Consider the following 57,671-nt stretch of genomic DNA (forward strand, 5'->3'; position numbering starts at 1 on the left):
TGCATCAAGAACAGAGATAGAATTTTTACGAATTATACCCGTTGTGCCACCACTTATCAGTCTTGCGTTTTCTCCCATATCTTCACCTGAAGTATAGTTGATAAGCCTAACTCTCGTATCTACGACTATGACCTTTTGGATAAAAGGTATGAAGAAGTGAAAGCCCGGCTGCATAGGGTTTGATTCGTATTTACCGGCGGTTGATTTGATACCTACTTCGCCTGAGTTGATGATAACAAAAGGCTGTGTAATGGCGATCACCGCTATGATAGCTATGATAACATAAGCTAGAGTGCCTATTTTACCCATTCCGTCTGGCATTTTTGGTTTTTTGAAATTTATCCTAGGCGGCTCGTTGCCGCCGTTATCGCCCGAGCTGTTGTTGTTTTTTTTATTAAAATAGTCATTCAAGTTTGCTGGCATTATGTCCCTTTAATTTTTAAATATATGTCAAAAATGAAGCGTATTTTTCATTTTTTCCGTAAACTACGTCAAAATACGCATCTTGTAGTCTTTTTGTTACTTCTCCGCGCTCGCCACTTCCGATGATTCTGTTATCGATATTGCTTATCGGAGTTACTTCAGCCGCAGTTCCTGTAAAAAACGCCTCATCGGCTGTATAAACTTGATCCCTTGTTAAGCGCTCTCTGCGAACTTTTATACCAAGATCACAAGCTAGTTTTATAACCGTATCTTGAGTTATGCTAAGCAGTGCATTATCGCTTGGAGGAGTTACTAACTCTCCGTTTTCAACGATAAAAAAGCATTCGCCAGGACCTTCGGCTACAAAGCCTTCTTCATCTAAAAGTAGTGCTTCGTCATATCCTGCGTCTTTTGCTTCATAGTTTGCCATTTGTGATGTTAGATAGTTTGAGCTTGACTTAGCCTTTGTCATTTGACTGTTAGGAGCGTATTTTGCAAAGCTTGAGATTTTAACTCTAATACCCTTTTTTAAGCCCTCTTCACCAAGATATGCACCCCATTCCCATGCAGCTATCGCGGTGTTTACAGGGGCTTTTGTATGGGCTAATCCCATTATGCCGTATCCAAGATAGATAAGTGGGCGAAGATAAACATTGCCTTTAAATTTATTAGCTCTTAAAAGCTCGATTTGCGCATTTTCAAGCTCTTCAAGAGTGTATTTGCAATTTAATACTGTCATTTTTGCTGATTTTAATAAACGTTTAGTATGATCTCTTAATCTAAAAATCGCCAAACCTTTGTCTGTTTGATAAGCTCTTGTGCCCTCAAATACAGCATTTGCATAGTGTAGCGAGTGGGTTAAAACGTGAACTTTGGCATCTTCCCATTTGATTAATTTTCCATCCATCCAGATAAATTCTGCAGCATCCATTGATTTTGCCTTTCTTTGTGTAAATTTAGTGAGATTTTATCACAAAAAACGTTTAAATTTTATAAACTTTGTGCTGGATTAAAGAATTTTGGGGCTTTTAAGCCCCTTGTGTTACTTAACGTAGATTATATACTTTTCATATCCTAGCTCTTTCATCTTTTCAAGCGGGATAAATTTTAAACTAGCTCCATTTATGCAGTATCTAAGACCTCCAAGTTCAGGCAAGCCGTCGTTAAAAACATGTCCTAAATGGCTATTTGCTACGCTTGATAGCACTTCGATCCTTTGCATGCCGTGGCTTTCGTCTTGCTCGTAGCTTAACGCATCGGTTGTTATGGGTTTTGAAAAGCTTGGCCAGCCACATCCCGCGTCAAATTTATCCGAGCTTGAAAATAGCGGTTTACCGCTTACTATATCGACATAAATTCCTTTTTCGTAGAATTTGTCGTACTCACTACTAAATGGTCTCTCTGTTGCCTTTTCCTGAGTTACGGCGTATTGATGCGGGCTAAGTTTTTGCTTTAACTCCTCACGGCCAGGCATGACAAAATCATCTTCGCCATAAAGCGGTTTTTTCGCTAAATTTAGGTCAATATGGCAGTATCCGTTTGGATTTTTGTCAAGATAGTCTTGATGATACTCTTCGGCTTTTATGTAGTTTTTAAGTGGCAGAATTTCAACTGCGATCTTTTGTGTTGCTTTTTCTTGCTCCATGGCGATAAATTTATCCAAAAGAGCCTTTTGGATATCATTTGTGTAATAAATCCCGCTTCTATACTGTCTTCCGACATCGTTGCCTTGTTTGTTAATAGAAAACGGGTCGATGATACGGAAAAAATGAGCTAAAATTTCAGCCAAATTTATGCGATTTTCATCAAATTTTATAAGTATAGTCTCGGCGTGATCGGTTTGTTTTAGTTTGTCATAGCTTGTGTTTTCCGAGTTGCCGTTTGCATAACCTACACTTGTTTCAACCACTCCTTTAAGTTGTTTAAAATACCCCTCAACTCCCCAAAAACAACCTCCTGCAAGATAAATTTCACTCATTTTCGCCTCTCCTTTTATCTGTGCATTTAAAAGCGTGCACAAGAACAAAATAATCGTTAAAATTTTAGCCATTATTTAACTAGATCCGCTAGGACTTTTGCCGCATGGTCTTTGGCTTTAACGCTTTTGTATACTTTTGAAATTTTACCTTCTTTATCGATAACAAAAGTTGTTCTAACTATGCCAAGATACTCTTTGCCGTAGTTTTTACGCACCTGCCATACTCCATACTCTTTTGAGACTTGTTTTTGAGGATCACTTAGCAAGATGTGCTTTAAGTTTTGTTTAGAGATAAATCCAACATGGCTTTTTACGCTATCCGGGCTTATACCAACTATTACCGTATCGTTTGAGATAAAGTCGTCAAAAAGTGCGCTAAATTCGCAAGCTTCGGTGGTGCAGCCAGGAGTGTTGTCCTTTGGATAAAAGTAAAGCACGACATTTTTACCGATAAAATCTTTTAAATTTACGCTAACTCCATCGGCGTTTTCAAGCGTGAAATTTGGCGCTTCATCGCCTTTTTGCAGTGTTACTTTGCGCTCTATGTCTTCTTTGCTAAATTCGCTCATTTGTTCTCCTTTTTTATCTCTTCTATGCTTTTGCCGTCGACTCCTACGCTGTCTTGACCGTAAGTTTCTATAAATACCATAACGCGTTCTTTTTGTTTGCCTAGAATTCTAACCATCATCTCGGTTGTTTCTTTTATGATCTGCTCTTTTTGCTCTTTTGTCGGCTCGGGAGCCGCTGTTTTTATGTTAATAAATGGCATTTTTTCTCCTTTTAAGTTTTATGTATTCTAGCTAAAAATTTAAAATGTTTCGTTTATAAAACTTAATAAAATTACAAATTTAAATTTGCATGGTGCGGTTATTTTGCGAGCGATAGATAAATACTGATTATTTAAATTTTAAAACAGCGAAGTTATTATTTGAAATTTTTTATCTCGTAAAATCCAACCATAGCATTCATGATGGCAAGTCTTTTTGTTTTTAAAAGTATGTTTGCGTCGATATCTGCTTCTTGTAAATACCCACCATCAAGCAGTTTTTGTGTTAATCAGCCTAGGTTGTTAGCAAAAATAGCGATATTTGCGATACTAGTATCTAAAATCTGATCGTTTTTTATCATAATGATCTTATCTTTTTTACCTTTTGCTTTGTTGATATTTAAGCGATTAAGATACTTTTTCGCGTATGAAAAGTTGATATTTGTAAGGTAGAATTTCTCAAATTCTCGCACTTTATAAGGAAAATACTCAACGCTTACAAGCTCGCTAAGTTCATCATAAACTACTTTTGTCATAACCAATCCATCAAGACCGCAAGATCGCACGCCGTTTTATCTTTTATCTTTATCGTTTCAAAAAGGAAAGTAGACTTTTTGATAAGCTCATCATACTCCTTTCTTGCATCGCTTTGTAGTGTTATGCCTCCACCGCTTATAAACTCCATGTCGTTGCCGTTTTGACGCACATATCGTATCAAAGTAAAGCTTTGTGTGTATTTTTTATCTGAGTGTATAAAATGTCCGTATAAAAACCCTGGGTGATATCTCACACTCGTTGATAATCTCACAAGAGCGAATTTTAGCCACACCGCTTATCGAACCAGCCGTAAAATTTTTACACTTTTATGCCGCCAGCAACAGCCAAAAGGTTGTTGCGCATGAGATCTGTGATCATCATTTGTTCGCTAAGCTCTTTTTTGTCGTTAAGTAAATTTATTTTTAGCGTCCTTTTGTGTGGCATTTGTCGTGCCTTTCATTTATACGCACAAAAGGCTCCGGGCCAAAGCAGATAAATTCGTCTTTTTGTATAAAACCAGCTTTGCATCCGCGTGGTTATAAATTTCTTCCAAGCTAAGCTCTGTTTTTATAGGTGTTGTAAAGCATAAATTTAACAAATAACTATGTCCGTTGTGCTGGTGGTTTTGGACTTTATTAAAGGCTTGCTTGTATGTCTTAAAATTTATAGGAAATTTTTGCAAGGTATAGGTTTTTGGTTTTAGGGTAGCGTCAAATTTAAAACTAATTCCAAGCTCGGTAGCGCGCTTTGGTTTGCGCACTATATTTTTACTTGCATCACAGTTTATAAGTGCTATAAACGGACGGTCTTTAAATGAATTTGTATTTTTACTAAAATTTCGGCGTATTTTGGTATTTTAACGCTTTATTTATCTTTGAAATTTTAAAATAACGCAAAAAGGATGGAAAATGGACTATAACATAGAAAATAAAGGCATAGTTTGCTTCTTTCAAGATCTTATGAAAAAGCGAACATTTTTCTTGGCACTATCATTTGTCGCGATAGCTTTTGCCTGGATCTTTCAAGTAGCTATCATACCCCTTGGTGTCGTAGCGGTAGCGCTTTTGGCTATTTGCATAAAACCTACAAATTTTATACTAAGACTTGTTGGTTTTTTGGTTGCTCTTGGAGCGCTTTTTATCTCGCTTCATAAGATGAATTTAGCACAAAGCGGTGGCTTTTATCCGGGGTTGATTTTTGCGTTTGTCTTATTATATCTACTTCTTAGCTGGTTTGTTTATAATGCAAGAAGTAGCGAAATAAACGATCTTTAATATAAATTTATATCATCTACCGTAACTAAAATTTAGAGTAAAATGCTTGTTTTATTCTAAATTTTAAACCATCTCGATGATCATTGCAGTAACTTTACTTAAAAATATCTAAAAATAAAAATTAAATTTTAATAATATAAAAAATTTAAGCATCTCTAATAATAACAGGTGTATAATCAAAAAATATACAAATTTTCGTAAATAAAGGAGAAGTAATGCAAAGACGAGAATTTTTAAGCGGTATGGCTGCCGCAACGGCTGTTGGAACAACCAGCTCAAGTGCAATAGACATCATAAGTAATTCTCTTATGAACGACGAGAGTGCAAGGATGACCGCGTCTCACTTTGGACCGTTAAGAGCTTTTGGTAAAAACGGTAGATTTGAAAGCGCAATGGACGCGAGCGAGCTTGATTTTTTTCCTGTAAGTCTTACTCAAGGCGTAGTTGCTAGAACTTACGATGATACTCGTATCGCAAAACCTAGCGTGCGCAAAGGCTATCTAAAAGATGGATATAAAAGTGACAAAAGCATGAGAGGAAAAGATGAGTGGGTTGAGGTTAGCTGGGATGAGGCGTATAAGCTAGTGGCAAACGAGCTCAAACGCGTTTATAAAGAGCACGGATCAAGCGCGATATACGGCGGAAGCTACGGCTGGTATAGTGTAGGAAGCGTAAATAACCCACAAACGCTGCTAGGCAGGATGCTAAATATCTTAGGCGGATATACCACAAGAACTCTTACATACTCTACTCATGCGATACGGGCTATTATGCCTTACGTAAGCGGCACTGACGAGAGCGGTGCGTTGCAAACCGCTTGGCCTGTTATCTTAAAACATACAGAGCTAGTAGTCATCTGGGGCGCAGACCCAATAAATACAAACCAGATCGCATGGGGTGTGCCTGATCATGAGAGCTATATCTACTTTAGAAAACTTAAAGAGCAGATGGCTAAACGCGGCGTTAAAGTCATTGTAATAGACCCTGTTTACAACAACACTGCTGATTATCTAAATGCACAACATATCTCTGTAAACCCTACAACGGACGTTGCTTTAATGATGGCGATATGTTACGAGATGATGAAGCTTGGTAAGGCTGATGAAAATTTCTTGAAAAAATATACAAGCGGAGCGGAAGAATTTAAAAAATACCTAAATGGCGAAGCAGAAGACAAAACCGTCAAAGATGCAAAATGGGCGAGTAAAATTTGCGGCGTTAGCGAAAAAGAGATAAAAGAGCTTGCAAAAGTATTTGGCTCAAAACGAACCATGTTGATGGGCGGCTGGGGGCCTCAACGTGCTCATCATGGAGAGCAATTTCATTGGATGTTAACCGTTCTTGCTTGCTTTATAGGTCAGATCGGACTTCCAGGCGGTGGATATGGATTTGGCTATCATTACTCGGACGGAGGATGCCCAAGCCCTGCTGCTCCGGTAGGTAGCTCGCTAGCTCTTGCAAGCGGTAAAGCGGCAGGCTCTTCGGCGTTTCCGGGACTAGGAGCTATGAGCATAGTTCCTTCAAGCGAGGGAGAGTGGAAGAGCCGTGACAATATCGCGATACCTGTTTCTCGTATCCTAGATTGCATAAATAATCCCGGCAAAGAGATAGACTTTAACTGCAAAAAGCTAACTTACCCTGAGTTGAAAATGGCTTACTGGGCAGGCGGTAACCCATACCATCATCACCCAGATACAAATTTAATGGCAAAAACATTTGAAAAGCTTGATACGTTTATCGTGCAAGACTGCTTTTGGACCGCAAGTGCTAGAATGGCAGATATCGTGCTACCTGCTGCTACCGAGCAAGAGCGCAACGACATAACAAAGTCACACACAAATAAATTTATAATCGCAATGCATAAGATAGCCGAGCCTTATGGAGAGGCGAAGTCTGATTATGAAATTTATAGCGGGATTTTAAAAGAATTCGGAGATAAAGAGCTAATGGCATTTACTGAGGGTAAAACCGAAATGGAGTGGATCAAGCACTTTTATAATACTTCAAAGAAAAAAGGCGACGAAAGCAACCTTGGCATGCCTGAATTTGATGAATTCTGGGCGAAGGGATATGTTGAGTTTAAGATACCGCAACACGCCTACGAGTATGTAAAACAAGCAGAATTTAGAAAAAACCCTATCATAAATCGCGTAGGAACTCCATCGGGCAAGATAGAGATAGTTTCTAAAAAGATCGCAAAAGCCGCCTATGCCGACTGCCCATTACATCCTACATGGATGGAACCGATGGAATGGATAGGTAACAAAACTGACAAATACCCTCTAAATTTAGTTAGCCCACACCCTAAATACCGCTTGCATAGCCAGCTAAACAATACATGGCTACGAAATTTAGAAGAGGTTAAAGGCAGAGAACCCGTATGGATACATCCTGAGGACGCTAAAGCTAGAAAATTAAAATCAGGCGATATCGTTAAAGTATTTAACGATCGTGGAACCGTCCTTGCGGGTGTGATAGTCACAGAATTTGTTAAAAAAGGCGTGGTAAGAATTCAAGAAGGCGGCTGGTGGGATCCGGTGCTTGAAAAAGACGGAATTTGCGTTCATGGCAATGTAAACGTCTTAGTGCCAAACGAGCCTACTTCAAGCCTTGCATGCGGTAACCAGGCTACGGCACTCGTTCAAATAGAAAAATTTGAAGGCGAATTACCGAGCATTAAGGTGTTCTCGCAGCCTAAATTTAGCAAAAAGGCATAAGAATGAGAAAAATTTTAGCTACTTTAATCATAGCTAGTTTTGCTTGTGGAGCTGACTTATTTGTCGGCTCCATGACGCCTGTTTTAGATAAGGTAGGCGGCAAGGTTATAGCAGAGTTGCATGCTGGAGCGAAATTAAAGCAAATTTCACAAAACGGCGAATATGTAGAGGTTGAGTATGTCGGTTTTATCCCTGGTGAAAGCCCTATCGCATACGCTAGAGTAGGGGTTTTGGAGCAGGATATCAATGTAGGTGACATGAAAACTTTTAAAGTCATAAAAACACACAAGGACCCTTATGACAACGAATGGGATGAAGTAAGTGTTAAAGGCTTTGTGAAAAAAGATACTTTAGTTGCCGACATAGATGTTGTTCACAAGGCAGGACAGGCGCTTTTTGAAGAAAGATGCGGCAGCTGTCACGCACTCCATGCTTATGATGAATTTGGCGCAAATGTATGGCCAAGCGTGATCGAAACCATGATAAGCAACTCTGCACTAACCCCACAAGAAGTAGAGACGCTAAATCGCTTTTTGCAAAGCAAAGCTCCGATAGAGTAGTCGTCAAATTTAAGTGCGTTTTGTTATATGCAAGGCGCACTTCCTTTCATTAAGACAAAATAGTATAAAATTTCATAATGTAATTAAATTGTTATGGTTAAATTTGATAAATTTTAACCAAAAGATAAAAGGAAAAATTTGCTGGTTCATATTTGTTGCTCTGTTGATAGTCATTATTTTTTACGTCGTTTGCGAGCTGATTTTTCAAATGAGCGCCTAATAGGCTACTTTTACGACCCAAACATCCATCCGTATAGTGAGTATGTGATGCGTTTTTTGGATGTAAAACGCTCGTGCGATCAGATGGGTATAGAGCTTATCATGGGCGAATACGACTATGAGGCATGGCTTAGTGGTACAAAAGGGCTTGAAAATGAGCCTGAAAAGGGCAAGCGCTGCGTTTATTGTTTTGAATTTCGTGTTGGAAATTCGGCTAAAAAAGCTGTTGAACTTGGCGAAAAGTCGATCACGACCACACTTTTGATGAGCCCTAAAAAGGACTTTATACAGCTTGAAAATGCCCTAAATAATGCTGTCAGAGGATATGATCTAACGGCGGTTGCGATTGATTATAGAAAAAATGGTGGAACAAACGAGCAGTTTGAGCTAGCCAAAAAAGATAAGCTTTATCATCAAAACTACTGTGGCTGTGTATTTGGACTATCAAAGCAAAGAGAGGCTCAAAAACTGCCGGTGTCAGAGCTTATGAGTGAAATTAACGGACGAATTTTGCCAGGAAGCATAGAGGAGCGTTTGAAGCTTTACGAAAGGGTAAGAGAGTGTGAGAGTGGCGGTGTGAAATTTCATCTTTCGCGCAAATATTTTTTAAACTACCGCTTACTTCGCGCTTATGTAAAATTTAACAACTCCATCTTGCCAAGCTTCTTTTTTTTATACTCAAATTTTAAAAGAGAAAATGTAAAATTTAGCCTAAATGAAACGGCTGAAATTTGCGATGAATTACGAGACGGCGTTACGCTTTTAAGTCTTAAACGATTTAATAAACTAAGCAAAAAAAATTATAAAAACGTAATCGAAATTTGTAAACATCCACTAGATGTCAATGACGAGTTAAGTTTGCGCCGTGAAATTTGCGGTGACTTTAGCCAAAATCCGATCATTATCTTAGATGAAATTCACGCAGGAAGGTATGAAATTTATGCTAAAAACGTTACTTATAACGACAGCCGTGAAATTTTATCGCTTGAATAAAAACAAAGATCTGTCGTAAAATTTACCTAAAAGAAATTTTATAAATTTTTAAATTTCTTGGCAATAAACTTGGTATTAGTAAAAATTCGCTAAAATCTATGAAAAATTTTTACTTAAAAGGTCTTTTAGTGATAGATGTAGTTCAAATTCAAAAAATTCTTCCGCATAGATTTCCGTTTTTGCTTATCGATAGAGTTACTGCGATAGAGCCTGCTAAAAATATCATTGCCTATAAAAACGTAACGATAGGTGAGCCGATATTTCAAGGACACTTTCCGGGTCATCCGATATACCCTGGCGTTATGATAATCGAAGGCATGGCGCAAGCCGGCGGCGTGTTGGCGTTTAAAAGCATGAGCGACGAACATCAAGCTGGTATCGAAAATAAAGTTGTTTATTTCATGAGTATAGACGGTGCTAAATTTCGCCATCCCGTAAAACCGGGAGATCGTTTGGAATACCGCCTAAATGTTTTAAAACATAAAGGAAATATCTGGGTGCTTGAAGGCAAGGCGTATGTTGATGACGTGCTTTGTGCAGAGGCTGAATTAAAGGCGATGATAGTCGATAAGTAATTTAAAGGCAAAAAGTATCATGAAAAAAATTCATCAAACAGCAGTGGTTGAAGATGGCGCGATAATAGGCGAAGACGTAAATATCGAAGCCTATGCTTATGTTAGCTCAAAAGCTGTTTTGGGCGACGGTGTTACCATAAAACAAGGTGCAAGGATAATCGGCAACACAAAAATAGCCGATGGCGGACGTGTTTTTAGTTACGCTATCGTAGGAGATATCCCGCAAGATATTAGCTATCATGATGAGGAAAATACCGGCGTGATAATTGGCAAAAATGCTACGATACGCGAATTTTGCACGATAAATTCAGGAACTCACAAAGGCGATGGCATAACTCGTATCGGCGATAACGCTTTTATAATGGCGTATTGTCATATCGCGCACGACTGCGTGATAGGCAATAACGTTATCCTGGCAAATAACGCAACACTGGCGGGACATGTGGAAATGGGTGATTATGCTGTTGTAGGCGGGCTAACGCCTGTTCATCAATTTGTCAAAATAGGCGAAAGTTGCATGATAGCAGGAGCTAGTGCTTTATCTCAAGATGTGGTTCCGTTTTGTTTGGCCGAAGGAAACCGTGCTTATATTAGAAGTTTAAATTTAGTCGGAATTCGCAGACGTTTTGCAAAAGAGCAGGTTGAAGAGCTTGTAAAGGCTTATAAATTTTTATTTAACCAAGGTGTAAGTATAAAAGACCAAGCAAATGAGCTTATCGTAAAAACAAGTGACGAAAATGTCAAAAAAATGTGTAACTTTATAATAAATACGGCAAGAGGAATTCCGCTTGCAAAAGGAAGAGATTGATGGCGAGAAAGTGTAATTTTTGTGGCGAAAACGAGTCAAACGAACGTCGTTTGCTAACTGATATTGCCGGCAATGCGTTTATATGCGAGTATTGTATAAGCGCTGCTTATAATATGATATACGGCGATACCAGTATCGACACAAAAGAAGAAAGTGAAGAAATTCAGTATCAAAATTTAACTCCAAAAGAACTAAAATCAGTCCTTGATAGTTATGTCGTAGGTCAAGATAGGGCTAAAAAGGTTTTTAGCGTTGGTGTTTATAATCACTATAAAAGAATTTTTAAACAAGGCGAGATAGAAGACGACACTGAAATTTCAAAGTCAAATATCTTACTTGTAGGACCAACAGGAAGTGGCAAAACTTTGATGGCGCAGACTTTAGCAAAATTTCTTGATGTTCCTATCGCGATATGTGACGCAACAAGCCTTACTGAGGCTGGATACGTTGGCGAAGATGTCGAAAATATCCTTACTCGTCTTCTTCAAGCCGCAAACGGCGATGTTAAAAAAGCTGAAAAGGGTATAGTTTTTGTCGATGAGATAGACAAGATCGCCAGGATGAGCGAAAACCGAAGTATAACACGTGATGTTTCAGGCGAGGGTGTGCAGCAAGCTCTTCTTAAGATCATTGAGGGAAGTGTTGTAAATATCCCACCAAAAGGCGGTAGAAAACATCCTAACCAAGACTTTATACAAATCGACACTACAAATATTTTATTTGTTTGCGGCGGTGCATTTGACGGACTTTTGGATATCATCGAAAGACGCGTTGGTAAAAATGTCTTAGGTTTTAACCAAGAAAAACGAACAAAAAGTGAAAAAGAGGATCTTTTAGGACTTCTTGAGCCTGATGATTTGGTGCATTTTGGACTTATCCCTGAGCTTATCGGACGTTTGCACGTGGTAGCTACATTAAATGAGATTACAAAAGAAGATATGGTTAAAATTTTAACCGAGCCTAAAAATTCGATACTAAAACAGTATCAAAAACTGTTTGCTATCGATGGTGTTGCTTTGAAATTTGACGATGATGCCTTGTCTGAAATCGCCTCTTTGGCGATCGAGAGAAAAACCGGCGCGCGCGGACTTAGAAGTATAATGGAAGAGATAATGACGGATGTTATGTATGATCTGCCTGAATTAAGAGATTATGAGGTGGTCATATCAAAAGAAGTTGTAAAAGATGGTGTAAAGCCGATTTTTATAAAACAAAATAAAAAAAGCGCGTAAAGGAAGTAAATGTTTTTAGATCAACTGATAGGGTTTTTTTCAAGCGATATGGGTATCGACCTTGGTACGGCAAACACCCTTGTGCTTGTTAAAGATAAAGGGATTATTATAAATGAACCTTCAGTAGTTGCGGTTCGTCGTGAAAAATACGGGAAACAAAAAATTCTAGCCGTAGGACATGCGGCAAAAGAGATGGTTGGTAAAACTCCTGGTGATATAGAGGCGATTCGTCCGATGAGAGACGGTGTTATCGCTGACTTTGATATGACTGAGAAAATGATACGCTACTTTATAGAAAAGACGCATAAAAGAAAGAGCTTTATCCGCCCTCGCATAATCATCTCCGTGCCTTACGGTCTTACTCAAGTAGAAAGAAAGGCTGTCAGAGAGAGTGCGCTAAGTGCCGGTGCTAGAGAGGTATTTTTGATAGAAGAACCTATGGCTGCAGCTATAGGAGCAAATTTACCGGTTCGTGAGCCGCAAGGAAGCCTTATAGTAGATATCGGTGGTGGAACAACCGAGATAGGCGTAGTATCTCTTGGAGGATTAGTTATAAGCAAGTCTATCCGCACTGCAGGAGATAAGATAGATACAAGTATAGTAAACTATATAAAAGAAAAATACAACTTACTTATCGGAGAAAGAACGGGTGAAGAGATCAAAATCGGTGTCGGCTCTGCCATTCAGCTAGATAAGGAACTAACGGTAGTAGTAAAAGGTCGCGACCAGGTTAGCGGACTTTTAAGCCGCGTAGAGCTAACTAGCGAAGATGTAAGAGAGGCTATGAGAGAGCCTCTTAAAGAGATAGCCGATGCGTTAAAAACCGTTCTTGAGATGATGCCGCCTGATCTTGCGGGTGATATCGTTGAAACAGGTATAGTCTTGACCGGAGGTGGTGCGCTTATACGCGGACTTGACAAATATCTTTCTGATATCGTTAAACTTCCTGTTTTTGTTGCAGATGAGCCGTTGCTTGCGGTTGCGCACGGAACCGGAAAAGCACTAGAAGAGATAAGTTTGCTTCAGCAGCTAATAAATGAAGACTAAGATTACTCTTTTTGCTTTAATCGCACTACTTATTGTATTTTCCGTTTATAAAGGCGGAATTTTTACAAATTTGTCGGTTAAAGCGAGTAATTATGTTATAAATTTTTATGATGATATCGCAAAAAATTTAAAAGATAAGATAAATGAACATTTTAGGCAAGTTGCCGAGATTAAAAGCCTAAGAGAGCAAAATGCCGAGCTTGAAAGATCGGCAATGCTTCTTAGCACCTTCGCAAACGAGCTAAATGAAATTTTAAAAGATAAAAACGCAACTGCTTACGCCCCTAAAGTTCGTCTTGTAAAGGGGTTAAGTTATGCCAATATCGGGGATTATAATAAAATTTGGATAACCGAATTTGAAGGATATGATCCAAATAAAATTTACGGTCTTATATACCAAGGAAAAAGTGCAGGTGTTGTGATACAAAAGGACGGCAAACCGCTTGCCTTGCTTCAAAACGACCCAAAGAGTCTATTTTCCGTTTATATAGGTAATGACAAAATTCCAGGTATCGCGCACGGTAATAAAAATGGAATTTTGATCAAATTTATACCTCAATGGCTAAGACCAAAGATCGGCGATGAGGTCTTTACTAGCGGTCTTGACGGAGCATTTTTTAGCGGAGTACCTGTTGGAAAAGTGTCTGAAATTTTTGATGAGAGTTTATACCAAAGCGTTTTAGTCGAGCCTTATGCTCAGATTAATATACCAAGTTATTTATATGTTGTTACAAAGGAAAGATAATGCCAAGAAGAGATGATGTTAAAACGATTTTGCTTATAGGTTCGGGTCCGATCGTTATCGGTCAGGCTTGTGAGTTTGACTACAGCGGCACACAGGCTGCTAAAACGCTTAAAGAGCTTGGATATCGCGTTGTATTAATAAACTCAAATCCGGCTACGATCATGACTGATCCTGATTTTGCCGATGCGACTTATGTTGAACCTATAACAAAAGAGAGTATAAAACGCATCATAGACAGAGAAAATGTCGATGCTATCTTGCCTACGATGGGTGGTCAAGTTGCTCTTAATGTTGCCATGGAGCTTTATGAGGCAAATATGCTAGGAGATGTCAAATTTCTTGGCGCAAACCCTGAGGCTATAAAAAAAGGCGAAGATAGACAAATTTTTAAAGAAGCTATGAAAAAGATCGGCATGGATCTTCCTAAAAGCCACTATGCTCACAGTTTTCAAGAGGCATTAGACGCGGCAAACGATATTGGCTTTCCTATCATTATAAGGGCGTCGTTTACTCTTGGTGGAGCAGGAAGCGGCGTAGCGTATAATATAGACGAATTTAAAGAGCTTGCTCAACTTGGACTTGAGGCCTCTCCTATACATGAAATTCTTATTGAGGAGAGTTTGCTTGGTTGGAAAGAGTATGAGATGGAAGTTATAAGAGATAGAAACGACAACTGTATCATAGTTTGTTCTATCGAAAACTTCGATCCTATGGGTGTTCATACCGGAGATAGTATCACAGTAGCTCCTGCACTTACGCTAACAGATAAAGAGTATCAAGTTATGCGCGATGCCTCTTTTGCTATACTTCGCGAGATAGGTGTTGATACGGGTGGCTCAAATGTCCAGTTTGCTATACATCCAAAAACAGGTCGAATGATCGTTATAGAGATGAACCCACGCGTTTCACGTTCTTCTGCTCTTGCTAGTAAGGCTACGGGCTATCCTATAGCAAAAGTTGCTACTCTTTTGGCGGTTGGATTTAGCCTTGATGAGATAAAAAATGACATTACGGGAACTCCTGCTAGCTTTGAACCTGTGATCGATTATATCGTTACTAAAATTCCTCGCTTTACATTTGAAAAATTTCCAGGCTCTAACCCTTATCTTGGCACGGCAATGAAGTCTGTTGGCGAAGTTATGGCAATAGGCAGGACATTTAAGGAGAGTATCCAAAAGGCGCTTTGTTCTATGGAGCGTGATTTGAGCGGATTTAACTCTTTAAATTTAGATAAAAATGCACTCATATACGGTCTTAGAAATGCAAATGAAAATAGAATTTTAATGATAGCCGAAGCTTACAGACAAGGCTTTAGCTTAGAAGAAATTCATGAATTTAGCAAGATCGATCCTTGGTTTTTGGATCAAATTCATCAAATAGTAAAATTTGAAGACAAGATCGATATGGATATATTAAATGACGCAAATTTGCTTAGAGAAGCCAAAACTATGGGTTTTTCGGATAAGATGATAGCGCATTTGATAAATGAAAAAGACAACCTTGAACTTAGTCAAAATGATATTTATTTCGCTCGCGAAAAGCTTGGTATAAGCCTTGAATACAACGAAGTCGATACTTGTGCGGGAGAATTTAAAGCCCTAACGCCTTATCTTTACTCTACTACAAATATCACCCAGAGAAAGCAGGCTAAAGCTGCTACTAGCGATAAAAAAGTCATGATAATAGGCGGTGGTCCAAACCGCGTCGGACAAGGCATAGAGTTTGACTATTGTTGTGTGCACGCAAGTTATGCATTGCGTGATCTTGGTATAAAAACGATAATGTATAACTGCAACCCAGAAACCGTCTCAACCGACTATGATACAAGTGATATACTTTATTTTGAGCCGATTGATTTTGAGCATATAAGAAGTGTTATAGAGTGCGAAAAGCCTGACGGTGTTATAGTTCATTTTGGAGGACAAACTCCTCTTAAATTTGCTAAACGCTTGACTATAACCGGAGCAAAGATAATAGGCACAAGCGCAAGAACCATAGATGTTGCCGAAGACAGAAAGAAATTTAGCGAATTTATCGATAAGATAGGTGTTAAACAGCCTAAAAACGATACCGCTACAAGTGAAAAAGAGGCTATCGAAAAGGCAGCTGCGATAGGGTATCCCGTGCTTGTTCGTCCAAGCTATGTATTAGGCGGTAGAGCGATGAGAAGAGTTCATAGTGAGGCGGAGCTAAAAGAGTATATGAATGAGGCAGTTCAGGTTAGCAACAACTCTCCCGTGTTGCTTGATAAATTTTTACAAGATGCAACAGAGCTTGATGTAGACGCGATAAGTGACGGTAAAGATGTCTATATTGGTGCGATAATGGAGCACATAGAGGAGGCAGGCATCCACTCCGGAGATAGCGCTTGTATCTTGCCTGCGATGAGTTTAAGTAAGGAGATGATAGATAAAGTCCGTGCTCAAACTCGTGATATAGCTTTAAATTTAGGCGTTATCGGACTTATGAATATCCAGTTTGCGATCTATGAAAATGAGCTTTATATGATCGAGGTAAACCCAAGAGCAAGTAGAACCGTGCCTTTTGTAAGCAAGGCTACGGGCATACCGATGGCAAAGGTTGCAACCAGGGTTATGTGGCAGGGAAATTTACGTGAAGCACTTAAATTCTACGACAGTTACGGTGTTTTAACACAAGAAGACGGAATTTTATTACCAAATATCAAAAATCATGTTTGTGTTAAAGAGGCGGTATTTCCGTTTAATAAGCTAACGGGTGCTGACTTAATCCTTGGGCCTGAGATGAAATCAACAGGCGAAGTAATGGGTATAAGTCCTGATTTTGCTAGAAGTTTTGTTAAGAGCCAGATAGCTGCTAGCAACTGCTTGCCTACAAGCGGAACTGTATTTTTAACCTTAGCCGATGCCGATAAGCCTTATGCAAGTGAGCTAGCAAGAGATCTTATCAAGCTTGGATTTAACATAACGGCAACCGGTGGAACGCATAAAATTTTAAACGAAAACGGCATAAAAGCGGAATTTGTATATAAGATCAGCGAAAGTCGTCCAAATATCGAAGATAAGCTTAAAAACGGCGATATCGCACTTGTGATAAACACAAGCGATAGCAAATCAAATGCCGATGACGGTAAAAAAATTCGCCAAAATGTTTTGAGATTTAAGATACCGTATTTTACCACGATGCGTGCGGCACTTGCGGCCGCTAAGTCGATCAAAAGCGTTCAAGACGGCTCGGCTTACGAAGTAAGATCACTTCAAGAATATCTTAAGAATTAATCAAATTTAAAGGTCTAGGCTATGGCTTAGACCATAAATTTGATCTCATTTTAAGCGTTTATATACATCGAAATTTGGCGTAAAACTGCGCTTTTAAGGGTTTTTTATGGATGCTTTTATATCCGGATTTCTTACTAGTTTATCACTTATACTTGCTATCGGAGCGCAAAATGCCTTTGTGCTAAGGCAGGGCATCAAAAAAGAATTTGTATTTTTAGTTTGTATTATTTGTGCTATGTCAGACGCTATTTTGATAGTAGCAGGAGTTGGCGGCTTTGGCTATATGACGCAAAAATTTAGCTACTTAGAAAGTGTTGCTAGATATGGTGGTGGGGCATTTTTGTTTGTTTACGGGATAAAAAGCTTTTATAGCGCATATAAGATGACGCACGCCCTAAAGCCACAAAGTTTTGCTACTGCGTCACTTACAAAAACAGCTCTTTTAACACTCGCATTTACTTGGCTAAACCCGCATGTTTATCTTGATACCGTTATGCTCATTGGCTCTGTTTCTACTAAATTTGGCACCAATGCAAACATCTTTGGAGCAGGTGCCGTAAGTGCGTCGTTTGTATTTTTCTTTTCGCTTGGATACGGTGCTAGGCTTTTAGCCCCATTTTTTGAAAAGGCGGTGGCATGGAAAATTTTAGAATTTATAGTAGGCGTGATAATGTTAGCACTTGCATTCATGCTTATTTTTAGTGTTTAAATTTAAAATAAAGTCAATATCTTAACCAAACAACGCTTTTGTGTATTTTGCTTTGTTTGAGTAAGTAAATTTATCTTAAAAATCCTATAATGCTATAATGAAATTTAAACAGGTAATTTTTTATTTTTTAGCTATTCTTGCCGTTGGTTATTTTTATTTAGTCTATACAAATTATGATGAAAATAAAAAATATACATACAATGTAGCAGTTACTAGTCAAGTTACGACCGTTCAAAAATACAAAGCCATTATCAACGAGAGGATAGAGCAGCAAAAGAGACTGCTTGAAGAGACGGCTAGATTTATAGAGACAAAAGAGTATGCGACAGATTATGACACTATAAAAGGCGTGCTTAATATCATAGCTAGGACGACAGGATTTTTGGCTGTGTATTCCGGTTATATAGATACGTATAAATTTATCGCCAGTAATAATATCGAACCGCAATATAACTTTTCAAACCGCCCTTGGTTTATAGCGGCAAAGAAAAATATGGCAACTGGTTTTACCGAGCCTTATGTTGATAGGCTACTTAATATATATGTTATCTCGGTATCTACGCCGCTTTTTAAAAATGGTAAATTTATCGGTGTTTTGACGGCTGATTTGGATTTTGAAATTTTTCAAAAAGAGCTTGCAACGCTTTTTCCGCTTTCAAACGGTTCGGCATTTTTGATAGTAAACGGCAAAAACGCACTGGATAAAATGGGTCAAATTTTAGACTTTGATAGTATCGAAGTAAAAAATGCACTAAAAACCATATCTAAAAAAAGAGAGGGAAATGAGCAAATTTTTATAAAAAACAAGCCATATATTTTTGTCTATGATACATTGGCAAATAGCGACTGGATATTAGTTAGCGTGTTGGATGAGACGATGATTTATAAGCAGGTTAATAAAAAGACATTGCGAGATCTGGGTATATTTTTGGCATTAGTGCTTTTTGGGGTTTACGCATTTGTTGCTATTTATATCGCACAGCGAAAATTTTACAAGAGCAAGCATTTGTTAAATCTTTTTTCTAAAAACCCTATCGGTGGACTTGTTATAACTGATCGCGCCGGCAATATCGCCTTTATAAATAAAGAATTTGAAAAGATTTTCGGACTAAAATTTAAGGCAAATATCGGCAAAAACCTAAAAGAGCTTCCGGATATCTTCTATCAAAATCAAAACATGCAAGATATATTTGAGCAAATTACAAATAACCCTAAAAAAGTTTTGGCTTAACTTTAAAAAAAGACGAGTTATTTTATAAGGTCGAATTTTTGCCGCTTTTGGATAAATACAGTGTTTTTGACGGAGTATTTATCATGGCTCACGATGTTACGCATGAGATAGATTTGGAACAAAATAAGCAAAAACAAGAGCAAATTTTATTACAAAATTCCAAAATGGTTGCTCTTGGCGAGATGGTAAGCGCGATATCTCATCAGTATAAACAACCCCTTAATACCCTTTTGCTTTTAGCAAGCGACACGCAAGAGCTACTTAGCGGCATGAGTGCTAATGAAAAAGCTTTAAAAAATATATTAAATATGCGTATGAATATCGACCTGATGAACGAAACGATAGATGTTTTTAGGAATTTTTATAAAGAGGATTTTTGTGAAAAAAGTTTTGATCTGATTGACGTAATGGACGATGTTTTATATATTTGTAGGCCTCAACTTCAGGTAAAAAATATAAAGTTAAATTTTATTTATGATGATGAGGAACATCAGATCACAAGCTATCCGACATATGTTAAACATGTTTTAATGAATATCATCATAAACGCAAAAGACGAGCTTGTTAAAAAGGCTATGCGATGTGATTTTGAGCCATATATCACGGTGACATTAAGACAGGATTGGCAAAAATTTACGATCGGCATAGAGGATAATGCCGGCGGTATTGATAAGAATTTGGCTAAACAGATATTTGAGCCGTTTTTTACAACAAAAGGTGGCGAAGGCACCGGCATGGGGCTTTATCTTTGCAAGTTGATATTTGAGAAAAAACTACGTGGCGATATAAAGCTCGTTAGTGCCGCAAACCCGACAAAATTTGAGATAGAGTTACTAAAATGAATACAATATTTAAAGAACTTAGTCGTATAAACGTGCTTTTGGTTGAGGATGATTTGCATCTGCGAGATGTTATAAAAGAGCTTGTCGAGCCTTATGTGGGGCAAATTTTTAAAGCGCAAAACGGCAAAGATGGACTCGAGATTTTTAGTCAAAATGATATAAATTTGATCATAACCGATATAAATATGACTTCCATGAATGGCATAAAGATGGTAAAACACATTAGAAAACTTGATGAGCAAACTCCGATAATATTTATCACAGCCTATGATACCGATGAAAATTTACAAAATTTAATAACCATACAAAACAGCAGTCTTTTAAAAAAACCATTTGATAAACAGCAGTTATTAATCACCATGCTAATGGTTAGCAAAAACGGTATAAAGGCGCTAGAGCGCTTAAATTTAGGGCAAGGCTTTAGCTATGATATCCAAAGTAGAACTCTTTATAGCGGCGATGAAAACATCGCACTAACTAAAACAGAGCAACGACTCTTGCATATACTAGCGATAAATAAAGACCGAGTGGTATCCTTTGAAATGATAGAAAATTTCACATGGAGCGGCAAGGTCGCGTCGTTTGACACTATGAGAAATTATATAAACAAACTACGCAACAAAACTTATGCAACACTTATTAAAAACATTCAAGGGATCGGCTATAAATTATCACTTTGCGAGTAGTTTAGTGGTGGAAGATGTCCGAGAAGACTCGGACATTAAAATTACATTTTAGGCTTTGAGAAGACCTTGATTTTAGGTGCTGTGCCTGTGAATTTTTCTATATTTACAAGCGCGGTATGCGATATGTTGCCTTGCGCTAGTTTTGATGTGCCTTTGTCGATAGTTAAGACATTGACATCACCGTGAACACACATACTACCTATCTCGCCCGGATCTTGCGGATCATACCATGCACCTTCTGCTACACATACAACATCTTTTCTAACATCATCCGTCACAACTGCACCGCAAAGAATTTTACCGCGTTTTGACGACACAAGAACCAAATCCCCGTCAACTATGCCTTTTTCTTTTGCGTTTTCCGGATTTATCAAGATAGGCTCGCGCTCGTTTACTTCATACACTTTACGCAAGATGGTGTTGTTTAGTTGAGAGTGTAGTCTGTGTCTTGGGTGCGGCGATATTAGGTGGTATGGGAAATCCTTAGTAGCGTTTCCTAGCCATTCTGCCGGTTCGTAAAATTTAGCATAACCTTCGCAGTCGTCATATCCGTAAGATGCAACCTTTTTGGAGAAAATTTCTATCCTGCCGGATGGAGTTCCTAGTTGATTTTCTATCGGGTCTTCAACAAATTCTTTAAATGCAACATAGTCGTCCCCGCCTTGTTCCATTTTTGTAAATTCATAATAGCCCTTCTCCCAAAATGCCTCAAATTTAGGTAGCTCTATACCTTTGGCAACAGCTTGTTCCATGGCTTGCTCGTAGAAGTATTTTGCCCAGCCTTTAGCATCTCTACCTTCGGTAAATAGATCTTTTCTGCCGAATTTATCGGCTATATCGGTAAAGATATCATAATCAGCTTTTGACTCGCCAACAGGCTCTATGCCTTTTTTAAGTGCGATAAGACCTGTTTTGGACTCGGAGCCAACAACGCTTATGTCGTCACGCTCTATCTCTGTGCAAGCAGGAAGAACGATGTCTGCCATGCGTGAGCTGGCAGTCCAGTATGGGTCTTGGTTGATGATAACTTCCGGTTTCTGCCATGCTTTTATCATTTTGTTGCGGTCTTGATGATGATGCATCGGGTTACCGCCTGCCCAGTAGATAAGCTTAATATCGGCAAATTCTACCTTTGTGCCATTATAATCTATGCTCTTGCCCGGATTTAGTAGCATGTCTGAAATTTTAGCTACAGGTATCGCTTTGTTTGAGAAGCTTTGCTCAAACGAGCTTGTATCGTTGCCTGTTCCTGCATTATAAGTCATCGGCTTGCCTACTGTTATGCCTGGTATTGAAACGCCAACACGCTCTGTCGAGCCGACATTACCGTCACCGTGGTAGCTTGCACCGCATCCGCCGCCGTTTTTGCCTATTTGTCCAAGCATGGCAGTTAGTGTAAATACAGCCCAGTTTCCCATCTCGCCGTGGTCTTGTCTTTGTAGTGACCAGCCAGGCATGATCATGGTTGTTGTTTTAGCCATGGTTTGAGTTAGTTCTTTGATCTCTTTTTCACTAATGCCTGTGATCTTACTAGCCCAAGCCGGGTCCTTCTTTACTCCATCACTTTTGCCTGTAAAATAATCTTTAAATTTATCAAATCCAACCGTATATCTCTCGATAAAATTTTTATCATAAAGACCTGTTTCATATAGATGATAACACATTGCAACCATGAGCGCGACGTCTGTGTTTGGTATGATTTTTATATTTTTAGCGTCAAAAAATTTATCACTGTCTGTGCGTAAAGGATTTATCGAGATGACTTTTAGTTTGCCCTCTTTTACGGAGTTTTTAATTTTTACAAATCCATCATAAGACTTATGCGCAGGAACGTCCCAGTTTATCTGTGTGGTGCGCACTAGATCGCAACCTATGAGCACGAGAGTTTGCGTATGTTTTGCGATATTATCCAAGCTTGTGTGTCTAAAATAATGGTTTGTTCCCATTACTATCGGTGTTACGACGGATATTGCACCAGTAGAGTAAGTTCCCTTGCTATCTACAAAGCCGCCGGTTAAATTTAACATTCTTTTTAATAGAGTTTGCGGGTTGTTTAGGTTGCCTATACCAAACCAGCCGTAGCTTCCGGCATATATGCTTTCTGGACCGAAATCCCTCTGACATCTTGCGATCTCTTCGTAGATGATTTGATTTACTTTTTCCCAGCTTACGCGCACAAATTTATCTTTGCCACGCATGGTAGTGTCGCTTTTGTGACGATCTTTTAAAAATCCTTCTCTAACATAGGGATAAAGCACGCGAGTTTCATCGTATGTTCTGCTGCGAACAGCTTTGTTCATTAGAGGTGGATTTGAATCAAAACTTAGTGGCTCAACTTCCGTTAGCTTGCCATCTTCGATAGTCGCTTCAAGTGGACCCCAGTGTGTGGCTGTTGTTACCTTTTTGCTATTGCTTAAAATTTTAGCACTTGATAGCATTGGTGCAGCTGTTACGCCTAACGCCATTCCCTTTAGAAAATTTCGTCTTTGCATTTTTCTTCCTTTCGTGGTTATTTGTTTGATTTGTCTAACAGTTTGTATTGCAAGTATGAGCCGACAAGTCTTGTTTCGTCTTTGTTAAGACCTGCTCTGTCGCTCATGGTTTTTACGACATTTGGCCATTGGTTTATGGTGTATTCATCTATCGCTTTTGCAACATGACAGCTGCCGCAACGAAGATAAAGATCCTCTTCGGCCTCCCATAAACCATCTTTTGTATTTTTGATAACACTTGGGTCTTTTATGTTGAAGCTAAGCTCTATATTTTTCCATTTGACGCCATACTCATCTTCTTTTTCTGATATGATTTTTAAATTTTTAACAGATTCGCCAGTGATCCTTGCAAGCTTTATCCTATCCATGTCGTTATAAAACAAAATATATTCATTGCCGCTCATTACCGATGCGCTCACTTTGTATTTGCTTCCGTCTTTTTGGATGTGAGTGCCTTTATATAATGTGCCTGCTTCTTTGTCGTCTATCAAGATCTCGGTATCTGCTCCTACTATATCAAGTCCTAGCATGAAATTTGGCATACAGCAAAGTAAAAATGCCGCAGCGACTGATCTTAGCTTGTTTTTATCCATTTACTACTCTCCTTTGTTGTTAAATTAAGAAATCATTTTAATACAAAAGTATAAAAAAAGTATAATATTTTCAAGCGCACTTGTTTAAATTTTATTTGTTTAAAGTAGTTCTTATATAATTATAAAAATAGTGATGATAAATTGAACTCAAACATAAATTTACAAGACATAAGAGCGTTTAAGACAATACGACTATTTAATGTAATAAAACGTAGTTTTAAATTTTGGCTACTTAAAAGGGAGCAGTACTGCTTATTTAAATTTAAACTCAGGTATGTTGTTAATGATAAAATTAGTAAAAAATGAATTTTTTGGCATTACTATCACGCTTCTTGGCGGGATTTTATGGGGATTTAGCGGAGTTTGCGGGCAGTATTTATTTACGCAAAAGGGCATTAGTAGCGACTGGCTTGTGCCGTATCGCTTGCTTTTGGCAGGCTTGGCGCTTGTTGTTTATTATTTTATCACTTCGCCAAAAAGCGCGCTTGCACCGATAAAAGACATAAGGCTTCTTCCGCAAATGTTAATCTATGCCATTTTAGGTCTTATGCTGACGCAATACAGCTATTTTTATGCGATAGAGCTATCAAATGCCGCCGTTGCGACCGTTATTCAGTATTCAGCACCCGCACTTATTTTGGCGGTTGTTTGTGTGATAGAAAAAAGATCGCCCAAGATAAATGAGCTAATCGCTCTAATTTTAGCTAGTTTGGGCGTTATTTTACTGGCAACTCACGGCGATTTAACCACGCTTGTTATTAGTCCAAAGGCTCTATTTTACTGTCTTTTAAGCGCGGTTTGTGTTTGTATCTATAATCTTTCGCCCACAAGGCTTAATAAAAAATACCCCATTACGTTAAATTTAGGCTGGGGGATGGTGATAGGCGGGGTGTTGCTTGCGTTTTTTATGAGAGTGTGGAATTTAAACGGTGTGAGCGATGTGAGCGGCTTTTTGGCTTTTATCTCGGTTGTATTTTTTGGCACGATTTGCGCCTTTAGTTTTTACATGGTAGGCGTTAAGTCGTTAGGGGCTAGCAAGGCTAGCTTGATAGCTTGCATAGAGCCCGTAAGTGCGGCACTTTTTGCATACTTTTGGCTTGGGACGGAGTTTGTGTTTTTGGACTTTACGGGGTTTGTTTTGATCATCTCTTGTATATTTTTATTAGCAAAAAAAGACAAGCAATAAAGTCGCAGAAAAATATTATAATACAACTTTAAAATAAAGGATATAAAATTAAAACTTTGATCATAAGCGCACACCCGTTTTTAAATGAGGAAAATTCATATTCTAAAAAGCTGCAAAATGCTTTCTTGGCTGAATTTAGAGCTAAATTTGACGAAGATAAACTCGAAATTTTAAATTTAGCCGATGAGTTTATCCCAGCGCTTGACGGCGATATGCTAAATGCCTGGGCAAAAATTTCAAACGAAGAAAAATTAAGCCAAAACGAGCAAAAGGTAGCAGACGCACAAGCCGGACTTTTAGCACAGTTTAAACGCTGCAAGCGCGTAGTTATCGTTACTCCGCTTCATAACTTCAACATAACTTCAAAGCTAAAAAACTATATTGATAATATCTTCATGGCGGGCGAAACCTTTAAATACGTTACAGGCGGATCTGTAGGGTTAATGAACGATGGACGTAAGGTTATGCTACTTCAAGCAAGCGGTGGGATCTACTCGCAAAACGATCCAAAATACTCGCCTATGGAGCTAACTAGAATTTACATAAAAGGCATTTTTGTTGATTTTTGGGGTTTGAGAGCTTTGATATCGTGTGAGCTGAGGGCGCATCGGTGGGCGCTGTGGATAAGGATAAGATGATGGCAGATGCCATAAATGAGCTAAAAGCTAAATTTATTAAATTTTACGAGTAGGGGTGCAAATTTGATATATCTAGCGCAAACCGATACGACGGCAGGATTTTTAAGCAAGGATTACCGCGAGCTAAACCGAGTAAAAGAGCGCAAACTAGACCAACCATGCTTGATCGCAACTGCCAAATTTGCCACTTTGCAAAACTTAACAAGAGTGCCAAATAAATTTAAAAACATGGTTAGGCGCTCTAAAAAAACTACATTTTTGTATCCAAATTTAAAAGCGATCAGGGTTGTAAAAGATGGTGAGCATGCTAAATTTCTTGACATGCACAGCTGGCTTTACTCTACAAGCGCGAACAGACATGGCGAAAATTTTGATGAAATTTGGGCTAGAAATGTTGCCGATATTGTTGTAGATGAGCGATTTTACCAAGCTAAAGGATCAAAAATTTATAAAATTTCAAAAACCAATATAAAGCGCATAAGATAAATACACTTCTCACATTTCTTTAAATTTTTGTAAAAATCATATCTTAAACGATCAATTTTCTAAATTCATATAAATTTTTAAAAAATATATGCAATGTTTGTAATGCCCATTTATACAGCTTTTGCGTAAGCTCTTATGCTCTTAGTTACCATACGTAACACAAATGCCTAAAATAAAAAACTGAAAGTATTTTTAAACTAAAAAAAATTATAGGCATGTTAGTATTCAACTATAAATTAATCAAAAGGGAGCAAAAATGAGCGAATACATCAATGGTATTCTAGAAGATCTTAAACGACTAAATCCTGGTCAAGAGGTGTTCATCCAGGCAGCTACCGAGGTTCTTTACAACCTTGATCCTTTGATATCAAGAGAAGATAAATATAAAAAACACGCTATTTTAGAGAGGATCACCGTTCCTGAAAGAACCGTTGTTTTTCGCGTGACTTATGTTGACGATAAGGGCAAACCGCAAGTTCACAACGGATATCGTGTCCAGTTTAACTCAGCCATCGGTCCGTATAAAGGCGGTTTAAGACTTCATCCTAGTGTAAATTTAGGCGTTTTGAAATTTTTAGGATTTGAACAAATTTTTAAAAATTCACTAACCGGCGTTAATATCGGCGGTGCAAAAGGCGGAAGCAACTTCGATCCAAAAGGCAAAAGCGATAATGAGATAATGAGATTTTGCCATGCGTTTATGGAAGAATTTTACAGACATATAGGCAATACAACCGATGTTCCTGCAGGAGATATCGGTGTTGGCGGACGTGAGATCGGCTATCTTTTTGGCAAATACAAAAAGATCACTGGAAGATTTGACGGAATTTTAACAGGAAAAGGACTAAACTGGGGCGGAAGTCTTGCTAGAACTGAAGCAACCGGATACGGCTTAGTTTACTTTACGGATAACATGCTTAAAAAAGCAGGTCTTAGCTTAGAGGGTAAAAAATGCTCTATCAGCGGAAGTGGAAACGTTGCTATTTACACCATCGAAAAGCTATATCAATTTGGTGCGTTGCCTATTACTGCGTCTGACTCAAACGGTTATATCTATGATAGTGAAGGTATTGATGTGGCACTTTTAAAAGAACTAAAAGAGGTTCGAAGAGAGCGCTTGAGTGAATACACCAAATTTAGACCGCATGCAAAATACATAAGCGTAAACGAATACGCACCGGGACGCAACGGCGTTTGGGATGTGCCTTGTGACGGAGCATTTCCTTGTGCTACGCAAAACGAAGTTCATTTAGCCGACATTAAAGTCCTTTATGCGAATGGATGTAAATTCTTAGCCGAGGGTGCGAATATGCCAAGCACGCTTGATGCCGTAAATTTCATGCTTGCGCAAAAAGACTTTTACTTTGCCCCCGCTAAAGCCGCAAATGCCGGAGGCGTAGGTACTAGCGGACTTGAGATGATGCAAAATGCAGGCATGACATCTTGGAGCTTTGAGGAGGTTGATAAAAGACTTCGCGGCATAATGAATCATATATTTGAAATTTCATACGCTACAAGTGAGGAATTTGGCGATGCAGGCAACCTCGTGCTTGGCTCAAATATCGCGGGATTTAGAAAAGTAGCCGACGCGATGATCGATCAAGGATATGTGTAGTAAATTTTTATTTTGATGGCTAAAATCAGCTTGTTTTTAGTATAATCAAAACAAAAAAGGTGGCTAAGATGAAGATTATAAATTCTTTTTTTGTGGGATTTTTGTTTGTCTTAGCTCCGATTTTTACTCTATTTGCCGGGCTTAAGGTTAATTACTTTGACCATTACGGCATTGATGAGTATTTTAATGCCATTTTTATACATAATGTGCCGATTTTATGGCTTGCTCCTCTTTATTTATTTGTCGGTTATGCGTTTTTATATTCTAAATTTAGAAAATTTTTTCGTGCATTTTATGTTATAGTTTTACTTTTTTCGCTCCTTAGCTGGCTTCCTGCGATAGGTCTTAATGTGGGGGAGAGAATTTTTGCAGAGCCTGATTATGACGAGTTTATACAAGATAGTGATAGCGGTGTAAAAACTGTAAATTTCCGTCCTTTATATAAAACTAAAGATACAATTTATGTTATAAAAAACAAAGGCGACTACGCTGTAAAGATAAAACGAAACAAATAAAAAAGAAAAATTTTAAATTTCGGTTTATTTTTAACATTTTGACCACTTTATCTCTTTAAATTTTAACGGATTTTTACCTTTTTTTAGCTACAATGTAATAAAAAATAAAGGGTTAAATATGCGGATGAAACTACCACATGTGCCTTATGTCGCACATAAAATAGCGATAGATCTTTTAAATTGTGGCTTTGTTAAGCTAAACAAAGGCATAGAACCGATAGTTGCTAAGGCTACTGAAATTTTAAATGAAGATATAGCAAAAGAGAGAGCCTTAGAGGAGAGAGCTAACGAGCTTTTAGAGAAAAACGAAGACGAAATGCAACTTATGCAAGTTGATCGTAAAAACATGTTCTGGCTTATAAAGAAAAAGTTAGCGGCTGATTTTGATGTGATACTAACCCATGAGGATAGGTTTAGCAACGTAGCTCATAAAATTTTAGAGACGGTATGGAAGAGTAGTTTGGTTGAGTATAATGTCTCTGAAAACCGCGTTAAAAATGTTATCTACAGCTCGATAGACGGGTATTTGAAAAATTACGAAAAGATAGAAGATGATGTTCTTGAAAAGATAGAGAGTTATAAACATAAACTTATCCCTGGAACCCAGGAGTATGACATTGTTTTTGAGCGCCTTTATCAAGACGAACTTAAAAAAAGAGGAATGCTGTAATGAAAGCTTATATTTACATCGAAAACGGCACATATCTTGAAGCAAAAGCGTTTGGAGCTCACGGTGAGTGTGCCGGCGAGCTTGTTTTCAACACATCTTTAACCGGCTATGAAGAGATCATGAGTGATCCTAGCTATGCAGGTCAGTTTATCGTATTTACTATGCCTGAAATCGGTATAGTGGGTGTAAATGATGACGATATGGAGAGCCATAAAATTTATGCAAGTGGCGTTATCATGCGCTCTTATAATGAATTTGCATCAAATTATAGGTCGCAAAAAACATTGGGAGAATTTTTCAAAGAGCAAGGTAAATTCGGCGTTTATGATGTAGATACTAGATTTTTAACCAAAATGCTTCGTGACGAGGGTGCTTTGATGGCGTATATTTCAACGCAAATTAGCGACAAAGAAGAGCTTAAACGTCGTCTTGAAGCAAGCGGACGCATAGAGGATACAAACTATGTAAAAGTTGTAGGTTCAACTGATGAATACGAGCATAAATTTGGAAGTTGGGATAAAACCGCTAAAATTTACAAGCCTTTAAAAAGTATCGGCAAAAAGATCGCTGTGCTTGACTTTGGCGTAAAAAGAAACATCTTGAATGAGCTTTGCGAAGTCGGTCTTGAGGTGGTTGTTGTGCCTCATAGCGTAAAAGCCGAGTATCTGATAGAAAAATTTAAAAACGGCGAAATAAATGGTGTGTTTTTGTCAAACGGTCCAGGAGAGCCAAAAAGTTTAAAGTCGGAAATATCCGAGATAAAAAAGATCATAGACGCTAAAATCCCGATATTTGCGATATGTCTTGGACATCAACTTCTTTCAAATGCCATGGGTTATCCGACCTATAAGCTAAAATTCGGACAGCATGGAGCAAACCATCCTGTGCTAAATTTAGAAACAAAAGCGATCGAGATAACTACTCAAAACCACAACTATAATGTTCCTGAAGAGATCGCCGAGGTCGCTCATATAACACATAGAAATTTATTTGATGGAACTATAGAGGGTGTTAGATATAAGGATTTTCCGGTATTTTCCGTTCAGCATCACCCAGAGGCTAGCAGCGGACCAAATGAAAGCAAATATATATTTAAACAGTTTATAGAAATTTTATAAATTTAGATGGATTTTGCCACTGTTGTAAGTATAGTAAGCGTTGCTTTTTTAAGCAGTTTTAGCCACTGCATAGGCATGTGTGGTGGCTTTTTGGGTTTGCAAGCCTTTTTTTTAAAAGACAAAACACAAAAACAAACACTCTTTTTTACTACTTTATACCACTTAGCTAGAATTTTTGCCTATGTTCTCATCGGTACTGTTTTTGGAGCATTTGGCGGGATCTTTGTTATAAGCGGAACTTCGCGTGCATTTTTGTTTTTTATGATAGGATTTTTTCTTGTTTTTATAGGCGTTGCGCTTTGGGTAAGGGGGGATTTATTAAAATTTATAGAAAACGATAAAATATCTAAATTCGTAACCAAAAATGCTTTTAAACTTAGCAAAAAACATGGAATTTTAAATTTTGTCGCACTCGGTTTTTTAAACGGTTTGCTTCCTTGTGGAGTGGTTTATTATTTTGCTGCAATGGCGATCGCATCATCTTCTGTAGTTAATGGTGCTCTTATAATGCTACTTTTTGGTTTGTCTACACTTCCTGTTATGGTGGGGTTTGTTACATTTTTTAATCTCATTAATGAAACTTTTAAGCAAATAATGTTTAAAATATCACTTATAATCGTAATTTTAAATGGAATTTATCTCACTTTTTTAGGATATATGGCAAATAATGGATAATGTAAAGGCTAGGTTTAAGCAGTATCAAAATGCTGTTGAAGAGAGCAATATCGTCTCAAAAACCGACATAAATGGTATTATTACTTTTGTAAATGATGAATTTTGCAAGATTAGTGAATACACTCGTGAAGAGCTTATCGGCAAAAATCACAACATCGTTCGTCATCCTGATGTGCCAAAAGAGAGTTTTAGGCGACTTTGGAGCACGATACTTGATAAAAAAGTCTATAAAACCATAGCTAAAAATTTAACTAAAAGCGGTAAGGTCGTATATCTAAACACGACTATCATCCCTATATTAAATTTAAAGGGTGATATAGAGGAATTTCTAGCGATCCGGCATGACGTCACAAAGGTTATCGAGTTAAATGAGCAACTTTTAAAGACGCAAGACGAGCTTGAAATTTTAAATTCAGAACTTGAAGAGCGCGCAAGAAAGAAGACTGCCGAGTTAAGAGCTTTAAATGAAAATTTGCAAGACATTATAAAGTCTGAAGTCGCTAAAAATGAAGAGCAAACAAAGCTTTTAGTCATCCAGTCAAGATTTGCCAGCATGGGAGAGATGATAGCAAACATAGCTCACCAGTGGCGACAGCCTTTAAATGAACTTAGTATCGCGTTGTTTAAAATGAAAAAAACCGCAAACAACAGTGATGAAGAATTTGAAAATTCATACAGGCGATGTAAAAATATCATAAAAAATATGTCAAATACGATAGAAGACTTTAGAGGTTTTTTTGCTGTAGATAAAGAAGCTAAGAAATTTCACATCTCATCTTCGGTGCATGACTCTATCTTTATGCTCCAAGGTGCGATAGAAAGAGAAGAGATAGCTCTTAAGTTAAATATCATAAACGATGTTGAAATTTACGGACATAAAAGACAGCTTGATCAGGTTGTGATAAATTTATTAAACAACGCAAAAGATGCTTTGATAGAAAGAAAGGTTGAAGATAAGACAATAACGGTCGAGGTTTTACTTGAAGAAAATTTTGGTGTTTTAAAAATTTCAGACAATGCAGGCGGGATAGACGAGCATGTTAAGGACAAGATCTTTGAGCCTTATTTCACCACTAAGCATTCCTCTAGTGGTACCGGCATAGGTCTTTATATGTCAAAACTTATAATAGATAGAGCAAATGGCGAGATAACAGCGGAAAACACCGCAAGTGGAGCCTGTTTTATAGTGAGATTACCAATACAAGGAGAATTTGATGAGTAAAATTTTAGAAAATTTAATGATCTTGATAGTTGAGGATGAAAACGAAGTTAGAAAGCTCATGCAAGATGTTATGACGGGCGAATTTGCCAATGTTATAACCGCACAAAACGGCGACGAGGGACTTAAAAAATTTAAAAAGTATAATCCCGACATTGTTGTAACCGATATTGCTATGCCTATTAGCGATGGACTTGAAATGGCAATGCATATAAAAGAAATTTCAAAAGATACGCCGGTAGTCGTGCTTAGTGCTTATAGTGAAAAAGAGAGACTTCTTAAGGCTATAGATGTCGGCGTGGATAAATACATCATGAAGCCTATCGATATGGACGAGTTTTTAACCACTCTTGAGCATGTAGCAAAAAGCAAGATAGAAACTACAAACATTATCGAAGTTGCAAAAGGTTACACATTTAACAAAACCAAGAGAGTTTTGATAAAAGACGGAGTTGAAATTCCGCTTACAAAAAAAGAGTTGGCATTTATTTCGTTGCTGATAAAACGCCTTGGTGCACTTGTGTTACACGACGAGATCAAAAACGTAGTTTGGGTTGGAGAGAGTGTTTCTGAAGCCGCGATTAGAACATTTGTTAAACGCGTAAGAGATAAAGTGGGAAATGATTTTGTTAAAAATATACCTGGTCTTGGATATAAAATAGACGTAAATTTATAATTTAGCTTTAATATAAATAAAATTGTAGCATTTAAGTTTTTTCATATAAATAATATTTTAAAATAACGTTTATTATATTATTCATTAATATAAAATTAACAAGGAGGCATTTAATGCGACCAGGTCAAATGTTGAGCTATGACTATACCGTAGCTAAACTTTTCATGTTTTCCACGATACTTTTCGGTATAGTGGGTATGTTAATTGGCGTTATAATAGCGTTTCAAATGGCATATCCGGATCTGAACTATATCGCCGGAGAATACTCGACTTTCGGCAGACTAAGACCGCTTCATACAAATGGCGTAGTCTTTGGTTTTTTACTTTCCGGAATTTTTTCAACGTGGTATTATATCGGACAGCGCGTTTTGAAAGTTTCGATGAGCGAGTCGCCATTTTTGATGTTTATAGGTAAACTTCATTTTTGGCTTTACATGATACTTATTGCCGCTGCCGTCGTTTCGCTTTGGGCAGGCGTTAGCACAGCAAAAGAGTATGCCGAACTTGAATGGCCGCTAGATATAGGCGTTGTTTTGGTTTGGGTTTTGTGGGGGATTAGTATATTTGGCCTTATAGGAATTCGCCGCGAGAAGACGCTTTATATATCTATCTGGTATTATATAGCAACATTTTTGGGCGTTGCCATGCTCTATCTGTTTAACAACATGGAAGTTCCTACACGTCTTATTTCAGGACACGGCTCATGGTTGCACTCTGTTTCTATGTATGCCGGATCAAACGATGCTTTAGTTCAATGGTGGTATGGACACAATGCTGTTGCGTTTATCTTTACTGTTGCCATTATTGCTCAAATTTATTACTTCTTGCCAAAAGAGAGCGGTCAGCCGATATTTTCGTATAAATTATCGCTATTTTCTTTCTGGGGACTTATGTTTATCTATCTTTGGGCGGGTGGACACCATCTTATTTATACAACAGTGCCTGACTGGATGCAGACGATGGGCTCGATCTTCTCGGTCGTTCTTATACTTCCGTCTTGGGGTTCTGCGATAAACATTCTTTTAACAATGAAAGGCGAGTGGGTTCAACTTCGTGAAAATCCTCTAATTAAATTTATGATCCTAGCTTCGACATTTTACATGTTCTCGACGCTTGAAGGTCCGATCCTTTCTATCAAGTCTGTAAATGCCCTAGCTCACTACACTGACTGGATACCTGGGCACGTTCATGACGGCGCACTTGGCTGGATAGGCTTTATGATAATGGCTGCTATGTATCACATGACGCCGAGATTTTTCAAACGTGAAATTTACTCAAAGTCTATCATGGAAGCACAATTTTGGATACAAACAACCGGTATCGTGCTTTATTTCGCATCAATGTGGATAGCAGGTATTACTCAAGGTATGATGTGGAGAGCAACTGATCAATACGGCAACCTTCTTTACTCGTTTATCGATACTGTTGTCGTGCTTATACCATACTACTGGATAAGAGCCATCGGCGGTCTTTTGTATCTGATAGGCTTTTTCATGTTTGCTTATAATATTTATAAATCAATGTCGGCACCGACTATATCGGCAGAGCCTAAGAACGCATCTCCGATGGGCGGACGCTTAAACGTGGAGGTGTCAAATGTTTAGTTGGTTAGAGAAAAATCCATTCTTCTTTGCAGTCGGTGTTTTTATCGTTATCGCTTATGCCGGTATAGTAGAAATTTTACCTGACTTTGCAAATCGTGCAAGACCGTTAGATACCGCAAAACCTTATACGGTTTTACAACTTGCCGGTAAAAATATCTACATGCAAGATGGCTGTAATACTTGTCATACGCAAATGATTCGTCCGTTTAAAAGCGAAACTGACAGATACGGTATGTATTCTATAAGTGGCGAATACGCTTATGATCGTCCACACCTTTGGGGTTCAAAAAGAACAGGTCCTGACCTTTGGAGGGTTGGTAACTACAGAACAAGCGACTGGCATGAAAATCACATGAAAGATCCAACGTCTGTTGTACCAGGCTCTATAATGCCTGCATATACGCATATGTTTAAAAAAGCAGCCGATATAAAAACTGCTTATGCAGAGGCGCTAACTGTTCAAAAGGTATTTAATGCACCTTATAATATGCCTGATATGCCAAAACTAGGTAGTTGGGAAGAGACGCAAAAAGATGTTTTAGCTGAAGCTGGCATGATAGTTGATCAAATGAGAGATGAAGAGATCAAAAAAGCTTTTGCAAACGGCGAAATTCGTGAAATAGTTGCTCTTATAGCCTACCTAAATAGTTTAAAATAAAAAGGCTTATGCTATGGATATGCAAACTATTAGAGAGTTACAGGCTTACGGCTTTTTCTTCTTTACGGTTTTTTTGGTGTTGATTTTATACGGGTATTGTTACCATTTGTATAAATCAGAAAAAACTGGCAGAAGAAACTATGAAAAATACTCGAATTTAGCTTTAGACGATGATCCTAGCAGTAATGTTTTAGAGAAAAAACAAGAGTAAAAGGGGACTTAGATGGAGTGGTTTAATCTAGAAGATAATATAAATTTATTATCGCTCATCGGTGCGTTAGCGATAATTGTATTAACTGTTTTTGTAGCAGGTAAATACATAAAACAAATGCGAGAGGAAAAGGACGCAAACGCTGAGCTTAGCGAGCATGTGTGGGACGGTATCGGTGAGTATAAAAACCCCGTTCCTATCGGCTGGGCGGTTATGTTTGTGCTTACTTTAGTTTGGGCGATATGGTATTTTTTAGCGGGTTATCCGTTAAATTCGTATTCACAAATCGGCGAATACAACCAAGAGGTAAAAACCCTAAATGAGAAATTTAAGCAAGAGCATGCAAACCTTGATACAAACACATTAAAAGATATGGGCAGTGGAATTTATCTTGTTCAATGCTCCGCATGTCACGGTATCACGGGCGACGGTATCTCGGGCAAGGCAGCTGATCTTAGCGTTTGGGGAAGCGAAGAGGGAATTTACGAAGCTATAGTTAAAGGCTCTAAAGGTCTTGGCTATCCTGGCGGAGATATGCCTGCAGGTCTTGGCGGAGACGAAGCTAATTCAAAGGCTATCGCGGCCTATGTTGCTAAAGAAATTTCAGGTATCAAGTCCAGCAAAAATGAAAATTTAGTAGCCCAAGGTAAAGAGCTTTATGTTTCTTGTGCGGCTTGTCACGGCGATGACGGCAAAGGCATGGATGGAGTCTTCCCTGACCTTACTAAATACGGAACAAGCGAATTTGTGGTCGAGGTTTTAAACAAAGGCAAAAAAGGCGATATCGGCGAGATGCCTAAATTTGACGACAGTAGGCTTAATGAAATTCAACAAAAAGCTGTCGGCGAATACATACTCTCGCTTTCAAGGGGTAAATAATGGAAAACACTAATAGATCGGTATTTGCGCTAAGCGGTATCACGGGTATGCTTATAGCGGTTGTTTTGTTGCTTTCGATTGTGGGTGTTTTGACCTATTTTGGTATCTTGGCTCAGCAAGATGTTGCAAATAAGCCATATAAGCTTGAAAATCCGAGCCAGATACAAATGAAAAGCGTCGATAACGCAAAACATATGGTTATAAAGGAGTAGTTATGTCAGGCATATTAGAAAAGGCGATCATAGTTTTAACTATCGTTGCCGGCGCGATTTGCGCATGGTCGGTTTTAACTGCTAACCATCTTTTCGTAGGATGAAAATCTTAAATTTACAGGGCGTTTTATGCGCCCTTTTGTTTATGCAAATTTCTTTATTTGCTCAAAATTTTGTTATCAAAAATGATCAAATTTTAAGCGATATGGTTGTTCAAAAGATAGAAATTATCGGCACGGAACTCAAACAAAAAAGTGGAGTTTCGCTTTTTTTGGCGGCTTATGAAACCTTTGGCGAAAGAGGAATTTATGATGAGTTTAGGAGCTTAAATTTAAAGCCCCCTTACGCTGTTTTGATACTTGGTAAAAACGAACACAAGGTTGAAATTTATGCCGATGAAGAGACTTTAAAGCTTTTTGATAAGGAGAGAATTTTAAGTCCGTATCCCGAGCGTGGCACCATACTTCCTATCCTGACTTCAAAAAACGGTAAAGATATTTTTAATGCCGCTTTGCTTAACGGATATGCCGATATAGCCGAAGGTATCGCAGCTTCACAAAACATAACGCTTGAAAACAGCATAGGCAATGCAAACAAAACTACTCTAAATTTCATACGCCTCCTTGTTTATGGCTCGATGGCGTTTGTTGTGGTATTTATCATTTATAGAAAGAGAGCAAAACGTGGATAAAAGCAAAAAGACATTTTGGCCTTATGCGATAGTTTTAAGTATCATAGGCTGCGTTATAGCGTGCACGGCGACGATTATTATATCGCTTGATTATCCCGTTGAGATGGATAATTACTACTTTGAAAGACATCAAAATATAAATAGCAATATCAATGAAATACTGGCATCACAAAAGGAATTTAAAGCCAAATTTGACGTTAGTTTTAACGATACAAACAAAAGTATGTCGCGTGCCGAGCCGCTAAATATAATACTTACTCCAAAAACAGCGCAAATTCCACAGCTTAAATACGATCTTTTGCTAACCAGACCGGATACTAACAAGCAAAATATCAATCTTAACGCAACTTATCATAACGGTATTTTAAGCACTCAAGATGTAAAATTCCCAGTGCAAGGTCGCTGGCAACTTATGGCCAAGATTAGCGATTTAAACACAACTGCGTTTTATAAATTTGAATTTTTTGTAGGAAAATGAACACACTTTACGTCTTTACAAGCCTTCGTCAGATCCGTGATTTTAACTTAAAATTTCAAGATTCACTCATACCAAAAGCATACACGATAGATGAATTTGAGCGTTGTGCTACCTTTGTTAAAAACAGAGTGCAGGCTGATAGCACGAAGCTTTTACTTATCATGCGCGAAGCTTGTAAGATGAGTGAGAGGGCACAAAAAAAACTAAACATACCTACTGAATTTTTTGCGTTTTTAAAAAACAACGACTATCTTTTTTCGTTTTACAAAGAGCTTGCAAGCCAGAAAAAAACCATATCTGATATTAAATTTAGCGATATTTATGCCAGCTATGAGGAGCATTTGCAAATTCTTGAAGAGGTGGCTAAAAATTATAAAGAAATTTTGGTTAAAAACTCCCTTTATGACGAGATCACTTTTTGTGATATTTATGAGATGAATGGTGATTTTATCAAGTCGTATGACGAGATCATATGTGAAGTTTCTGGAATTTTAAGTGAAGTAGACTGGGAAATTTTACAAAAATGTTCCAAACTCACGACGCTAAAGATAAGATTTCAAACATCAAAATATAACCAAAAGCTCATTTTGCGTATAGCAAACATCTGCGCTAAAGAGCCGAGTGAATTTGAGCTATATCATAAATTTGAACTAAATTTAAGCACGCTAGAGATAGTAAATCTTGGCAAAACAAAACAAAACAAGCTTGTTTTAACAAGAGCTTTTGAGCATGAAAGTTTGCAGGCTGCATTTGTTTTTGAAAAAATTTCGACGTTTATGAAAGATGGGATTTTGCCACAAAATATTGCCGTGATACTTCCAGATGAAAGTTTTGCACAGACTTTAAGAGCTTTTGATGATAAAAACATGCTTAGCTATGCCATGGGTTTGCCGTTTGAGTATTCGCAGTTTTATGCGGTTTTAAGTGCATTAAATGAGGCGGTAAAGGAGAATTTGGCTTTAAATTTATCTGAGAATTTTTTAAAAGAGCGAGATGATATTGGCGAGATAGAGACATTTTTAAATTTTTCTAACATCAACAAAGTGTTGTTTGAAAAGTTTAAAAATTTATACCCTTTAAGCGTTAAATTTGAAATTTTTAACGAGATTATCTTTGAGATCTCATCGCTTTATCCAAACAAAGATGTTGATAAAATTTTAAGTGAAGAGATGTTTTTTATCTCAAATTTAACAAAAGACGAAGCGTTAAAATTTGCCGAGCTGGTAGAAATTTTGCTCATGAGGCTAAAGGCCAAAAGCATAGATGAAGCACATGGAGGCGAGGTTAGGGCGATTGGTATTTTGGAGAGTCGCGGTCTTAATTTTGACGGAGTAATAATTGTTGATTTTAACGATGACATCGTGCCAAAAAGAAGCGTGAATGAGATGTTTTTAAGCTCAAAAGTCCGTGAAAAAGCAGGGCTTATAAGCTATTATGAACGTGAAAATTTGCAAAGATTTTATTATGAAAGTTTAATTAGCGGCGCTAAAAAAGTTGCGATTAGCTACGTTGTAAACGAGAGTAAAATAGCTTCGAGATTTCTTAGTGAATTTGACTGCGTTTATGATACTAGCTTTGCAAATGATGATTATTTAGGACTGTTTCCTCTCGGACGCATAGCTAAATTTGAGCCGATCAAACTTCAAGTCGGGCATGACTTTTTTGCAGACGAGCTGTCGTTTTCAAGGCTTGATACATTTTTAAGTTGCGCTAGAAAATACTACTATAAATACATTTTACATCTAAACGAGGGCAAAAATTTAGAGTTAAAAAGTCATAGTAAATACGGTAAGATCATACACGACGCACTCTTTAAGTATTACTTGGAATTTAAAGAATTTAAGCTGCAAGAGTTTATGAAATTTATCTCGGACAAAGGGCTTAATCCACTTGAATACAAAATCACCGAGCAAAAATTTAAAATTTTCGAGCAAAATGAGAAAGAAAGAGCTCTGCAAGGCTGGGAGATAAGCGAGCTTGAGTGCGAGAAAAGAGCAGTTTATGAAGGTGTTAAAATTTATGGTCGTATAGATCGTATAGATAAAAAAGATGTGCTTGGAAAAAGTGAGTTTTGTGTGATAGATTATAAGACCGGAGCGGTTCCCAAAGATACTCTTCAGCTTGCGTTTTACCAGGCTTTGCTTGGTGAAAACTCACAGGCATATTTTTATGACTTAAAAGAAAAAATGTCGCTAGATCCAAGCAAAACGGCTGAAATCCCACAACTTAAAGAGGCGCTTGATAAAGCAAAAGAGTATTTTGTAAAAGAGGCAAGTTTTGAGCAAAATATCGGCTCTTCTTGCACATACTGCGCTTACAAGACATTTTGTCTGGGGCAAACATCATGATAGAGCCGTTTTTAGCACTTCAAGCAAGTGCCGGTAGCGGTAAAACATTTGCGCTTAGCGTGCGCTATATCGCGCTTTTATTAAGTGGTGCAAGCGCTAAAAGCATAACCGCCCTTACCTTTACCAAAAAAGCTGCCAGCGAGATGAGCGAACGTATCGTTTCGACATTTTTAAATTTACACAAAGACGAAAAAAGTGCCGAGCTATCGGTTCTTTGCGATATGCTTGAGATGAGCAAAGACGAGGTTTTATCTCGTCGAGATCTTGTTAGCGATGAGTTTTTACAAAGCAACTTAAAGATCACGACATTTGATGCCTTTTTTGGCATGATACTTCGTAGTTTTAGTCTAAATTTGGGACTGAGTCCTGACTTTGAAACCAAAAGCGAGATGTCAAATTTAGCACAAGCTCAATTTATAAAAAATGTTGCTAAAAATGAAAATTTACTAACTTCGTTAGCTATCTATATCGTGCTGTCATCAAAATCTCAAACAAATTTCTTTGAAACGCTTCATATGTTTTATGAGAATTTTGACAGCGTAAAGACAAGCGGTTTCGTTGATTTTAACGCACAAAATGAAGCCCTTGATATAATGTCTGAACTAAAAGAGATCGCCGTAAAAAGGGGAGGTAGTCAAACTGCAATAAAATCCTTTAGCGTAAACAGCGTCGAAGAGATATATGAAAAGTCTTTTTTATCAAGAGAGAGTTTAAAGTATCAAGTCTACTCTAAAATTTACGATGAGGCTATGGACGAGAAATTTGTGAGTTTAAAAGAGGCCCTAAAAAGACATGCCGCTCATCTTGAAAATTTCAAGCTTATCGAGCTAAACGGCTTTTTAGGTGCTTACAAAGAGGCGCTCTTGCAGGCTAACGCAAAGCTAAATATGCTAACGTTTACCGACATCACCAAGCTCACTCACAGGCTTTTAAATTTTAATTTCGATAAAGACATGCTTTATTTTAGACTTGATGAACGCATAACTCATCTTTTGATAGATGAATTTCAAGACACAAACGTTATGCAGTATGAGATCATCTACCCGCTCATCTCCGAAATCGTCGCTGGATACGGACAAAACGGGCTTGGAAGCTTTTTTTACGTAGGAGATGTAAAACAAAGCATTTATCGATTTAGAGGTGGTAAAAAAGAACTTTTTGGTAAAATTTTAAGTGATTTTTCTCAGGTAAAAGAGGAAAAACTTAACACAAACTACCGCAGTGCTAAAAATTTGGTTGAGTTTATAAATGAAACATTTAAAGATAAGATCCAAAACTATACCGCGCAAATCCCACATAGTAGTGAAGACGGGTATATCAAGGTCGTGCAAAGCGATGAGATCCAAGATACTTGCGTGAGCGAAGTAGAAGCGCTTTTAAAAAGTGGCGCAAAGAGTGAAGATATAACGGTGCTTTGTTGGAAAAATGACGATATCAGAAGTATTTGTGAGGCTTTAGAGCAAAAAGGTATCGCCTCAAAAGACGAAGGCGCAATGTTGCTTAAAAATTCCCCTCTTGTTTTTGCTTTTATAAACTACGTCAAATTTTGCCTTTTTGGTGATGAAATTTATCGTTACGGTGCTGAAAGCTTTTTGGGTAAAAATTTAATCAAACTGACGGTTGATTTTAGTAAAACTGCTCAGCAAAGCCTCATCTACCTAGCTAAAAAATCAGCCATAAACATGCAAAATTTAGACATTTTAAAGCTAATTCATCTAAGCGCAAAATCCAAAAATTTGATAAATTTTATCTTTGAATTTGAAAATTCAGATGCTTTAAGTGCGCAAAATAGTACAAACGGCGTTCGGGTAATGACCGTTCATAAGTCAAAAGGGCTTGAATTTGAACACGTAGTGCTTTGCGATAAAACCGGCAAAGGTAGAAGTGAGAGTGGAAATTTCATCTGCGAATACGACGTTAAAAACGGCTATGAGATAATGCTAAAGCTTAAAAATCGCGAATACCTTGATGAGGAGTATGCCAAGATAAAACTCTACTCAAATGAACTTGAGGAAGAGGAGGAGATAAATAAGCTTTATGTTGCCATGACAAGAGCGAAAAGCTCGCTTGTTATTATTAAGAAAATCGGTGCAAATGGCACAAATCCAAGCTATTTTGGTGCTTACACCTCAAATTCTAAAGAGGTTTGTTATCTTGATATACCAGTCCAAGAGATCGGCAAGATAAAAATAAAAAGCAAGCAAATTTCAAGCGAAGATAAGATTGTGAAAAAAATAGAGCTTTTAAGTGTTGCAAAAGAGAAAACGCAGGCTAAAACAGATGATGACGAGAAAAATTTACATGCTATTTATTTTGGTTTAGCGCTTCACTTTTTACTAGAAATGAGTGCTAAATTTAACGAAGATAGTATAGATAAAGCCGATATTTTAATGAGAAATAAATTTAGTAAATTTTTAAGCGAAGATGACTTAAAAGATATTAAAAATAGAGCGTTAATGCTAATTAAAAATGAAAAATTTAAAAGCGCTATCCTTGACGGCGAGCTAAAAAAAGAGCAAGCATTAAGCTATAAAGATGAGCTAAAACAGATAGATTTACTGTGTTTTAAGGCCAATGAAATTTTGATTATCGACTATAAAAGTTCTAAATTTAGTGTAGAAAAAAATATCTCGCAAGTGCAAGAATATATACAGATCCTAAGTGAAATTTATCCTAGCAAACCTGTTAGGGGCATGCTGGTTTATCTTTTAAATGATAAAATCGATATTTTAGAAATTTAAAATATACTTAAATTAAGCTATTTATAAGTTATTTTTAAATAGAATCACGTTTTAATTTATTGGCAAAGGTAAGAAAATGACAAAAATAACAAAGCCAAATGAAGTAAAACGCGACTGGATCGTACTTGATGCGACCGGCAAACGTTTCGGTAGATTACTAACCGAAGTTGCGACACTACTTCGCGGCAAACATAAACCAAGCTATACTCCAAACGTTGATTGCGGTGATTATGTTATCATCATAAACGCTTCAAAAGCTGAATTTACAGGTGCAAACAAGGCTGAGCAAAAGCTATATCACAGACATTCAGGATATTTCGGTAGCGTTAAAAGCGAAAAATTTGGTGATTTATTAGTAAATAACCCTGTTAAGCTTTACAAGTTAGCCGTTCGCGGTATGCTTCCAAAGACAAAACTTGGCAAAGAGATGATTAAAAAATTAAAAGTGTATGAAGGAAGCGAACATCCTCATACTGCACAAATCGCTAAAGAAGGAAAATAATAATGGCAACAGTTTATGCAACAGGAAAAAGAAAAACAGCGATTGCTAAGGTATGGGTAAAAGCTGGTAGCGGAAAAATCATAGTAAACGGAATGGATCTTAACGCTTGGTTAGGTGGCCATGAGGCTATCAAGTTAAAAGTTATTCAGCCACTTCTTGTAACCAAACAAGAGACTTTAATAGATGTTAAAGCCGACACTTTAGGTGGCGGATACTCGGCTCAAGCGGAAGCTTTAAGACACGGAATTTCACGTGCTCTAGCTGCAATGGATGCTGATTTTAGAGCTCTTTTAAAACCAAAAGGACTTCTTACTCGTGACTCAAGAACAGTTGAGAGAAAGAAATTCGGACGTAGAAAAGCTAGACGTAGCCCGCAATTCTCAAAACGTTAATATTTGTTTACGGATCGATTGTTTATACATAATACCAATCGGTCACTCTTTTTGGATTTCGGAATTTATCTCCGAGATCCGCTCTTTTTATTTTTACTCTTTTCTTTTACAAATATGCAAAAATTTATATGTATTAAAACTATCTATTTTGAGCGTTTTATTTAGATTTACATAGAATTTATGCTTTTTTTGCTACAATATAACATCTTTAGAACATAGAGAAAATTTATTCAGGAAAGGAATTCTATATGAAAAAGATTGCTTTAGCTATGGTTGCTGCGACAGCGCTTTTTGCGTCAAACTCAGCATACAACTACGAGGTTACTCCTACTATTGGCGGAGTTCATTCAGAAGGTAACTTGGGCTATAAAAATGATCAAGTTAATGTAGGTATCAAAGCTGCTAGAAACCTTGAGGGTCTATTCTTTGATCAATTCGAGCTAGGAGTTGACTATACTCATAGACTAAAAGAAACTGTAAAAGGTGTTACTAGAACAGGTCATGCTACTAGATATACTGCAAATCTTGTAAAAGACATTTTTGATTTTACAGATAACTTTGGTCTTTATGGTCTTGTTGGCTTAGGATACGAAGATCTATCTAGCAAATTTGTTGATAACGAAGATGGCGGTTTTGGTCAATACGGATTAGGCTTAAGATACCAAGTAACAGATGTATTTGCTCTTAAAGCAGAAGTTCGTGATGCTATCAAATTTGAGCATGCTGATCACAATTTATTCTACACACTTGGCTTTGGTATAGGTCTTGACGCTAAAAATGTAGCACCAGTAGTAGCTGCCGCTCCTGCTATGGCTCCTGCCGCTCCTGTTTCACTTGATGATGACAACGATGGCGTTTTAAATGATGTTGATAAATGCCCTAACACTCCTGCAGGTGTAGTTGTTGACGAGACAGGTTGTGAAAAAGTTATCGTTCTTCGCGATCTTGGCGTAAACTTTGCTTTTGATAGCTATACTGTTAGCCCAACTTATGCAGCAGAGATCAAAAAAGTGGCTGACTTTATGGCTGAAAACCCTGACTACAAAGTAGTTCTTGCAGGTCACACTGATAGCGTAGGAAAAGAAGCTTACAACCAAAAATTATCTGAAAAAAGAGCTAATGCAGTTGCTAAAACTCTTGAGGGTTATGGCGTAAGCGCAGATAAAATTTCAACTCTAGGTTATGGTGAGTTAAGACCAATAGCTGACAACGGCACAAAAGAGGGTCGCGCTCAAAATAGACGCGTTGAAGCTACTTTCAACAAGTAACTAAATATTAGAGTCTTGGAAACAAGACTCTATCTCTCTTTTAAAAGATCAAAATTTGAAAAAAACTGTTTTATTTGACCTTGACGGCACGCTAATCGACTCTACTCCTGCCATACTTGATGGCTTTCGCACTGCTTTTACGACGCAAAGAAAACCAACTCCAAGCGATGAAGCTATAAAAGCACTTGTTGGCTATCCGCTGGACATTATCTTTGCAAGACTTGGTGTTGCCGAGAAGGCGGTGCAAGATTATATAGACATATACAAAGATCGTTACAGGCAAATTTATTTAGAACAAACCACTCTTTTAGAATTCGCAAAAGAGGCCCTGGAACTAGCCAGCAAAAATGCTAATGTTGGCATAGTAACTACAAAAACAACTAAGTACTCCATAAATATACTTGAAAATTTAGGTGTAATGAAATTTATAAAAACAGTAGTTGGGAGAGATGATGTAACTCATCCTAAGCCTGACCCAGAACCTATAAATTTAGCTTTAACTAGACTTGATAAAACTAGTGATGAAGATAGAAAAAACAGCTTCATGGTAGGTGATACGATCATGGATATGCTATCTGCTAAAGGCGCTGATATCAATCCTCTTGGCGTGCTATGCGGATATCAAAATAAAGAGCAGTTGGAAAAACAGACGCAAAATATCTTTAAAAATTCATTTGAAGCGGTCAAATTTCTATCAAATTTATAGACAAAAATAAATTTTTATACGCACGATCTTTTTTAAAATGACCCAAAACAAACTTAAATTTTATAAACTTTAATCCAAATTAATTATATATTTTGTATTTTAATCATATAATATTAGAATTTTGATAATTAATGATTAAGGTGAATATATGAGTAAAATTATGAAAACCATGGATGGAAACGAGGCTGCAGCTTACGCTTCTTACGCATTTACGGAAGTTGCCGGAATTTATCCTATCACGCCTAGTTCGCCTATGGCTGACTATACGGACGCTTGGGCTGCTGCGGGCAAAAAAAATCTCTTTGGTATGCCTGTTAAGGTGGTTGAGATGCAAAGCGAGGGCGGCGCGGCAGGCACGGTGCACGGCTCACTTCAAGTTGGAGCGCTTACTACAACATACACAGCTTCTCAAGGCTTGCTTTTAAAAATTCCAAATATGTATAAGATCGCAGGACAACTACTCCCTGGTGTTATACATGTAAGTGCGCGTTCATTGGCGGCACAGGCGCTTTCGATCTTTGGTGATCATCAAGATATCTATGCCTGTCGCCAAACGGGCTTTGCGATGCTTGCATCTGGCTCAGTGCAAGAGGTTATGGATATAGCTGGTGTTGCACACCTCGCGGCGATTAAGGGTAGAGTGCCGTTTTTGCACTTTTTTGATGGCTTTAGAACAAGCCATGAGATACAAAAGATTGAAGTGATGGATTACGCTCACTTTGATAGACTTCTTGATAAAGAAGCTTTGCAAAAATTTAGAGACGAGTCACTAAACCCAGAAAGTCCAAAAACTCGCGGAACGGCTCAAAATGACGACATCTACTTCCAGACTCGCGAGCTTGCAAATCGCTTCTATGACGCGGTGCCTGACATCGTAGCGGATTATTTAAAAGAAATTTCAAAGATCACAGGACGCAACTATAAGCCGTTTAACTACTACGGCGACCCAGAGGCAGAGCGTATTGTGATCGCTATGGGTTCTGTTACTCAAGCGCTTGAAGAGGTCATCGATCATCTACGCGCAAAAGGTGAAAAAGTCGGTATGATAAACGTCCATCTCTACCGCCCGTTTAGTCTAAAATATCTATTTGACGTTATGCCAAAAACAGTTAAAAAGATCGCCGTACTTGATAGGACAAAAGAACCAGGAAGCCTTGGCGAACCACTATATCTTGATATAAAAGCGGCATTTTACGGACAGCCAAATCAGCCTGTTATCGTGGGCGGTCGTTACGGACTAAGCTCAAAAGACGTTGATCCCGCACAACTTATCGCCATATATGAGAATTTAAATTTAAGCGAGCCTAAAAATGGCTTTACTGTGGGTATCGTTGATGATGTTACATTTACTTCGCTTGAAGTTGGAGAGAAAATTTCACTAAGCGACGATAGTGTTAAAGAGTGTCTATTCTACGGACTTGGCGCAGACGGCACAGTAGGTGCGAATAAAAACTCGATTAAAATTATCGGCGATAAAACCGATCTTTACGCACAGGCGTATTTTGCCTATGACAGCAAGAAATCAGGTGGCTACACTAGAAGCCATTTAAGATTTGGCAAAAAACCTATCCGCTCAACCTATCTTGTATCTAACCCACACTTCGTGGCATGTTCTGTTGCAGCGTATCTTGAAATTTACGATGTGATCGACGGCATCCGTGAGAATGGCACATTCTTGCTAAACTCAATTTGGGATGCCGATGAAACCGTTGCAAAGATACCAAATAGAGTGAAAAAAATCCTAGCCGATAAAAAGGTAAATTTTTACATCATAAACGCAACTAAATTGGCTCATGACATCGGGCTTAAAAACCGCACGAATACCATTATGCAGTCAGCTTTCTTCAAACTTGCCGAGATTATTCCGTTTGATCAGGCGCAAAAATATATGAAAGAGTACGCCTACAAAGCCTATATCAAAAAAGGCGAAGCGATAGTCGAGATGAACTACAAGGCTATCGACGTTGGTGCGGACGGGCTTGTGAAGGTTGAAATCGATCCAAGCTGGTCAAATTTAAAAGATGAGAGCAAAAATACCGACGCTTACGTTGGTAATGACTTTATCGAAAAGGTTGTTAAACCGATAAATGCGGCGCGTGGTGATAGCCTGCCTGTATCGGCGTTTTTGGGTTACGAAGACGGACACTTTGAGTCTGGCACGACAGCTTATGAGAAGCGTGGTGTGGGTGTGATGGTGCCAAAATGGATAGAGGAAAACTGTATCCAATGTAACCAATGCGCCTTTGTCTGCCCACACGCTGTTATCCGACCGTTTCTCATAGATGATAACGAATTAGCAAATGCTCCACAAAGTCTAAAAGATCACGTCCTAGATGCAAAAGGTAAAGAGGTTAAAGGACTAAAATACAAAATCCAAGTTAGCCCGCTTGACTGTACCGGTTGTGAGCTTTGTGCGCAAAACTGTCCAAGCAAGGAGAAGTCACTTGTAATGGTGCCGCTTGAAGAGGAAATGGATAAGAATGAGCAGGTAAATGCCGACTATCTATTTAAGCAAGTTACCTATAAAGATGATTTGATGAGCAAAGAGAGTGTGAAAGGCTCAAGCTTCGCGCAGCCTCTACTTGAGTTCCACGGAGCGTGTCCTGGATGTGGCGAGACTCCATATATCGGGCTTGTTACAAGATTATTTGGTGACCATATGATAGTAGCAAATGCAACCGGATGCAGCTCGATTTATGGCGGTAGTGCACCTTCAACTCCATATACTAAAAATAAAGATGGCCACGGTGTAGCGTGGGCGAACTCGCTATTTGAGGATAACGCCGAGTTTGGTATGGGTATGAATGTGGCTGTCGAGACTATCCGCCACCGCATAGAAGACATCATGCTTCGTACGAAAGATAACGTGCCTAATGCACTTAGTGCACTTTATAATGATTGGATTGAGTTTAAAGCTGATAGCGCAAAAACGGCTGAGATAACTAAAATTTTAGTGCCGATTTTAGAGCAAAATTCAGATAGTGAAGGTGTGAAAGAAATTTTAAGCCTTAAAAAATATCTAACCAAAAAATCTCAATGGATCATCGGTGGAGACGGTTGGGCGTATGATATCGGCTTTGGCGGATTAGATCACGTGCTAGCAAGCGGTGAGAATGTAAACGTGCTTGTACTTGATACTGAGGTCTATTCAAACACGGGCGGTCAAAGCTCGAAATCAAGCCGCGCAGGCTCTATCGCGCAATTTACGGCTTCAGGCAAACCGGCGCAGAAAAAGGATCTTGGCTATATTGCGATGACTTATGGAAATATCTTCGTAGCTCAAATCAACTCAAATGCAAGCCAAGCAAATACAATAAAAGCTATCCTTGCAGCTGAGGCGTATGATGGTCCAAGTCTTGTTATCGCATACTCGCCTTGTATTGCTCACGGCATAAAAGGCGGCTTGTCGCTATCGGGTAACCAAGCTGAGCTAGCCACTAAGTGTGGTTACTGGCCGACATATGTTTATGATCCGCGCCTAACAAAAGAGGGTAAAAACCCGCTCAAACTAAACTCAAAAGAGCCTGACTGGTCACTTTATGAAGAGTTCTTGTTAAATGAGGTTAGATATAGCGCTCTTAAAAAAACTAATCCAGAACACGCAGATGCGCTTCTAACAAAAAATAAAGAAGATGCAAAGCGCCGTTACCGCCAGCTAAAACGTCTATCGCTAGCCGACTTTAGCGACGAGATCGAGACTAGCGAAGAGTCTTAAACTAACGAATAAAACTTCAAATTTAGCCGTCATTTGGTGGCTAAATTTCTCTCTTATAAAATTAATTACCATATTTTAAACTTTTTATGTTAAATTTATGTCCAAAATATAATACAGTATTTTAAGATTTATTTAAAAGATACTGTTTTAAGTAGGAGAAATTTTATGAAAAAGGTCGGACTGATTGGCGGTATGAGTTATGAATCAACCATAACCTATTACAATGAAATAAACCGCAAAGTAAATGAAAGACTTGGCGGGCTCAATAGTGCTGAAATTCTGTTAAGTAGTGTAAATTTTGAAGAGATAGAGCTGTGCCAGCATGAAAATAGATGGGATGATGCGGGTGAAATTCTCTCTTGTCACGCTAGGGTTTTAGAGCTTGGCGGTGCTGATTTCATACTCATTTGCACAAACACCATGCATAAAGTTTATGAGAGAGTGCAATCTAGCGTTAAAATACCTGTTGTTCATATAGCTGACGCTACGTTAAAGGCCTTAAAAGAGCATGGCGTGGATAAAGTAGGACTTCTTGGCACGATATATACAATGAAAGAGACGTTTTATAAAGATAGGTTGAGCGATGGCGGAGTAGAAGTTTTGCTTTCAAGTGAGGATGAAATGAAATTTATAAACGAAGTTATATTTAAAGAGCTTTGTTTTGGTAAAATTTCAGCCACATCGCGTGATAAATTTTTAAATATCATCTCAAATTTGGCTAGTCAAGGTGCAAAAGGCGTGATACTTGGTTGCACTGAGATAGGGCTTTTGGTTGACCAAAACAGCACGGATATTAAACTTTTTGATACTACATTTATACATATAGATGAGGCGGTAAATTTGGCGATTAATTAGGCAAAAATTTCCGCCCTTTTTCTCCACATAAGTTATAAATTTAGACATAATGATAATAGCTCTCATAACTAAGAAAGAATTTAGCAAAGATAGTTTATAATAATCACTATCAAAAATAAAATCTTAGGAGTCTAATATGTCGGTTTTGGTAATAGGAGCAGATGAAATCACCCCGATAAAGGCTGTTTTGAAGGATTTGGGTGCGCAAAGGATTGAGCATTGGGATGCAAGAAATGAAAATCGCGTGAACCGCAAGCCGATCCCGCAAGATACCGAGTGTGTAGTTATGCTAACAAGCTTTTTAAACCACAACACGATGAAAACCATAAAAACTCAAGCCAAAAAGCGCAACATCCCGATAGTTTGTGCCAAAAGAAGTGTTAGCTGCGTCTTTTGCGAGTATTGTAAAGTCTTTGGACTAGATAAGGAATTTGGATGCAAAGCGGAATAATCGATGAAATTCGGGCATTTATTAGATATTGGAGAAATAACTCCAAGTATTTTTTCAAAGCTTAGTAAATTTCAAAAGGCTAAAATCTTTTTAACACTTTATAATGCTAATGTCAAAAATGAGCTAAAAATCCCTTTAAAATACGCTAAATTTTTAAAGATAGAAGATATCTTTAGAGCCTACATAGATGATCTTTTAAAGATAAATTCTTTAAAAATTTGCAAGGTAAAAAATTTCTGCCTGGTTTCAAATGCCCTGATACATGCTTATTTGCAAAGGGATTTTAGTAGGTTGAAATTTATGGCAAAAGAGCCGGTGTGTCATGTAGCCAAGCTTATAAAGATGTTGTATAGTTCCGGTAAATTTGAACTGTGCTTTGAGGCAAATGATATGTTTGCAGGCTTTGTCTATGATAAGATCAGCAAAAAACATCCCGATAAACAAATTTATCTAAAAGACGGTGTTATCTTCGCGGAGTGTTCGGGCAAGAAGATATTTGGTGTTATGCCTAGTTTTAAAGAGATCTCAAAAGATAGTTTCCATACTGCAAAAAGTGAAATTCTACGTGCAACACGCATTTTAAACGAGAGCGACCTTGAGGCGATGTTTATAGTATTTCCAAGAAATGGTAAATTTTTAAAACATGTTGAGGTTAGACACGAGTCTTGTAGATGTAGCGGCAAGCTCAAACTTGTTCCATATACGATAAGTCATAAGTTGTTTTAAATTTTTATGAGAAAAATTTACAAGGTAAGAAGCAAATTTAATCTTTTGTGATTTATTTAACCTTTCTTTAACCAACTTTCTTGTAAAACGGAGAAATTACACTCTGGGGGTATATAATGCAAGATAAATTTAAGGAATTTTTACTTAAAAAAGACGTGGTAATCTCTGGGCGTAGATACGCTATAGACGCACTGTCGGCAATGGCGCAGGGTTTATTTGCTTCACTTCTTATCGGTACGATATTATCTACTATCGGCAAGCAAGCTGGAGTGGAAATTTTAACTCAAATCGCAAATTTTGCCATAGCTTCAAAAGGTGCTGCGATGGCGGTTGCTATCGGATACGCATTAAATGCACCGGCTCTTGTGATGTTTTCTTTGTGTGCGGTTGGATACGCAAGCGACACACTAGGTGGCGCAGGTGGACCGCTTGCTGTATATGTAGTGGCACTAGCGGCTTGTGAAGTAGGTAAGATAGTAAGCATAAAAAATAGTATAAATATCATACTAACTCCAGTTGTTACGGTTGTTTTTGGTTGTGTGTTAGCTATGTGGATAGCTCCGTTTATAGGTGCTGTGGCCATGTCTGTCGGTAAGGCCGTAATGGTATCGACCGAACTTTATCCGGTACTAATGGGCGCTATCGTGGCGGCTGTGATTGGAATGGCGCTTACCTTGCCGATTAGTTCGGCTGCTATTTGTGCTGGGTTTGGGCTTACAGGGCTTGCCGGAGGTGCGGCACTTGCCGGTTGTTGCGCACAGATGGTTGGATTTGCAGTGATGAGTTATAAGGCAAACGGTTTTGGCGGCTTTATCGCTCAAAGCATAGGAACAAGTATGCTACAAATGGGCAATATCGCTAAAAAGCCTATCATTTGGATACCCATCATTATAGTTTCAGCCATAAATGGTGCGATCGCTGCGATATTAGGGTTTCAAATGAACGGGGCAGCCATCGCTTCAGGAATGGGAACATGCGCTTTTGTGGGACAGATGGGAGTATATACTGGTTGGCTAGCCGATGTGGCAAATGGAACAAAAGTCGGCATATCAGGCTTTGACTGGGCTGTTTTGCTTGGAATTTCTTTTATAATCCCTGCCTTTTTGGCGGTAGCATTTGGAGGAATTTTTAAAAGATATGGGCTTTTTAACGACGAAGACTTGAGTTTAAGTAGGCAAAAATCTTAAGGATTGAAATTTATTTTATAATAATATATTTTTTTAGGTTAGTTATGTTAGAATCACAAGATTTTTATCATGATAAAGATATTGTTTCTCAAAATATTAATTATAAATTTTATATATAATTAGTATTTGCAAATTTGTGGTAGTATAAGTCAACAATAAAAATTTTTCAAAGGAATAAAATGATAGGTATAATTTACGGTAGCAGTATGGGAAATACTGAAGAGGCAGCTCAATTTTTAAGTGAAAATTTGGGCCTTGATAACGAAGTTTTAAATGTTTGCGATGCTAGCGCCCAGAAGTTAAACGGATATGATAAATTGATCCTAGGCACTTCTACATGGGGTAGTGGCGATTTGCAAGACGACTGGGATTCGTTTGATTTTGGTGGATTAAATTTAGAGGGTAAAACTGTTGCATTTTTTGGCATGGGTGATAGCGAGAGCTATTCTGATGAGTATTGCAACGGTATGGCAAAACTTTATGATGCCATCATGGAAAAAGGCGCTAAGGCTGTTGGCGAAGTAAGTACAGATGGATACACATTCGATGGCTCTGATGCCGTGAGAAATGGTAAATTTGTCGGTCTTGCGCTTGATGCGGACAATGAAAGCGAGAAAACCGAAGAGAGAATTCTTGCTTGGATTAATGAGATAAAACCTCTATTTGCATAAAATTTTACGGCTTCATGCCGTAAAATCCTCATACTTTAGCAAGATAATAAAAATCTATTTGTATAAAAGAATTTTAAAATTTAAAGGGTCGTAATGACCCTTTAATATTAATGAAGATCACTCCAAACTTTACGTTTCCAAAGCCAAGCAAATATACTAAGTATCAAGAAATATACCATCGTATAAATTCCCACACTTGAGCGCTCATCTTTTTTACTATCGCCTACTTTTTCCATATAGCTTACGATCTGCTCGGTTGCTTTTTCATTTAAGCCAACACGTGGCATAGATGTTCCAGCAAGCATTTTTTGCGGATCATTGATAAGCTTTGTTAGGTAGTTGTCTGAATTTTTAGCTCTTATCATCATAGATAGATCAGGCGGATTTGAACCCATGTAAGTTGCTAGATCTATACGATTTGATAGAGTGTATTTGTTGTCGTATTTGTTGTCGTGACAACGCTGGCACGCGTCCTCAAATAACTTTTCATCGCTTATGCCATTGTGCTCTTGGGCATATTTGTTGGCTATTGATTTTAAGTAAGCAACCATATCGGCTAGCTCTTCATTCATGTCGCCACCTGCGCCAAAGAACGGTAACATAGGAAACGGATTTTCGTCGTTAAATTTATGACCTAGTTTTACAGCTAGTGTAGGGTTTTTTATAACCGCAGCCAAGAACATATCATCATATATAAAACCTGCCGTGCTAAGATCAGGCGGAACAACGCCAAAGCTAGCGCTTGCAGTAGCATTATCCATAGCAGAAGGCATGCCCGCAGCCTCTATACCGTGGCAACCGGTACAACCTGCTGCCAAAAACGTATCAGCTCCTTTTGTTGCGTCACCTTTACTAAAGTCGATAGCTTTTATCTCGTTCCAAAATGCAACATACTCGTCCAGCGAAGCTTGAGCACTGTCTACATCTGCTTGTGCGGCATTTATCTTAGCTTCATCTTTAAGTTCTTTCGCGCTTTGTAGTGCAGCTTTTTTGACCTCTAGGACATTCTTGGCGTGAAGCTCATCCTCTTTTGAGTAGTCAAATTCAGCCGCAGCCGTATGAGGGTGAAGTTTTGAGTGAGCATAAGGCTCAATACCCCAGTATAAAACGCCAGATAGAAAAACAACTATGGCAAAAATTTTAAGCTCTTTCATAATTACCCCCTTTTTCTTTCAAGTATCGTAATCGCAGGAAGCGCAACGATAAATAAAAATAAGAAAAGTGCGGATGAGCCAAATCCTAACCAATCCATAATTCCACCTGTTGGGACTTTACCTAAGATAGAAAGTGCTATAAGGTCTATAACAAGCACCCAAAACCATACAAAAAAAAGCGGTCTTTTATGAGCAGGAGCCACAACATCGCTTCTATCAAGTAGAGGTATAAGCATAAATGCAACACCTGCAAATGCAAATGATATAAGTCCGATGTTTGAAGCTGTTATGCCAAACATATCAAAGAAGAAACCGCGTAAAATTTCGTATTGCCACAAGAAATACCACTCAGGATAGATGTGCGGAGGAGTTTTTAGCGGGTTTGCGGGCTCAAAGTTGATCGGATCCATAGCAAAACCGTAATGGAAACAAACAAGATATATAAAAAATATCATGAAAAATGCCACATACATAAAGTCCTTAGCTAAAAATCCCGGCCAAAAAGGTATAACTTTTGACTTAGCTTTATCGCCTTTTAGGTAAACTTCTGCTTCTATGTCAAAGTCAATTTCTTCGCTAGTTTCGTTATTTACGTGAGGAATTCTTAATGAGTAAAAGTGGATTACTAATACTAAAATCGTAACCAAAGGCAACAAACAAACGTGTAGCATGAAAAATCTAGTAAGTGTCGCATCGCCTACCGCATAGTCACCACGTATCCACTCAACTAAAGCATCTCCGATAACAGGAACGGCGCCGAAAAGCTGTGTGATAACTGTTGCTGCCCAGTAGCTCATTTGTCCCCAAGGTAGCATGTATCCGCTAAAGGCTTCTGCCGAAAAGCAGATAAATAGTATCATGCCACTTATCCAAATTAACTCTCTGCCCTTTTTATATGAGCCGTAGTAAAGTCCGGTAAGTAGGTGGATATACATGATAAGAAAGATAACTGAAGCCGAAACAGCGTGTATATGACGCCACAACCAGCCGTATTCAACCTCTTGCATGATAGTGTAGTTAACACTGTCAAATGCTAAATTTACATCAGGCTTGTAATACATTAATAGTAAAAAGCCGGTTATAAGTAAAAGTGCAAAAAGCGTTGTTAGGATAACACCCATCGCCCAAAGAAAGTTGATGTTTTTTGGTATCCAATACTCGCTAACTAATACCTTCATGAGTTTGGTAACAGCCAGACGTTGTTCAAACCACTCTAAAACACCTGTTGATTTATGAATTTGTGCCATATTCTCTCCTTACGCTTTGCCTACGAGTTTTTCATACTCAGGGCTTGTTTCTCCAAGAACTAGCTTGGTGCCGTCTATCTTAAATGGAGGTATATCAAGTGGGCGCGGAGGAGGTCCAAAAGTGTTTATGCCGTCAACATTAAATTCACCGCTATGACAGGCACAAACAAATGTTTGTTTGCTCATTTTATACTCAGGGATACATCCAAGATGTGTGCAAAGTCCTATAACAACGGTATATCTGCTATCTCCCACAACGACATCACGAGCATCGTTTGCGCTCATACTCGCATCTTTTTTAAGTATGAAAATAGGCTTTTTACGCCACTCAACCTGCCTCATCTCACCGTCTTTCATTGGGCTAAGATCGACAGTCGTAAAACCGGCCGCTTTAACGCTTGGGAGCGGATCCCACGTTTTCTTAACGGCAACAAGCGAAAATGCACCGCCAACAGCGGCTACCGCACCAAACGCAAGACCGATAAAATCACGTCTTTCTTGTTTTACAGACATTTATTTCCTTTCTTCGCTAGTTTAAAATTTGTTTGGATTATAACGAAAAAGTATTAAAAATTTATAATAAATTCGATATTACTTTTTTATTTTATGTTAAATGTAACTATAAGGATTTTAGCCAAAAATTCAAATTTTTATGATACACTAAATGCTTTTTAAAATAAGGAGAAAAAATGCCACTTCTTGATAGTTTTTGCGTTGATCATACCATTATGAATGCGCCAGGAGTTCGTCTTGCAAAGACGATGAAAACACCAAAAGGCGATGAAATTTCAGTTTTTGACTTACGTTTTTGTAAGCCAAATGAAAGCATGCTCCCTGAACGCGGGATCCACACTTTAGAACATCTTTTTGCAGGTTTTATGCGCGAACACTTAAACCGCGACGGAGTAGAGATCATAGATATCTCGCCGATGGGATGTAGGACCGGGTTTTACATGAGCCTTATCGGTTCGCCAAGCTCTCAAGAGGTTATTGACGCGTGGGAAGCTTCTATGAAAGATATCACAAATGTTTTAAGCCAGAGTGATATCCCGGAGTTAAACGAATATCAATGCGGTAGCTATAAACTACACTCGTTAAAAGAGGCTCACGAGATAGCAAACGGTATTTTAAAATCAGGTATCGGGATAATCGACAATGAAGCTATAAGGCTTAACCTTGATGCAAAAGGGCTTAAAAAACATTAAAATTTAGCCGCAACCGCGGTTAAATTTATTTGTTCCAAATTAGCTTTTTGCCAAAGCCGAGTGTATTGCTCGTAAATTTCACCCACCTTAGCTCTATGCTCCAAATTTGAGGATCCATCGCTAAGGCGTAGAAGTATTTTTTGAAATAAATTTCTCTTTGGGATTTTGTCGCCTTGCTCATCTTTGCTATAAACTGAAGACCTTCTATCTTGCCGACTATTTTTGTATCAAGCACGATCGTTCCGGCAACCGTATTATTTTTATCAAGTGCTTTTATGTGTTTTGTTTTACTATCTCCTGCTACAAGTAGGGCTAAATTTTGCTCGTCAAAGGCGTAAAACGAACTTGCGCAGTGAGGTAAATTTTCTTCATCAATAACCGCTAGCGATAAAAGGTGCATTTTGTTAATAAAATTTAATATCTTATCATCCATTAGATTAAAAACTCGTAGAAAAATTCACTAATTTTTATAAAATTTAAAGCCACAACCGTTACTAAAATGAGCCAAAATACAAAAATAACAAGCTCAATGAGAGTAAAGCTATCTTTACGAATTTTGCTAAAAACTGCCATTGACACAAATGATCCGATGCTTCCGCCGATAAGCGAAAAGTAATGAACTGCACCAGGTTTTACGAAATTTGGCAAAGCTCCTCTAAAAAATAGAGAAAATATCATAAATGCTAAGAAATTTGCCAGCAAAAGATAGTATGCAACAACTGGAATTTGAGGATAAAGTCTATGAAAAACAAAGCTTAAAACGGTTATAAATATAAGTAAAAAAACCCTAACGCCAAAGCAGCACATAAAAAACCTTTAAATTTTTGGTTATTTTACATAAAAATGGCTTTATAAATTTGAAATTTTGCCGATCTAAGATGGCAAAGGAGTTAAAATGCAAACAAATTTTTATTCACAAGGAAGTTATAATAATTTTGATTTTTCGTTTAAAACAAGCTCGGGAGATCAGATAAATTTCTCGATGTATGACAACAAAAGCCTAGAATACTCAAGTCAAAGCTCGCATAATCAAAGCTCAAGAAGCTTAACTTTAACGCATGAATACGGATATAATTTCTCTTATGTTGGCGATGGGCTTGACGAGCAAGACTTGGCAGAGCTTAATGAGGCTTTAAAACAGATCGCTCCGCAAGTTGATGAATTTATGAAAAATGTCAAAGATGCAGATAAGATCGCAGGCACAAACCAAAGTATAACTGAACTTGCAAATAGTATAAAATCAAAACTTCCACAAGCCAAAAATGATAATCACCAAAATATGATAAAT

General features: G+C 38.0%; 61 protein-coding genes (2 of these 61 cut by a window edge). 45 read left to right on the forward strand and 16 right to left on the reverse strand.

Annotated elements, in window-relative coordinates; all coding sequences use genetic code 11:
• The 9 genes from CCAL_RS00915 to CCAL_RS09300 form a co-directional block, all read right to left on the reverse strand.
• On the reverse strand, nt 1–423 hold the start of the coding sequence (locus CCAL_RS00915; RefSeq protein WP_170015246.1) for a prohibitin family protein. It extends 681 nt beyond the left edge of the window; 423 of the gene's 1,104 nt are visible here — the first part of the coding sequence; the start codon lies at nt 421–423; its stop codon lies off the left edge, out of view.
• 16 nt (nt 424–439) lie between these two features.
• Nucleotides 440–1,354 carry a branched-chain amino acid transaminase gene (locus CCAL_RS00920; protein WP_169938808.1) on the reverse strand — a complete coding sequence of 305 codons (915 nt, stop codon included), beginning with the start codon at nt 1,352–1,354 and terminating at the stop codon, nt 440–442.
• 111 nt (nt 1,355–1,465) lie between these two features.
• Entirely contained in the window at nt 1,466–2,473 is a 1,008-nt protein-coding gene (msrB, locus tag CCAL_RS00925; protein ID WP_170015244.1) for a peptide-methionine (R)-S-oxide reductase MsrB, read from the reverse strand.
• A complete protein-coding gene (bcp, locus tag CCAL_RS00930) occupies nt 2,473–2,970 on the reverse strand; it encodes a thioredoxin-dependent thiol peroxidase (RefSeq protein WP_169972543.1) in 498 nt (165 codons plus the stop codon). Before bcp ends, msrB begins: the two co-directional genes overlap by 1 nt.
• Nucleotides 2,967–3,170, reverse strand: coding sequence for a tautomerase family protein (locus CCAL_RS00935; RefSeq protein ID WP_170015242.1), 204 nt, complete (start codon nt 3,168–3,170; stop codon nt 2,967–2,969). The genes bcp and CCAL_RS00935 overlap by 4 nt, the downstream gene beginning before the upstream one ends.
• A gap of 287 nt (nt 3,171–3,457) precedes the next feature.
• Nucleotides 3,458–3,703, reverse strand: coding sequence for an aminotransferase class IV (locus tag CCAL_RS00940; protein ID WP_170015240.1), 246 nt, complete (start codon nt 3,701–3,703; stop codon nt 3,458–3,460).
• Complete coding sequence (locus CCAL_RS09290) at nt 3,700–3,957, reverse strand: chorismate-binding protein (RefSeq protein ID WP_236860489.1); 258 nt, start codon at nt 3,955–3,957, stop codon at nt 3,700–3,702. Before CCAL_RS09290 ends, CCAL_RS00940 begins: the two co-directional genes overlap by 4 nt.
• 65 nt (nt 3,958–4,022) lie before the next feature.
• Nucleotides 4,023–4,148 (reverse strand): chorismate-binding protein, encoded by a 126-nt coding sequence (locus CCAL_RS09295; protein WP_228026654.1) that lies wholly within the window; start codon nt 4,146–4,148, stop codon nt 4,023–4,025.
• Nucleotides 4,149–4,164: 16 nt separating this feature from the next.
• Nucleotides 4,165–4,464 (reverse strand): chorismate-binding protein, encoded by a 300-nt coding sequence (locus tag CCAL_RS09300; RefSeq protein WP_228026720.1) that lies wholly within the window; start codon nt 4,462–4,464, stop codon nt 4,165–4,167.
• A gap of 148 nt (nt 4,465–4,612) precedes the next feature.
• On the opposite strand from CCAL_RS09300, the gene CCAL_RS00950 reads away from it, so the two are divergent.
• The 14 genes from CCAL_RS00950 to CCAL_RS01015 all read left to right on the forward strand — a co-directional run bounded on the left by CCAL_RS00950 (nt 4,613) and on the right by CCAL_RS01015 (nt 20,599).
• Nucleotides 4,613–4,978, forward strand: coding sequence for a hypothetical protein (locus CCAL_RS00950; RefSeq protein ID WP_169938798.1), 366 nt, complete (start codon nt 4,613–4,615; stop codon nt 4,976–4,978).
• Nucleotides 4,979–5,193: 215 nt separating this feature from the next.
• On the forward strand, nt 5,194–7,695 hold the full coding sequence (locus tag CCAL_RS00955; protein ID WP_169999952.1) for a molybdopterin-dependent oxidoreductase: 2,502 nt from the start codon (nt 5,194–5,196) through the stop codon (nt 7,693–7,695).
• Nucleotides 7,696–7,697: 2 nt separating this feature from the next.
• The gene (locus tag CCAL_RS00960; protein ID WP_170015238.1) at nt 7,698–8,255 is read left to right on the forward strand and encodes a hypothetical protein; all 558 of its coding nucleotides are present in this window, start codon (nt 7,698–7,700) and stop codon (nt 8,253–8,255) included.
• 138 nt (nt 8,256–8,393) lie between these two features.
• On the forward strand, nt 8,394–9,467 hold the full coding sequence (locus tag CCAL_RS00965) for an epoxyqueuosine reductase QueH (protein WP_170015236.1): 1,074 nt from the start codon (nt 8,394–8,396) through the stop codon (nt 9,465–9,467).
• Between the two features lie 128 nt (nt 9,468–9,595).
• Nucleotides 9,596–10,042: a 3-hydroxyacyl-ACP dehydratase FabZ gene (fabZ, locus tag CCAL_RS00970; protein ID WP_169972539.1), complete on the forward strand. Its 447-nt coding sequence runs from the start codon at nt 9,596–9,598 to the stop codon at nt 10,040–10,042.
• A 19-nt stretch (nt 10,043–10,061) separates the two neighbouring features.
• On the forward strand, nt 10,062–10,850 hold the full coding sequence (gene lpxA / locus CCAL_RS00975) for an acyl-ACP--UDP-N-acetylglucosamine O-acyltransferase (protein ID WP_169972538.1): 789 nt from the start codon (nt 10,062–10,064) through the stop codon (nt 10,848–10,850).
• Complete coding sequence (clpX, locus tag CCAL_RS00980; RefSeq protein ID WP_169999955.1) at nt 10,850–12,082, forward strand: ATP-dependent Clp protease ATP-binding subunit ClpX; 1,233 nt, start codon at nt 10,850–10,852, stop codon at nt 12,080–12,082. Before lpxA ends, clpX begins: the two co-directional genes overlap by 1 nt.
• A 9-nt stretch (nt 12,083–12,091) precedes the next feature.
• On the forward strand, nt 12,092–13,129 hold the full coding sequence (locus tag CCAL_RS00985; RefSeq protein WP_169937650.1) for a rod shape-determining protein: 1,038 nt from the start codon (nt 12,092–12,094) through the stop codon (nt 13,127–13,129).
• Nucleotides 13,119–13,874, forward strand: a complete 756-nt coding sequence (gene mreC, locus CCAL_RS00990; protein ID WP_169937649.1) for a rod shape-determining protein MreC — start codon at nt 13,119–13,121, stop codon at nt 13,872–13,874. The genes CCAL_RS00985 and mreC overlap by 11 nt, the downstream gene beginning before the upstream one ends.
• The gene (carB, locus tag CCAL_RS00995; RefSeq protein WP_170015234.1) at nt 13,874–17,131 is read left to right on the forward strand and encodes a carbamoyl-phosphate synthase large subunit; all 3,258 of its coding nucleotides are present in this window, start codon (nt 13,874–13,876) and stop codon (nt 17,129–17,131) included. Before mreC ends, carB begins: the two co-directional genes overlap by 1 nt.
• Before the next feature lie 106 nt (nt 17,132–17,237).
• Nucleotides 17,238–17,840 carry a LysE/ArgO family amino acid transporter gene (locus CCAL_RS01000; protein WP_170015232.1) on the forward strand — a complete coding sequence of 201 codons (603 nt, stop codon included), beginning with the start codon at nt 17,238–17,240 and terminating at the stop codon, nt 17,838–17,840.
• A gap of 97 nt (nt 17,841–17,937) precedes the next feature.
• The gene (locus CCAL_RS01005) at nt 17,938–19,071 is read left to right on the forward strand and encodes a cache domain-containing protein (protein WP_170015230.1); all 1,134 of its coding nucleotides are present in this window, start codon (nt 17,938–17,940) and stop codon (nt 19,069–19,071) included.
• Nucleotides 19,072–19,109: 38 nt separating this feature from the next.
• Nucleotides 19,110–19,913, forward strand: a complete 804-nt coding sequence (locus CCAL_RS01010; protein WP_172285022.1) for a sensor histidine kinase — start codon at nt 19,110–19,112, stop codon at nt 19,911–19,913.
• On the forward strand, nt 19,910–20,599 hold the full coding sequence (locus CCAL_RS01015; protein WP_170015226.1) for a response regulator transcription factor: 690 nt from the start codon (nt 19,910–19,912) through the stop codon (nt 20,597–20,599). Before CCAL_RS01010 ends, CCAL_RS01015 begins: the two co-directional genes overlap by 4 nt.
• A gap of 41 nt (nt 20,600–20,640) precedes the next feature.
• On the opposite strand, the gene CCAL_RS01020 is transcribed toward CCAL_RS01015, so the two are convergent.
• Complete coding sequence (locus CCAL_RS01020; RefSeq protein ID WP_170015224.1) at nt 20,641–23,091, reverse strand: molybdopterin-dependent oxidoreductase; 2,451 nt, start codon at nt 23,089–23,091, stop codon at nt 20,641–20,643.
• A 17-nt stretch (nt 23,092–23,108) separates the two neighbouring features.
• Nucleotides 23,109–23,684: a hypothetical protein gene (locus tag CCAL_RS01025; RefSeq protein WP_169937636.1), complete on the reverse strand. Its 576-nt coding sequence runs from the start codon at nt 23,682–23,684 to the stop codon at nt 23,109–23,111.
• Nucleotides 23,685–23,967: 283 nt separating this feature from the next.
• Here CCAL_RS01025 and CCAL_RS01030 point away from each other — a divergent pair, with 283 nt between their 5' ends.
• The 29 genes from CCAL_RS01030 to fldA all read left to right on the forward strand — a co-directional run bounded on the left by CCAL_RS01030 (nt 23,968) and on the right by fldA (nt 52,777).
• On the forward strand, nt 23,968–24,870 hold the full coding sequence (locus CCAL_RS01030; RefSeq protein WP_170015222.1) for a DMT family transporter: 903 nt from the start codon (nt 23,968–23,970) through the stop codon (nt 24,868–24,870).
• A 56-nt stretch (nt 24,871–24,926) separates the two neighbouring features.
• Nucleotides 24,927–25,508, forward strand: a complete 582-nt coding sequence (locus CCAL_RS01035) for an FMN-dependent NADH-azoreductase (protein ID WP_170015220.1) — start codon at nt 24,927–24,929, stop codon at nt 25,506–25,508.
• Between the two features lie 63 nt (nt 25,509–25,571).
• On the forward strand, nt 25,572–25,994 hold the full coding sequence (locus tag CCAL_RS01040; protein ID WP_169971935.1) for a Sua5 YciO YrdC YwlC family protein: 423 nt from the start codon (nt 25,572–25,574) through the stop codon (nt 25,992–25,994).
• A gap of 256 nt (nt 25,995–26,250) precedes the next feature.
• Nucleotides 26,251–27,609 carry an NADP-specific glutamate dehydrogenase gene (gene gdhA / locus CCAL_RS01045; RefSeq protein WP_169937631.1) on the forward strand — a complete coding sequence of 453 codons (1,359 nt, stop codon included), beginning with the start codon at nt 26,251–26,253 and terminating at the stop codon, nt 27,607–27,609.
• Between the two features lie 68 nt (nt 27,610–27,677).
• Nucleotides 27,678–28,124: an isoleucyl-tRNA synthetase gene (locus tag CCAL_RS01050; protein ID WP_170015218.1), complete on the forward strand. Its 447-nt coding sequence runs from the start codon at nt 27,678–27,680 to the stop codon at nt 28,122–28,124.
• Nucleotides 28,125–28,242: 118 nt separating this feature from the next.
• Nucleotides 28,243–28,794, forward strand: coding sequence for a DUF507 family protein (locus tag CCAL_RS01055; protein WP_170015216.1), 552 nt, complete (start codon nt 28,243–28,245; stop codon nt 28,792–28,794).
• Nucleotides 28,794–29,912 carry a glutamine-hydrolyzing carbamoyl-phosphate synthase small subunit gene (gene carA / locus CCAL_RS01060; RefSeq protein WP_169937625.1) on the forward strand — a complete coding sequence of 373 codons (1,119 nt, stop codon included), beginning with the start codon at nt 28,794–28,796 and terminating at the stop codon, nt 29,910–29,912. Before CCAL_RS01055 ends, carA begins: the two co-directional genes overlap by 1 nt.
• 6 nt (nt 29,913–29,918) lie before the next feature.
• Nucleotides 29,919–30,587 (forward strand): sulfite exporter TauE/SafE family protein, encoded by a 669-nt coding sequence (locus CCAL_RS01065; protein WP_170015214.1) that lies wholly within the window; start codon nt 29,919–29,921, stop codon nt 30,585–30,587.
• Nucleotides 30,580–31,809, forward strand: coding sequence for a PAS domain-containing sensor histidine kinase (locus tag CCAL_RS01070; RefSeq protein WP_170015212.1), 1,230 nt, complete (start codon nt 30,580–30,582; stop codon nt 31,807–31,809). The genes CCAL_RS01065 and CCAL_RS01070 overlap by 8 nt, the downstream gene beginning before the upstream one ends.
• Nucleotides 31,802–32,482 (forward strand): response regulator transcription factor, encoded by a 681-nt coding sequence (locus CCAL_RS01075; protein WP_169937619.1) that lies wholly within the window; start codon nt 31,802–31,804, stop codon nt 32,480–32,482. Before CCAL_RS01070 ends, CCAL_RS01075 begins: the two co-directional genes overlap by 8 nt.
• 113 nt (nt 32,483–32,595) lie before the next feature.
• Nucleotides 32,596–34,086 carry a cytochrome-c oxidase, cbb3-type subunit I gene (gene ccoN, locus CCAL_RS01080; RefSeq protein ID WP_169937617.1) on the forward strand — a complete coding sequence of 497 codons (1,491 nt, stop codon included), beginning with the start codon at nt 32,596–32,598 and terminating at the stop codon, nt 34,084–34,086.
• Complete coding sequence (gene ccoO / locus CCAL_RS01085) at nt 34,079–34,744, forward strand: cytochrome-c oxidase, cbb3-type subunit II (protein WP_169971932.1); 666 nt, start codon at nt 34,079–34,081, stop codon at nt 34,742–34,744. The genes ccoN and ccoO overlap by 8 nt, the downstream gene beginning before the upstream one ends.
• A 13-nt stretch (nt 34,745–34,757) precedes the next feature.
• Nucleotides 34,758–34,955 (forward strand): cytochrome c oxidase, cbb3-type, CcoQ subunit, encoded by a 198-nt coding sequence (locus CCAL_RS01090; RefSeq protein WP_169937613.1) that lies wholly within the window; start codon nt 34,758–34,760, stop codon nt 34,953–34,955.
• A gap of 12 nt (nt 34,956–34,967) precedes the next feature.
• Nucleotides 34,968–35,834, forward strand: a complete 867-nt coding sequence (locus CCAL_RS01095) for a cbb3-type cytochrome c oxidase N-terminal domain-containing protein (RefSeq protein WP_169937611.1) — start codon at nt 34,968–34,970, stop codon at nt 35,832–35,834.
• Nucleotides 35,834–36,046, forward strand: a complete 213-nt coding sequence (locus tag CCAL_RS01100; RefSeq protein ID WP_169971930.1) for a DUF4006 family protein — start codon at nt 35,834–35,836, stop codon at nt 36,044–36,046. Before CCAL_RS01095 ends, CCAL_RS01100 begins: the two co-directional genes overlap by 1 nt.
• Nucleotides 36,047–36,191: 145 nt before the next feature.
• A complete protein-coding gene (locus CCAL_RS01105; protein WP_169937608.1) occupies nt 36,192–36,737 on the forward strand; it encodes a hypothetical protein in 546 nt (181 codons plus the stop codon).
• Nucleotides 36,694–37,215, forward strand: coding sequence for a FixH family protein (locus tag CCAL_RS01110; protein ID WP_169971928.1), 522 nt, complete (start codon nt 36,694–36,696; stop codon nt 37,213–37,215). Before CCAL_RS01105 ends, CCAL_RS01110 begins: the two co-directional genes overlap by 44 nt.
• On the forward strand, nt 37,212–39,563 hold the full coding sequence (locus tag CCAL_RS01115; RefSeq protein ID WP_170015210.1) for a RecB family exonuclease: 2,352 nt from the start codon (nt 37,212–37,214) through the stop codon (nt 39,561–39,563). The genes CCAL_RS01110 and CCAL_RS01115 overlap by 4 nt, the downstream gene beginning before the upstream one ends.
• Entirely contained in the window at nt 39,515–42,304 is a 2,790-nt protein-coding gene (locus CCAL_RS01120) for a RecB-like helicase (protein ID WP_170015208.1), read from the forward strand. The genes CCAL_RS01115 and CCAL_RS01120 overlap by 49 nt, the downstream gene beginning before the upstream one ends.
• A gap of 76 nt (nt 42,305–42,380) precedes the next feature.
• A complete protein-coding gene (gene rplM / locus CCAL_RS01125; RefSeq protein WP_169937600.1) occupies nt 42,381–42,806 on the forward strand; it encodes a 50S ribosomal protein L13 in 426 nt (141 codons plus the stop codon).
• Nucleotides 42,807–42,808: 2 nt separating this feature from the next.
• Nucleotides 42,809–43,198: a 30S ribosomal protein S9 gene (gene rpsI / locus CCAL_RS01130; RefSeq protein ID WP_169937598.1), complete on the forward strand. Its 390-nt coding sequence runs from the start codon at nt 42,809–42,811 to the stop codon at nt 43,196–43,198.
• 248 nt (nt 43,199–43,446) lie between these two features.
• Nucleotides 43,447–44,466 (forward strand): OmpA family protein, encoded by a 1,020-nt coding sequence (locus tag CCAL_RS01135; RefSeq protein WP_170015206.1) that lies wholly within the window; start codon nt 43,447–43,449, stop codon nt 44,464–44,466.
• Nucleotides 44,467–44,521: 55 nt separating this feature from the next.
• Nucleotides 44,522–45,172, forward strand: coding sequence for an HAD family hydrolase (locus CCAL_RS01140; RefSeq protein WP_170015204.1), 651 nt, complete (start codon nt 44,522–44,524; stop codon nt 45,170–45,172).
• A gap of 148 nt (nt 45,173–45,320) precedes the next feature.
• Nucleotides 45,321–48,887 carry a pyruvate:ferredoxin (flavodoxin) oxidoreductase gene (gene nifJ / locus CCAL_RS01145; protein ID WP_170015202.1) on the forward strand — a complete coding sequence of 1,189 codons (3,567 nt, stop codon included), beginning with the start codon at nt 45,321–45,323 and terminating at the stop codon, nt 48,885–48,887.
• Between the two features lie 165 nt (nt 48,888–49,052).
• Nucleotides 49,053–49,742 (forward strand): aspartate/glutamate racemase family protein, encoded by a 690-nt coding sequence (locus tag CCAL_RS01150; protein WP_170015200.1) that lies wholly within the window; start codon nt 49,053–49,055, stop codon nt 49,740–49,742.
• 136 nt (nt 49,743–49,878) lie between these two features.
• Entirely contained in the window at nt 49,879–50,193 is a 315-nt protein-coding gene (locus tag CCAL_RS01155; RefSeq protein WP_169937588.1) for a DUF2325 domain-containing protein, read from the forward strand.
• Between the two features lie 3 nt (nt 50,194–50,196).
• On the forward strand, nt 50,197–50,919 hold the full coding sequence (locus tag CCAL_RS01160) for a hypothetical protein (protein WP_169937586.1): 723 nt from the start codon (nt 50,197–50,199) through the stop codon (nt 50,917–50,919).
• Between the two features lie 116 nt (nt 50,920–51,035).
• A complete protein-coding gene (locus CCAL_RS01165; RefSeq protein WP_169937584.1) occupies nt 51,036–52,106 on the forward strand; it encodes a PTS transporter subunit IIC in 1,071 nt (356 codons plus the stop codon).
• Nucleotides 52,107–52,285: 179 nt separating this feature from the next.
• On the forward strand, nt 52,286–52,777 hold the full coding sequence (fldA, locus tag CCAL_RS01170) for a flavodoxin FldA (RefSeq protein ID WP_169971918.1): 492 nt from the start codon (nt 52,286–52,288) through the stop codon (nt 52,775–52,777).
• Between the two features lie 107 nt (nt 52,778–52,884).
• On the opposite strand, the gene CCAL_RS01175 is transcribed toward fldA, so the two are convergent.
• Genes CCAL_RS01175 through petA form a run of 3 tightly spaced genes read right to left on the reverse strand, consistent with a single transcriptional unit; the run spans nt 52,885 to nt 55,691 of the window.
• Nucleotides 52,885–53,931 (reverse strand): c-type cytochrome, encoded by a 1,047-nt coding sequence (locus CCAL_RS01175; protein WP_170015198.1) that lies wholly within the window; start codon nt 53,929–53,931, stop codon nt 52,885–52,887.
• 2 nt (nt 53,932–53,933) lie between these two features.
• The gene (locus CCAL_RS01180) at nt 53,934–55,178 is read right to left on the reverse strand and encodes a cytochrome b (protein ID WP_170015196.1); all 1,245 of its coding nucleotides are present in this window, start codon (nt 55,176–55,178) and stop codon (nt 53,934–53,936) included.
• 9 nt (nt 55,179–55,187) lie between these two features.
• Complete coding sequence (gene petA / locus CCAL_RS01185; protein WP_169937576.1) at nt 55,188–55,691, reverse strand: ubiquinol-cytochrome c reductase iron-sulfur subunit; 504 nt, start codon at nt 55,689–55,691, stop codon at nt 55,188–55,190.
• Nucleotides 55,692–55,867: 176 nt separating this feature from the next.
• Here petA and luxS point away from each other — a divergent pair, with 176 nt between their 5' ends.
• The gene (gene luxS, locus CCAL_RS01190; protein ID WP_169937575.1) at nt 55,868–56,383 is read left to right on the forward strand and encodes an S-ribosylhomocysteine lyase; all 516 of its coding nucleotides are present in this window, start codon (nt 55,868–55,870) and stop codon (nt 56,381–56,383) included.
• Between the two features lie 25 nt (nt 56,384–56,408).
• Here luxS and CCAL_RS01195 read toward each other — a convergent pair whose 3' ends face one another.
• Complete coding sequence (locus tag CCAL_RS01195) at nt 56,409–56,816, reverse strand: pyridoxamine 5'-phosphate oxidase family protein (RefSeq protein ID WP_169937573.1); 408 nt, start codon at nt 56,814–56,816, stop codon at nt 56,409–56,411.
• Nucleotides 56,816–57,190: an L-arabinose ABC transporter gene (locus CCAL_RS01200; protein ID WP_170015194.1), complete on the reverse strand. Its 375-nt coding sequence runs from the start codon at nt 57,188–57,190 to the stop codon at nt 56,816–56,818. Before CCAL_RS01200 ends, CCAL_RS01195 begins: the two co-directional genes overlap by 1 nt.
• An 88-nt stretch (nt 57,191–57,278) precedes the next feature.
• Between CCAL_RS01200 and CCAL_RS01205 the strand changes: the two genes are divergently transcribed.
• Nucleotides 57,279–57,671: the 5' portion of an ATP/GTP-binding protein gene (locus CCAL_RS01205; protein WP_170015192.1), read on the forward strand. The gene runs 129 nt beyond the window's last position; only the first 393 of its 522 coding nucleotides appear in the window; the start codon lies at nt 57,279–57,281; its stop codon lies beyond the right edge, outside the window.

Source organism: Campylobacter sp. RM6914 (assembly GCF_004803835.1).
Classification (GTDB): domain Bacteria; phylum Campylobacterota; class Campylobacteria; order Campylobacterales; family Campylobacteraceae; genus Campylobacter_A; species Campylobacter_A californiensis.

What these genes read in the sequence shown, in the direction of transcription:
- CCAL_RS01195 (WP_169937573.1), bottom strand. Translation starts at nt 56,816, where the DNA reads ATGGATGATAAGATATTAAATTTTATTAACAAAATGCACCTTTTATCG.
- CCAL_RS01150 (WP_170015200.1), top strand. Translation starts at nt 49,053, where the DNA reads ATGAAAAAGGTCGGACTGATTGGCGGTATGAGTTATGAATCAACCATA.
- gdhA (WP_169937631.1), top strand. Translation starts at nt 26,251, where the DNA reads ATGAGCGAATACATCAATGGTATTCTAGAAGATCTTAAACGACTAAAT.
- CCAL_RS01005 (WP_170015230.1), top strand. Translation starts at nt 17,938, where the DNA reads ATGAAATTTAAACAGGTAATTTTTTATTTTTTAGCTATTCTTGCCGTT.
- CCAL_RS00950 (WP_169938798.1), top strand. Translation starts at nt 4,613, where the DNA reads ATGGACTATAACATAGAAAATAAAGGCATAGTTTGCTTCTTTCAAGAT.
- CCAL_RS01135 (WP_170015206.1), top strand. Translation starts at nt 43,447, where the DNA reads ATGAAAAAGATTGCTTTAGCTATGGTTGCTGCGACAGCGCTTTTTGCG.
- CCAL_RS01090 (WP_169937613.1), top strand. Translation starts at nt 34,758, where the DNA reads ATGGATATGCAAACTATTAGAGAGTTACAGGCTTACGGCTTTTTCTTC.
- CCAL_RS00920 (WP_169938808.1), bottom strand. Translation starts at nt 1,354, where the DNA reads ATGGATGCTGCAGAATTTATCTGGATGGATGGAAAATTAATCAAATGG.
- CCAL_RS01000 (WP_170015232.1), top strand. Translation starts at nt 17,238, where the DNA reads ATGGATGCTTTTATATCCGGATTTCTTACTAGTTTATCACTTATACTT.
- CCAL_RS01115 (WP_170015210.1), top strand. Translation starts at nt 37,212, where the DNA reads ATGAACACACTTTACGTCTTTACAAGCCTTCGTCAGATCCGTGATTTT.
- CCAL_RS01075 (WP_169937619.1), top strand. Translation starts at nt 31,802, where the DNA reads ATGAGTAAAATTTTAGAAAATTTAATGATCTTGATAGTTGAGGATGAA.
- CCAL_RS01105 (WP_169937608.1), top strand. Translation starts at nt 36,192, where the DNA reads ATGCAAATTTCTTTATTTGCTCAAAATTTTGTTATCAAAAATGATCAA.
- carB (WP_170015234.1), top strand. Translation starts at nt 13,874, where the DNA reads ATGCCAAGAAGAGATGATGTTAAAACGATTTTGCTTATAGGTTCGGGT.
- CCAL_RS01020 (WP_170015224.1), bottom strand. Translation starts at nt 23,091, where the DNA reads ATGCAAAGACGAAATTTTCTAAAGGGAATGGCGTTAGGCGTAACAGCT.
- CCAL_RS01055 (WP_170015216.1), top strand. Translation starts at nt 28,243, where the DNA reads ATGCGGATGAAACTACCACATGTGCCTTATGTCGCACATAAAATAGCG.
- fldA (WP_169971918.1), top strand. Translation starts at nt 52,286, where the DNA reads ATGATAGGTATAATTTACGGTAGCAGTATGGGAAATACTGAAGAGGCA.
- CCAL_RS09295 (WP_228026654.1), bottom strand. Translation starts at nt 4,148, where the DNA reads ATGCCACACAAAAGGACGCTAAAAATAAATTTACTTAACGACAAAAAA.
- CCAL_RS01015 (WP_170015226.1), top strand. Translation starts at nt 19,910, where the DNA reads ATGAATACAATATTTAAAGAACTTAGTCGTATAAACGTGCTTTTGGTT.
- CCAL_RS01165 (WP_169937584.1), top strand. Translation starts at nt 51,036, where the DNA reads ATGCAAGATAAATTTAAGGAATTTTTACTTAAAAAAGACGTGGTAATC.
- ccoN (WP_169937617.1), top strand. Translation starts at nt 32,596, where the DNA reads ATGCGACCAGGTCAAATGTTGAGCTATGACTATACCGTAGCTAAACTT.
- CCAL_RS01030 (WP_170015222.1), top strand. Translation starts at nt 23,968, where the DNA reads ATGATAAAATTAGTAAAAAATGAATTTTTTGGCATTACTATCACGCTT.
- ccoO (WP_169971932.1), top strand. Translation starts at nt 34,079, where the DNA reads ATGTTTAGTTGGTTAGAGAAAAATCCATTCTTCTTTGCAGTCGGTGTT.
- CCAL_RS01065 (WP_170015214.1), top strand. Translation starts at nt 29,919, where the DNA reads ATGGATTTTGCCACTGTTGTAAGTATAGTAAGCGTTGCTTTTTTAAGC.
- CCAL_RS01155 (WP_169937588.1), top strand. Translation starts at nt 49,879, where the DNA reads ATGTCGGTTTTGGTAATAGGAGCAGATGAAATCACCCCGATAAAGGCT.
- bcp (WP_169972543.1), bottom strand. Translation starts at nt 2,970, where the DNA reads ATGAGCGAATTTAGCAAAGAAGACATAGAGCGCAAAGTAACACTGCAA.
- CCAL_RS01025 (WP_169937636.1), bottom strand. Translation starts at nt 23,684, where the DNA reads ATGGATAAAAACAAGCTAAGATCAGTCGCTGCGGCATTTTTACTTTGC.
- CCAL_RS01175 (WP_170015198.1), bottom strand. Translation starts at nt 53,931, where the DNA reads ATGAAAGAGCTTAAAATTTTTGCCATAGTTGTTTTTCTATCTGGCGTT.
- rpsI (WP_169937598.1), top strand. Translation starts at nt 42,809, where the DNA reads ATGGCAACAGTTTATGCAACAGGAAAAAGAAAAACAGCGATTGCTAAG.
- petA (WP_169937576.1), bottom strand. Translation starts at nt 55,691, where the DNA reads ATGTCTGTAAAACAAGAAAGACGTGATTTTATCGGTCTTGCGTTTGGT.
- CCAL_RS00935 (WP_170015242.1), bottom strand. Translation starts at nt 3,170, where the DNA reads ATGCCATTTATTAACATAAAAACAGCGGCTCCCGAGCCGACAAAAGAG.
- carA (WP_169937625.1), top strand. Translation starts at nt 28,794, where the DNA reads ATGAAAGCTTATATTTACATCGAAAACGGCACATATCTTGAAGCAAAA.
- CCAL_RS00960 (WP_170015238.1), top strand. Translation starts at nt 7,698, where the DNA reads ATGAGAAAAATTTTAGCTACTTTAATCATAGCTAGTTTTGCTTGTGGA.
- CCAL_RS01180 (WP_170015196.1), bottom strand. Translation starts at nt 55,178, where the DNA reads ATGGCACAAATTCATAAATCAACAGGTGTTTTAGAGTGGTTTGAACAA.
- CCAL_RS00955 (WP_169999952.1), top strand. Translation starts at nt 5,194, where the DNA reads ATGCAAAGACGAGAATTTTTAAGCGGTATGGCTGCCGCAACGGCTGTT.
- CCAL_RS01070 (WP_170015212.1), top strand. Translation starts at nt 30,580, where the DNA reads ATGGATAATGTAAAGGCTAGGTTTAAGCAGTATCAAAATGCTGTTGAA.
- mreC (WP_169937649.1), top strand. Translation starts at nt 13,119, where the DNA reads ATGAAGACTAAGATTACTCTTTTTGCTTTAATCGCACTACTTATTGTA.
- CCAL_RS00985 (WP_169937650.1), top strand. Translation starts at nt 12,092, where the DNA reads ATGTTTTTAGATCAACTGATAGGGTTTTTTTCAAGCGATATGGGTATC.
- CCAL_RS01050 (WP_170015218.1), top strand. Translation starts at nt 27,678, where the DNA reads ATGAAGATTATAAATTCTTTTTTTGTGGGATTTTTGTTTGTCTTAGCT.
- luxS (WP_169937575.1), top strand. Translation starts at nt 55,868, where the DNA reads ATGCCACTTCTTGATAGTTTTTGCGTTGATCATACCATTATGAATGCG.
- clpX (WP_169999955.1), top strand. Translation starts at nt 10,850, where the DNA reads ATGGCGAGAAAGTGTAATTTTTGTGGCGAAAACGAGTCAAACGAACGT.
- CCAL_RS00940 (WP_170015240.1), bottom strand. Translation starts at nt 3,703, where the DNA reads ATGACAAAAGTAGTTTATGATGAACTTAGCGAGCTTGTAAGCGTTGAG.
- msrB (WP_170015244.1), bottom strand. Translation starts at nt 2,473, where the DNA reads ATGGCTAAAATTTTAACGATTATTTTGTTCTTGTGCACGCTTTTAAAT.
- CCAL_RS01095 (WP_169937611.1), top strand. Translation starts at nt 34,968, where the DNA reads ATGGAGTGGTTTAATCTAGAAGATAATATAAATTTATTATCGCTCATC.
- rplM (WP_169937600.1), top strand. Translation starts at nt 42,381, where the DNA reads ATGACAAAAATAACAAAGCCAAATGAAGTAAAACGCGACTGGATCGTA.
- nifJ (WP_170015202.1), top strand. Translation starts at nt 45,321, where the DNA reads ATGAGTAAAATTATGAAAACCATGGATGGAAACGAGGCTGCAGCTTAC.
- lpxA (WP_169972538.1), top strand. Translation starts at nt 10,062, where the DNA reads ATGAAAAAAATTCATCAAACAGCAGTGGTTGAAGATGGCGCGATAATA.
- CCAL_RS01200 (WP_170015194.1), bottom strand. Translation starts at nt 57,190, where the DNA reads ATGTGCTGCTTTGGCGTTAGGGTTTTTTTACTTATATTTATAACCGTT.
- CCAL_RS01160 (WP_169937586.1), top strand. Translation starts at nt 50,197, where the DNA reads ATGAAATTCGGGCATTTATTAGATATTGGAGAAATAACTCCAAGTATT.
- CCAL_RS01100 (WP_169971930.1), top strand. Translation starts at nt 35,834, where the DNA reads ATGGAAAACACTAATAGATCGGTATTTGCGCTAAGCGGTATCACGGGT.